The following is a 57,671-nucleotide window of genomic DNA, read 5'->3' as shown; positions in this document are numbered from 1 at the left end:
CTGCCTGCCTGTCTCCGAGATCGACAGACCGCCGTGTCCGACAAAGTCGACATCAATCAGCCGCTGCGCGACCAACTGCCGTACGATCGCGCGCCAAGTGTGATTGTCATGCTCGCGGCCGATTCCGAAAGTGGAAATCTGGTCGTGGCCAAAGCGGCTGATACGCTCATCCTCCACGCCAAGAAGGACATCGACAATATAGGCTTGCCCGAACCGTTCCCCGGTTCTGTGAATGCAGGACAATATTTTCTGCGCGGCTATTGTCCCATCGAAGAGGGATGGCGGTTCAGCGCAGGTATCGCAATTGCCGCATGGTTCGCATCGATCACCGAAATAAGACAGCAGCACCTGTCTGCGACAGCGCGCGGTTTCCGCGAGCCCAAGAAGTGTGTCGAGTTTCTGCCGTTCCATCCGCTTGCGCTGATCGGGCGCGTCGGATTCCTCAATGAAGCGGCTGCGCAGGACGATATCGTCATAACCGTAGAGCATCATCGCCTCGGCTGGAAGTCCGTCGCGCCCCGCACGCCCTGTCTCCTGATAATAGGCTTCGATGCTTCCGGGTAGATCGAAATGGGCGACGAAACGTACATCCGGCTTGTCGATACCCATCCCAAAGGCAATCGTCGCCACCATGATGACAGCTTCGTCATGCTGGAACCGTGATTGGTTCGCCTCGCGCGCAGACTTCTCCATGCCGCCGTGATAGCAGAGGACATCGTAGCCCAAGCTGCGCAACCATTCGGCTGTTTCTTCTGTCTTCCGTTTCGAAAGACAGTAAACGATACCGCTTTCGCCCCGGTGATCCTGTAGAAATCGCTTCAACTGCGCGCGGGGATTGTCCTTCTCCATGATCGCGTAGCGAATATTGGGACGGTCGAAACCGGTGATGAAGGCATCGCGCTTTTCAATCTGCAGATGCGACAGGATTTCCGCACGTGTTGGCTCGTCGGCGGTCGCGGTCAATGCCATGCGTGGCGTGTCGGGAAACTGCGCCATCAACACATCAAGCTGCCGATAGGACGGCCGGAAATCATGTCCCCATTGCGAAAGACAATGTGCTTCGTCGATTGCGATCAGCGAAAGAGGCACCTCGCTCAGGCGTTGCAATGTATTCGGTCTGAGCAGGGTTTCAGGCGCCACATAGAGCAGATCAAGCGCCCCATCATGGATATCACGCCATAAGGCCAGCCTGTCATCGCCAGCAAGGTCGGAATTGAGTGCCGCAGCCTTCACACCCGCCTGCCGGAGCGCGGAGACCTGATCGGCCATCAGCGCCAGAAGCGGCGAAACCACGATCCCCATGCCTGGCCGCGCAAGGGCGGGAATCTGATAGCACAGCGATTTACCGCCGCCCGTCGGCATCAGGACGAATGCATTATTGCCGGCTATCGCATGCGATACAATCTCCGCTTGCCGCCCACGGAAGGTATCGTATCCATAAACGGTTTTGAGAATGTGGATGGGGTCGGTCATTATCAGGCATCAATTGTTGTTCAGATTCTGCGCCTACATTCATAGCAGACAGCAGCGGAAAACAAGTCCTTCATCGCAAGTATTGAAGCCTGCGATCACTGCGTCAGTACGCGTTGCGGATTTCAAGCAGTCTTTATCCGAGGCCCCAGCAGACTAAGGGACAAACTACCGATCATGAATGCACTTTCTAGTGATCTGTCCATTAGGCGTCAGATTCTCGCGGTATGAGTTGAGCACGTCGAGTTTTTTTGCGCCTCGATAATCCCATTTCTCAGATCTTCAATAAGCCCACGCGGCAACACTCTGTAGTGGAAGGTACCATCAGGTTCTGGGCGTAAGTCATAGTCCCGCCATGTGAAACGGTTAAGTTCATCAAAACGTATCCAATGCCGCGCGCTACCCAGGCCTAAGCTTTTGCAAACGCTGGCTGGAATTTCGAGCGACATGCTCGCATCAACAGGCGCAGCGTGCGTGATCGGCGATTGCTGTCGGCTGTGCATTTGAAGCGAGTTTCTGCCGGGCCTTAAGACCGTTTTCACGCATCAGTCTCGCCGCGCGGTGACGACTTGCCCGAATGTCTTCTTCATTCAGTTCGACGTGCATTCGAGGGCTACCATAGGCTTCACGTGACATTGCAAACTGATTGCGAATATGCGCCAGAAGACGCGATCCCATGCATAATAGCCACTGATGCTGACACCTGCTAAGGTGCACAAAAGCGAGATATGGTCCTTCTCCGTATCGATAAAAGCAAACTTCATCGACTTGTCTTTCGAGCGAAGAAGGCTGTCGCTTTTTTTGGTTTATCAAGATGCAGCATAATACTATATTATCTGCTGCATGTTTTCCCATGAAATCGTTCAAATGTCAGGAACTATGTAGCAGTTTATTGATATGGCGACGCGGATGTGCCGTCTAAGGTAGATTTAGACACGTCGTGTAAGTTCTGTTGAAATTCGCGGCGCTCCATTCAAAGACAGAACGCCGCAAAGCACTCGCTGAAAACTAGTGAGCAATCAGCTCTTCAACGATCTGCTTTGAATTCAAAGCAGATGGATAATATGTCGGCCAGTTGACAACTTCATCGAGCAGGGCACTGCGGTCATTGCCCCAGAAGAGATGATAGTGGTGTGCCTTCGCTGGATAAATGCCATGATCACTGAACTGGATAAACTGCGGCGCTTTTGCATCGCCTTCTGTCTTCTTAAAGATGAAGCGAACGCCACGATTTCCCTTCTTGTACGTCAGGACTTCATAACCATCGTAAACATAGCGACCTGCAGCTGGCTTGCCATCCTCGTAGAAGGTCACCTTGTCGCCTTCAATAGTGATGCGCTCTACATTCGTTTTATAGCCAGCGTCATATTCTGCCCGAATCTGCTCCGCAGTTTTTTCGTTGCCTTTTGCTTTATGTTTCCAAACAGGGTTAAGACTACCGTCCTGAAGATAAGGATAAACTGACTGCCAGTCGCCTTCGTAATCTGAAAGCGGGCGATCCTTGATCTGGCTATCCTCAAAGATACCTTTGTAAATCTGAGGATCTCCATGGCTATGAGCATCGCCATGCTCATGAACCTTACCGCTGCCGCCAGCAACCGCGATATTGTAGGGTTTGCCATCGACCTTAATGGTGCCAAGCTCCTTCAGGTCAGTTTTTGCAATGCGGCGGACGACTCCGGCATTAGGGTCACTCATAACCACTTCATCACCAGCCATAGCAATGCGCGGGCGTGGATCATTCCAGTGTCCATCCATTGAGTAAGGTTCTGTTACCTTAGCACTTTTGCCCAGTTTTCCTTCCAGAATATCAATTTGATGAAGAGTGCCATCTTCTGTCAGCACATATCCAAACCGGGCATTTGCCGGGTCAAGTGCGAAATCAATGCGGCGGAATGGGAGTTCGATGTAGCGGAAATTCGGCTCATCAGCCGGATCCACGACAACCAGACCTTTAGGCCCGTAGTTTCCGAGGAATACCTGCATACTTCTGGCACCAAGCAGCGTGCCAGTTGTTTGGCCGCCCGGCAAATCCGCTGGGTAAGCCAGCATTTTTGTCTGTGGGCCATCCGGACCCGCAGTCACTGTCAAAATACCTTCTTTACAGCCAGCTGCGAGATAAATGCCGGAGAAAGCCTCTCCGTGAATACCCGTGCATGTCGCAACCTCACCAGCCGGGGTGCCGTCAGCTTGTACAGCCTGAAGACCAACACGTGCTGGAGCCTTGTCGCCTTCGACAGGCTCTTCGGATGCTACGGTGGTGACCCAGTATTTTCCAACCGGTGCAGCAAAGCCATGATGAGGCTTACCCTGCTTCAGCTGACTGCCTTTCAGTTCGCCCTGAGAAAGCTCATAACCATTCAGAATTTCTGCGTAACCACCTTTATCGAAATTGACGACAATTTTCCCATCATGATCGATCACATGAAAAGGCCGCGGTCCCTTAAGAGGTGTATCGATAGCTTTTGGCTCGCTGATATCAATATCCGAATGATCACCATGCGAGTGCAGAGAAATACCGCTGTTAATAAAGTGAACCGTGTCATTATCTGACTCAACAGCAACGATATTGGCGCCATCATTCATGCTATAGAGTTTATTTTGACCAGTCGTTTTGAAATCCCAGCGGTTCTCTGGTTTGCTGAGATCAAAGGCTGTCACCTTCCCATCAGCGTGATCGCCAACGAATACACGGTACAGCGTTACATCTTCATCATCATGGGCAAAGGCAGCTGGGCCGCCGAGGCTAACGGCAATCGCCAGGGCGGACGCGCCCATTATCCAGTGTTTCATAATCAACTCTCCTTAATGATATTACATAACATTTGCCGGCCACATATTAGTGGCATGACTGTTTGAGCTCAGCTTTTGTTGATAGCCGACATGAGGGTTTTGACGTTGTAGCGCATCATATCGATATAGGTTGGCGCTGGGCCATCAGATGGCGACAGCGCGTCCGAATACAGTGTGCCTCCGAGCGTCAGCCCGGATTCCGATGCGATCTGCTCGACAAGACGGCTGTCAGCTATGTTCTCGGCAAAGACGGCGGCAGCACGCTTTTCCCGGATCTCCCGGATCAGCGAAGCCACATCGGCGGCAGATGCCTCAGATTCGGTGGAAACGCCTTGCGGAGAAAGGAAAGCAATGCCGTAATCCCGCTCGAAATAACGGAAGGCATTGTGCGCGACGACAGCGACGCGGTGATCCTGCGGGATCGCGCTGATCTGCGCCTTTATGTCTGTATCGAGCGCTGCGAGCTTTTCGATATAGGCGGCGGCATTGGATTTGTACGTCGCACAATCTTCAGCATCGGCTGCACAAAATGCCTTTTCAATATTCTGGACGTAGATTTTGACATTGGCGACCGATTGCCATGCATGCGGATCATTGGGTGTGGCATGGAAAATCGCTTTGCCATCGACAAAGTGATAGTGCCCACCCTTGGGGTCGTTTAAAATGTTGGCACCGTCGGTGACGGTGGTGACTGGCACCTCTGCCTGGCTGGCCTCAATCAGGCGCTGCATAAAGCCCTCGAGCAGAAGACCATTGACAATGATGACGTCGGCGCGCGCCAAAGCCATGGCATCGGCTGGGCGTGGTTCATAGACATGCGCATCACCATCAGGCCCGACAAGTGTTTTGAGCTCAATGTGTTCACCGCCGACCTGTTGTGCCAGATCGCCAAGGATGGAGAAGCTAGCAACGACTGACAACTTTTTATCTTGGGCAAAGACCGGAGCGCCGAATATGCCGAGCGAGGCGGCGATGAGGCCAGTGAGAAGGAGCGTCCGTTTATTCATGATTTTTCCAATAGCAGTTTGAGATCAAGCGGCTCTGTGAGCAGAGCGAGGTAATCGCGACAAAAGCAGGCCACGTGGGCTTGCAATGACGGATATGAAGTAGATTGCTCCAGCAGAAAGGATGATGGCCGGACCCGAGGGCAGGGATGCGTGATAGGACAACAACAATCCCGAAACTGACGAGAGCACTCCTATAACGACCGAGAGCAAACACATTGCAGCAACATGCTGTGTCCAGAACCGGGCGGATGTCGCAGGTAGAACCATTAATCCGACCGACAGCAATGTTCCGAGTGCCTGGAAACCGGCTACGAGGTTGATGACGACAAGGCCGAGAAAAATGAAATGCACTAGCGAACCAAGCCGGGAAACTGACCGCAAAAATAATGGATCCATACACTCGGCCACTAGCGCGCGCCAGAACAGCCCAAGAGAAACCAGAGTGGTAATAGCAACCAGTGCAATGAGATTGAGTGCATCATTGTTCAAAGCAAGCACGGTGCCAAACAAGACATGCATGAGATCGATGCTCGATCCACGTAATGATACCATCAGCACGCCCAATGACAGCGAGATCAAATAGAAGGCGGCCAAAGAGGCGTCCTCCTTCTGCACCGTCAGACGTGCAACCGCACCAGCCCCGAGCGCCACAAAAATGCCTGCGATCAAACCGCCAATCGTCATTGGCACGATCTGCAACCCGTACATGAGAAAGCCGGCAGCGGCACCAGGAAGAATTGCGTGAGCCATTGCGTCGCCAGTTAAGCTCATACGCCTTAACATTAAAAATACGCCCACCGGACAAGCGCTCAGCGACAGCAGCAGAGCGCCACCAAGCGCCCTTTGCATGAAGGCGAATTCGATGAAGGGAAGGAACAGAGCGTCATAGAGCATGGTCATGCCTTGGCCGCAGCCGCTACGCGCTGACTAGTAATAGCTGGCTTCTCAATTTGTGCATGCTTATGGCCGTGATGGTGATCGTGACCAACCTCTGCGGGTTCACACCACGGAGCATTCTCGTTCCAGGTTTCATGGTAGTGCCTGGCACGTAAAAGATTTTCTGCAGACAAGGTTTTTTGCACCTCGCCCCACGCGATCGGCTGCCGTGCCAACAGCAGCGCTTCCGGAAAATGCTCGCGCACCAGATCAAGATCGTGCACAACGACCATCACCGTACGGTTTTCATCATGCCAACTTTTGATCAGGGTTATCAGATCAATTATAGTGCGCGCATCAACGGCATTGAACGGCTCATCGAGAAGGATGAGATCGGCATCCTGTACCAACACACGTGCAAACAGCGCCCGCTGCATCTGCCCACCGGAGAGTGTATCAATTGATCGCTTTTCAAAGCCCTCCAACCCGACGGCCTTGAGTGCATTGGTGACGGCCTGACGGTCTTCAGCGCGGTGACGACCCAAAACACCACGACGAGGCCACAGCCCAAGCGACACAAGATCAACTACACGTGCGGGGAACGAGCGGTCCAGTTCCGACTGCTGCGGCAGATAGGCAAGTCGAGTGCCAGCCGCTAACGAGCAGGCGCCATCCATGGGCCGCAGCATCCCAACAATACCCTTCATCAGGGTTGACTTGCCCGAACCATTGCCGCCAACAACCGCCAAAAGGCTACCCTTGCGAACGACACCACTCAGATGATGTACAGCAGGATGGCGATTATATCCCAGCGTCAGATCGTCAAATTTCAGGCAGGTATTGGGCATGGATGGTGATCTCTCAGGCAATTGACATCGCAGTGATATGTAATGTTATTACGTTAGTCAATTGCATCGTTATAAGATAACATAACAATCCTATGAAAATCAGAATCTCGTCTGAGCCGATGTGATTTCTGTCAGATTGAAGGATCGTCTTTTCGGTAAAAGCAGTTGATTGTAAGGAGAGGAAGCTTACTCGAAACCAACGTCTCGTACTCTTTGTCCTTGAGGAGACGGAGCGGCCCTTGAGTGCATATCGTATTCTCCACAATCTCCGGCAAGTGGGCTTGAACGCACCTTTGCAGGTTTATCGTGCGCTGGTCCGCTTGATGGATATGGGGCGCGTCCATCGTGTCGAGAGCCTTAGCGCATTCGTGATATGCAGTGATGCCCGTCCGGGGCATGATCGCAGGAATTTTAACATTCCAGATCTGCGATGCGTGCGGTCACGTGGAGGTGTTTCACGACGATCAAGTTGAAAGAGAGCTTTTACGTCATTCTCTCAAAGCCGACTTTAGGACTCGAAAAACCGCGATCGAGTTAAGGGGGATCTGTCGGAACTGCCAATGACTACACAGTAGCCTCAGTATTTTCGGAGACGCCATTTCAAGTAGATCATACTTTTATGTGATCCCTTACTGAATGGCGACGCTTGATGTTTAGTTGGTTCAACCCGTTTTGAAAGCTCGTCTGACGGACTTCACTTATAGCTTGGATTCTTGACTAGCACTCCGAAACCGCAACTACATGTAGTTTGTACTAAAGCTTAGGCGGTTCAATCAGATGCACCAAGGGCAGGGGAATATCCTGCCCTTGGTTGTCCGGATCTCTATCGTTCGCACATGTTACTGCGTATTGTTCACCGGGCTTCGGCTTCAGCCAGAAGGTTAACCGTGCGAAATGGTAACGGTTTTGACGTGCGTAAAGCCATAAAGGGCTTCAAAGCCTTTTTCCCGCCCATGCCCGGATTTACCAACACCGCCAAAAGGCAGCTCAATACCGCCTCCGGCTCCATAATTGTTAATGAAGACCTGGCCAGAATGCAGTTTGCGCGCCATGCGCAGCTGGCGGCCGCCGTCACGAGTCCAAACGCCCGCGACAAGACCGTATTCGGTGCCATTGGCGATCCTTAAAGCGTCCTCCTCACTATCGAAGGGAATGAGGACCTGCACCGGACCAAAAATTTCCTGCTGTGCGAGGGCATGATCCGGCTCTACTTCCGAAAACAGAGTTGGCAGAATGTAGTTTCCTTCGGCCGGTGCATCGGCATGTAGTTTGCCCTGCGCTGCGACGTTGAGCTCGGCGTTTCCACGTTCGATAAAATCAGATACGATTTGCTTCTGCTTTTTGGAAACAACAGGCCCTAGATTGTGCGATTCAACGGCCGGCCCGACCACGAGACCTTCGTAAATCTCGATCATGCGTCGCTTCACATCCTCGTAAATGCCACGCTGTACCAGAACACGAGACGCTGCTGAACAGGTCTGACCGGCATTTTGCATGCATGCGCCCACGAGGACTGGCATGGCCTTTTCGAGGTCGACATCATCAAAAACGATGTGTGGCGATTTTCCGCCAAGTTCCAATGTCACTGGGACGACGTTCTTCGCCGCCGCAGTCTGAATGGCAACGCCGGTTCCGACGGAGCCAGTAAAGGAGATGTGCTGGATTCCCGAATGGCTCGAAAGAGTTGCCCCTACATCTGCGCCATAGCCCGTTACAACATTGAGAACGCCCGCTGGCAAACCAGCTTCGTGCGCGATTGCCGCAAAAGCCAATGATGACAAAGAGGCGTCTTCTGCCGGTTTAAGAACGCAAGTGTTGCCAGCGGCAAGGGCTGCTCCAACGCCACGCCCCAAAATCTGCATTGGGTAGTTCCACGGTATGATGATCCCACAAACCCCATGTGGCTCCCGCAAGGTATAGACGGTGAACCCATCCTGGTAAGGGATGGTCGTTCCCATCAGCTTGTCCGCCGCGCCTGCATAGAATTCGAGATAGCGTGCGAGTGCAATGGAGTCGTTTCGAGATTGATTGAGCGGCTTGCCAACATCCAATGTCTCAATCATGGCGAGTTCTTCGGCTCGCTTGAGCACTAATTCTGACATTTTCATGAGAATGCGTCCGCGCTGCGTCGCAGTCATTCTACCCCATTCGCCGTTTAACGCCGCATTTGCAGCAGAAACGGCCGCATCCACTTCCGCAGGAGTGCCGCGGGCAATTTTCCCAATAATTTCGCCCGTCGATGGGTTTTCAACCGCAATGGTCTCTCCTCCGGCCGGGCTCACCCACTCTCCGTTGATAAAGACCTTGGTGGAATCGATCCACATCAGTTGATCCAGTGCCATATTTTCCTCCAGATAAAATTCCGCCGCCAGATAACGTCGGACATGAATGCGCTATTCTTCAGTAAAGAATGGTTCCACCCTCAGACGCGAATTGTAGATATGAGCTCTCATCGCGTTGCGTGCCGCAAAAGCATCTTTCATGCGAAGCGCCTCAAGGATGGCTTTATGTTCGGTTACAGCATCGGTGGTAATTTTTGTGTGATACCGAATCCGAAATAGATTGGCGTGGATATAAAGACGCGCCATTGCTTCGGCGACAACCTGGTTTCCCGCGATTTTAAGGATATACGCGTGAAACGCATTGTCACGCTCGGCAAAGCGTCCGAAGTTTTCATGATTATTCGTATCAGCAAGCTCCGCCATTTCGTCGCAGAGTTTTTCAACTAAAGTAATGTCGTCCGGTGTCGCTCTTATCGCGGCTAAAGCGGCCATTTCGGGTTCAAGGAGATCGCGTGTCTGATAGACATCGCGAAAATGCTTACCCTCCGGTAGCGCGGCAGCACTAAAACCAGAATTGAATTTTTGTGCAACCAAGCCATCTGACTCAAGTCTAATCAACGCGGCCCGGATCGGGGTTTGTGAAACCCCAAACTGCCGCGCTAAAGCATCGACTGAAAGTCGCTCTCCCGGTGGTATACGCAAAGCAATCAGGTCGGCAAATAGCGCATTGTAAACGGTGTCGCCGATCGGATGTCTTATAGCGTCTCGATCACCTGACACGGTGGCAGGGTCAATCGTGCTGAGTGCCTCTTCCTTCGCCATTATGTGTCCTCCCTGACATGGCTTCATACCTCGGCGCGATCGTGAGGTCAGATTTTGAGCCACCGTATCGTATCGGATTATTGGTGTAAACAGTGTTTCTTGGATTAATCAAAACTGGGAAAAGCAAGCGATAGAGAGATTTTTCAAAATGTGGAAACTTCATTTTCCGTTTTTTGCACGTAGAATGAGTATCCGCTGATTTTATATAATATAACGATATAACAATGACTTATGATGATATCGATAGTTCGGCAGGGTAAATTTATGGAAACGTGGTGATTGAAAAATTTGCAAGATCGCGATAAAAACTGGCTTGCCCTGCGCTTCAATACCTCTAGCATATCCGATATGATTTATCGCCTCAGCAAGTGTTGAGCACCCGAGGAGGGGTGTGAGTGATAAAAGAAAGGAGGACTCATGTCAGGTTATCCGTGGGAAAATGCGCTCAGGTGCCTTTGCGTCTGATTTTTCCTAGTCATCGTAAAGCAATGTAAAAATACCTATTTTTACAACTGATGGGACCAGTGACTAAGGTAGTTAGCTGCAAGGCGAATGCTTCTCAGTTCTGGGTCGGTGGCTTTTGTCTGTCGAGTGGTTGCTACTCGAATTGAGAAGGCAATTTCCAAAATCTCCCTCTATCTACGAAATTCTCTCCGTTATCGGAAAACAGAGTTCTAGGACAACACATGCAAACTGTTGCCAAGGTTGAGAAAACTGCACTTGCGGCTCTTCAAAAAGCTGGGATACCGCGCAATCATTCAGAAATTCAGACGTCTTTCCATCTGGATGCCGAGATGAGAGGAGTGCTGTCCCACGGCCTTCTGCGGCTGCCGCACGTTGTTGAGTGCGTGTTGAATGGTGTGACCGATCCTCTCGCTAACGGTATTCATAACTGGCGCGGTGAAGCGTTTCTTGAAGTGGACGGCCAGCATGGTCTAGGTCCTGTTGTAGCTATGTCTGCACTCGACGCAGCGAGTCAGCGTCTCAAGTCAGCAGGTTCGTGTGTGGTTGCTATCAGCAACTGTGATCACTTGGGAATGCTTGCATGGTACGCCGAAAAATAGCCCGTCAGGGCAAGATCCATGATCACGCCAATCGTGCTGCACCGATCCCAGCTGGCTGGGCGTTGGATGTGGGGCGTCCAGGCGGACGCCTATGGGTCGGTGGATAGAGATTTGCCGTAGCGGTCGAGCACAGCCGCGATGTCATGCTGCATGATCGTTAAGGAACGTGTCGTATGCATCTCGAATGCGATGTCGCGCTCGAACACTGCAAAACAGACCTCACAGGGGTCATGTTGAGAGAGATACGCAATTCCATCCGGCTTGTCCGGATGCTCCCACAATGCGTCAGCCCATATACCGCACGGCTCGTAAGGACCAGTCGAAATCGCGTTGTCGGTGCCTAGTACCTGAAGACCGGCGCCGTGCATCGTAACCATGCGCAGATCCCTCTTGCTCGCGAGCTCCGTCACCGATCTACTGGCGATCTCCCGTTCGGCGACCATCAGCCTCTGAGGATTGCGCAGAATAGTCTCGGCAAACGCGCCAGCGAAAGCATGCCCTATATAAAGCACACCGAAACGGCCACTGGTGCTGTCAAAATGATAGACCGGATCATTACCGGAGCCTGGACCGTAGAAGATCGGGTCAAGCTGTGTCCGATGAATGCACTGCAGAATCTGCCCGGCTTGAATGGTCGTGATCGGCAGTTCTACAGTCTTCAGCAAATCCTGCGGTGGTAGCGCTGTCCCGGACGGTCCTCTTGCCGACGGTGCCATCAGGCAAAGCCCTCGCTGGCATTGGCGCGGATAAGCCGCTCGACCGCGCCGCGATCTCCCTGCCGTAAGGCGTCCAGTGGCGACCGGTCGCCGAGCACATTATCCGGGGCAAGGAGGAAGTCGAGCGTTGCCCATGGGCCATGGTCTTCGAGACCGCGAACCACCTCAGCAATTCCCGGCAAAACCTCACCGTCCCGGAATTGGCAGACCGGGTACTTCCAGTCGCTTCCCTCACGAACGGCGAGGATCGCTTTGCTGCGACGTCGCTTGTCGATCGCCTGACGGGTGATGCCGGCAACCTTGCCAGCGTCCTCAGCGGAAAGGACACCTCCCGCACGCTGGAGCAGCAGCGAGCGATGCTCGACGTTGCGTGCGAGTGCCGGTACCATTGGGTCGAGATCGGCCACCGCCTCCCCGATAAATTCGGGATGACTCAGGATCTGTGCGAGGGTTCCGGCGCCCGTGGGCGCGCCAAGGGCTGCGGTCAGTGCCTTCGATGGGGTTGTCGCGGCGATCCGCTCGAGCGTCGACATGGCGCGGCGCAGAAATGCGGCCTGGACGGAATCCGGGTTCGTCTGGAAACTAAGGACTAACTCAGTTGAATGAACGGAACGAGACATAATGGCCTCCATTGGTTGTTGTGGTATTTAAATCGTAATTCGACCTACCACGTCAACCTACGCGATCCGCCCGCAGGTGCGGCCTTTCCTTGACTGGAAATTAACGATTTCTTCTCATAGGACGGCAACACGGTTTCCTGGGTTTGGGCCTTCCTTGAGACGCGACAGCGCTGCGGGCAGGTCATCAAATTGCACGGCTTCGATAAGCTGAGGGTCAAACAGTCCCTCGCAAATCTGTCGAGCAATTACGGATCCAGCTGCCACGAGTTGCCCCCATTGATTGTCGCAGGCATGAGCGTGCATGGCGTTGAGACCGACTTCATGCAGGGAGATTGTGGTGGTAAAGGCGGGCAGGGGTGCAGTTTCCTGGCGGTCCTGGATGCAGACGAGATGCCCGTTGGCTGTCAGCAGTGGTGCAAGGCTGGCGGCATGGGCGCCGCTGACCATGTCGAAGACGGCATGCAGTATCTGGTACTTTGTTCGCCGCTTCCATTCTTGCTTCCAGCCGTCGTTGCGGTAATCGGTAATGGTGGCTGCGCCGAGCGAAAGCAGACGGTCGGCCTGCGATGCGGAGGCGATGGCGTGGACGATCCACCCCCTGCCACGAGCCAATTGCAATAGCGCGCCGCCAACCGCGCCAGACGCGCCTGTGACGAGCACATGAGCGCCGGGCTGGAGAGGAACTTTGTCAATTGCCTGCTGCGCGGTCAGCCCGGGGCATGGAATTGCAGCGGCCGCGGCAAAGGGCAGACTATCGGGCAACGGAATGGCCGCACGCGCTGGAATGACGGTGTATTCGGCGAAGGAGCCTGGGCGCAGCAAGTCGTTATGATAGGCGACGCGCGCGCCGACACCGACATGGCTGACGCCCTCACCGGTGTCCTCCACCTCACCGGCCCCGTCGACGCCGGGAATATGTGGCCAGGACCAGGCATCATGTCCCCATTGAATGAACTTCCAATCAACCGGATTGAGGCCAATTGCCTGATTTCGGATCAGCACCTCGCCGCGCCCGGGGCGTGGCTTCGGCATATCGCGCAGTTGCAGGATATCGGGATTGCCGGTCGTGTCGTGAACCCAAGCTTTCATGGCATGCTCCTCAGCAAATGGAATAACCGCCGTCGATGGGAATCATCGCGCCGGTGATATATCCAGCGTCGGATGACAGCAGGAAACGCACGACGGTTGCGATTTCTGCGGGTTGCGCCCAGCGCCCCATGGGGATGCGCGAGCCGATGCGTTCGGCCCGCTCCGCGTCGGTCCGCGCCTTTTCGGAAATGCGCGTTTCTACCCAGCCTGGTGCAACTGAATTGACTCGAACCCCGCGTGGGGCCCAGGCAACGGCTTGCGATCGGGTCATCGCGGCGACAGCGCCCTTACTCGCAGTATAGGCTGGCGCACCGGGTGAGCCGAAGATTGCCCACATCGAGGCAACGTTTACGACAGCGCCGACCGCGGCCTCGAGCCGTTCCAACAAACCGGTCGCGAATGCGAAGCTGGCGGTAACGTTGACGCGCATCACCTGCTCGAACGCATCCGTTTCCCATTCCTGCTGATGGCGCAACATGCCGGCGCAATTGACGAGGCAGGCAACTGGGCGTCCCTCCGGCAGAGTGGCGATGCTGGCAGCGGTATCGGTTAGATCGACCTGATGAAAGATGATGTCGGCGCGTAGATCCGCATCCTGGTCGAGACCGAGCGCGATAACCTGGTAGCCCGAATCGGCCAGCAATTCCGCGACCGCCCGGCCGATTCCGGTGCCGCCGCCTGTCACCACGGCAAGCGCCTTCGCGGGGTCTTCAATAGGCATTTTTTCCTCCTGTATTTTCTGTTTCGGTGCGTTACGCGACTTTTATCTCGATTGCGCGCATTGCCTCGACGAGGTCTTCGACCGTTAGTGGCCGCGGAAAATTCAGCATATGCGGCACTGCAATCGAAGCATTCGCGACGGCTCTTAAATGTCCATCCTCGATGGGGCGTCCCGCCAATGCGGCAAGGCACAGAGGCAGGCCTGTATGCCGATAGATTGCGGTGAGGGCAGTCGGCAGCGCTTCGCCGAGAAGCCAATGGTGAACGACGAGCCCATAGGCGACCTGAAATCCATGCGGCTTGCCTGCAACACCCGGAACATGCGTCAGTCCACGGGTCAGAGCATGCGGCACCGAAAGGCCACCGCTTTCGAAACCCAGGCCCGCCATCAGGACCATGGCCTCGGCCGCCGCATCGAACGCCATGTTCGGCTTGCCGGTACCGGCGGCGTCAAACGCCGTAATCGCTTGTTCAACGAGCGTGTCGTAACATAACGATGCGATTGCGCCGGACAGGTGTGTCGGACGCGCGCCAAACATGTTGACGCCGCGCCCTTCGGCGCAGGCGAGAGCTTCGGCTTTTTTCGACAGTGCATCACCCAGTCCGGCAGCAAACATGGCTTGCGGCGCTCCAGCAAGAATCTCGGTGTCGACAACGACGAAATCAGGGTTCCGCGAAAGATGCCTGACTTCGAGCAAAATGTCGTTCTCGTCATAGAGCACGTAATTCTTGCTGGTCGGCGCATCGTTTGAGGCAACCGTCGGGACGGTGATCAATTTGAGCCCGCGCTTGTCGGCCAGTGCTTTGCCTGCGTCGATGGAGCGGCCGCCTCCGGCGGCAATGACGATCTCGGGAGTCGATTGCCCAAGGGCATCGGAGAGGCGATCGGCAGTTTCCAGCCCAAGCTGACCCTGGAAGGGCAGAACTGTAAGGTCCATGCCGAGGTTATCGAAGGTTCGACGGAGGATCGGCTCGACAAGGGGGAGTATATGGATGTCCGCCACAAGTACGACGCTTTCGCCGATCTGCGCGGCAAAATCACCGATGCGGCCAAGTATTCCACGGCCCTGAATATAACGTGACGGCGCACCGAAGACTTTGAGCTGCGCATCGAAAATAGTAAGGGGATCGGACATTTTTGCTCTCAAAAAGTTTAGATATATGATATATGATAATTACTGAGACGCAAGTGCCTTGTGATCGTTTTTGAGGAAGAACCGTATGATTTCCGGAAAAACCCGCTTTGTTCCCCTGCTGGCCCATCCCGCGCGCCATGTGCGAACGCCCGCCCTCTTTAATGTCGAATGTGCCCGTCAAGGGATCGACATGGTCATGGTTCCGCTCGATGTACGTCCGGACATGCTGACGCAAACGGTCGCGAGCATGAAAGCGATCGACAATCTCGCCGGCATGGTCATCACCATTCCTCACAAAACTGCGGTCGCGGTGCTCTGCGACCGAACAGTTGGAGCAGCAAGCCTTGTCGGGGCCTGCAACATCATTCGCCGTGAGGCCGATGGCAGCCTGACTGGCGGAATGTTCGATGGCGAGGGTTTCGTCGCCGGCCTGCGGTCGCAAGGACATGAGCCTTCAGGCCTTCGTACGCTTCTGGTCGGCGCAGGCGGCGCGGCAAGCGGGGTGGCACATGCATTGTTGCGGGCCGGCGTGACCGATCTGACTATTGCCAATCGTTCCATGGAAAAGGCAGCTTATTTGGCGCAACAGCTCGTCGCAGCATTTCCACATGCAAGCATTGCGGCCGGGGCAGCGGACCCCGCCGGTTACGCGCTTGTCATCAATGGAACAGCTCTTGGGATGCATGACGGCGATGCTTTGCCTGTCTTGCTCGAGCGGCTCGAAGAGGGGGCAATCGTTGCGGAAGTGGTGATGCAGCCGGACATGACGCCGTTGTTGGTTGCGGCCACGGCGCAGGGTTGCCATGTTCATCGGGGCATCCATATGATCGAACAGCAGGTGCGTCTGCTTGTCGATTTCCTCAAATGACAAAAAAGGCCGCATCGCAACGCGATGCGGCCACGTCCTGTTTCGCAAAACGTCAGACGCGTCGTCTCGCATTTGCACTAATACCCTGCATCAGCACCGCCAGGATAATGATTACGCCCTTGATGATCTGTTGTGGATAGGCGGGAACGCTCATCAGGTTCATGATATTGCCGATCAGCCCGAGGATAAGGACCCCAATCATTGTATTAACGATCGTTCCCTTGCCGCCCGAAAGAAGCGCCCCACCGATGACGCAGGCGGCGATGGCGTCAAGTTCCAGGCCGATACCGGTGACCGGCGTTCCCACCGCCGTGCGCGCCGTCACGAAGATGCCGGCAAGTGCGGAAAGTGCACCACACAGCGTGAAGGCAAGGAACTTGTAACGCCAGACAGGAAGGCCGGCGAGACGCACTGCGTTCTCATTGCTGCCCGTCGCGATCGTGAGACGCCCCCAATTGGTGCGCCGCAAGAGGAAGATGAAGAGCGCGATGACCAACAGCACGGCCAGAACCGGCCAGGGTAGGCCGATGCCCGGCATGCCCTTGCTGCCGAATTCAGTTAGAATTTGTGCGGTCGGCAGCTCCCGTGGGAATCGGACCGGCTGGCCGTTTGACAGCATATAGGCGAGGCCGCGGGCCATGGTCATCATCGCAAGTGTCGCCACAAATGAGGCCATGCCAAAACCGGCCACGAGTACACCGTTGATCGCGCCGAGCAAACCGCCGAACAGGGTAGCGCCGATCACACAGAGAACAAGTGCAATGCCGCCATCGAAGGGCAACGCCGGCATGAACATGGCGACCCCCATGCCGCCGATTGCAGCGACCGAACCGACCGAGAGATCGATGCCACCGGTCAGGATCACCAGCAGCATTCCGATCGCGACAAGGGAAAGTGGAGCAAGTTGCCGCAACAAGTTGAAGATATTTTGCAAAGTCAGGAAGTGTTCCGAAAGCACACTGGAAACGACGATAAGCGCCACCAGCATGATGTAGATGTTGTAATTTATCAGAATGGAAACGAGGCTCGCGGCCTTTGGGTTAGTGGACATTCTCGCGCCCCATAGCAAGTTCGATGATGGCTTCCTCGGTGATGTTGGCGCCGGATAATTCGCCAGCAATCCTTCCGGCGCGCATGACCAGCACGCGGTCGCACATGCCGATCAACTCAAGCATTTCCGAGGAGACCATGATGATGGCGGCGCCGTTGGCCGCCAGTTCGTTGATGACACGGTAAATCTCGACCTTCGCTCCGACATCGACGCCACGGGTCGGCTCGTCGAGTAGCAGCACCTCGCAGCCGGAAACGAGCCATTTCATCAGCGCAACCTTCTGTTGATTGCCGCCGGACAGGGTGCCTGCCTCAGCGTCGATGCTAGCAGCCTTGAGGTTAAGCTGTTTGCGTAAGCTTTCCGTCGCCGTGCGTTCGTGTCTGTCACGCAGCAAGCCGAAGGGCCCGAGATGGGGGTTGACCGGTGTCATCATCGCATTGGTGAGGATCGGCAAGTCGAGAAGGCAACCCTGATGTTTGCGGTCTTCCGGAAGCAGCCCAATTCCTGCTTGCACGGCTTCACCGGGTTTACGGATGCGAAGCGGCTTGCCGTTTAGGCGGATCGTGCCGGAAGCGAGCGGGTCTGCCCCGAAAATTGCCCGCAAGACTTCGCTGCGACCTGCGCCGACGAGGCCGCCAATGCCCAATACTTCGCCGCGCCGGAGCTGGAAGCTGATGTTGGAAACCAGCGGACCTGTTTCCAGCGCCTCGACGTCGAGGGTGACGGCGCCCAGCGTCGCCTGCCTTGCGGGAAAAAAATCCTTGAGTTCGCGGCCAATCATTAGATTGACGAGGCTTTTGTGGTCGAGGGCGGTGATCTCCCAGGTGCCAACGCTCGCGCCATCTTTCAGCACCGTAACGCGGTCGCAAAGGCTGAAAATCTCGTCGAGACGATGAGAGATATAGATGACACAGACGCCGCTTTCGCGCAGACGCCGCACCAGCTTGAAGAGTTTTTCCGTTTCATGGTTGGTGAGAACGGCGGTGGGTTCGTCGAGTACGAGGATCGAGCATTCTCGCGAAAGCGCTTTGCAGATCTCGACCACCTGCTGGTGGGCGACGGTGAGATTGCCAACGATCTCATCGGAATTGATGTCGTCAAAGCCCATGCCAGCAAGGAGTTCACCTGCGCGGCGACGCATGGCGTTGCGATCGACGAACAGGCCATGTCCCAGCCTTTCGATGAAAATGTTTTCAGCCACGCTCAGATGGAGCGCGAGCGAAAATTCCTGATAAATAATGGAAATGCCCTTGCGGATCGCGTCCTGAGGACTGGCAATGCTTACAGGAGCGCCGTCGATGCAAATTTCGCCGTCGTCATGAGTATAAGCGCCTGCGAGGATCTTCATCAGGGTCGATTTTCCCGCGCCGTTTTCGCCCATCAGTGCATGGATTTCCCCGGCACGAGCGGAAAATCGCGCGCTGTTCAAAGCGGCGATGCCGCCGAATTCCTTGGAAATTTCCCGCATGTTCAATCGGTCCATCTCATCCTCCTTTGCGATAGAGGCGGGCCTGAAGAAGGGCCCGCCGGGTCACATGGGCTCAGCCTTTCAGTTCGCTGATCGTCTTGAAGGGCGGAACGGTGTAGCGGAAGAAGGGATTGGCGGTGTCGGGATCAATGAATTCGTCGGCATTCTTCTGCGTCACTATCTGCGAGGGATAGTACGAGCCAAGCGGTAGGTTGTTGGCGTCGAAACCTTTGTCGAAGATCTGGTTTATAAGCGTCACGACGCCTTCACCGGTATGCGAACCTGAGCATAGGCCGGTGACGAGCATGTCGCCCGATTTCACTAGATCGAGTGCTGTGCGGAAACCGTCCGCCGCATTAGCGACGGCGATCTTGCCCTTGAGGCCCTGGTTTTCCAGCGCCCGCAACGCACCCATGCCCATGAAATCATTTTCTGCGAGGATCAAGTCGAGCTTGGACGAATGCGCTGTCAGTATGTCTTCGGCCGCATTAAGACCGCCTTCCTCGGTCCAGAGACCGACACCCATTGCAGTGACGTTGAACTTCACCTCCGGATAATCGAAGGAGCCGCCGGTCTTGAGTTCCTGAAACTTCTTGAAGCCCGCGAGCATCGCGTCTTCCTTGGTAAGTTTCAGGCCAAGCTGTTGTGACCGCTCATAGATGATGCCGGTGATCATGCCGTTGACGCGGCTTTCCGATGTGGAATTGCCGACGGTGCCGAGGATCGCCGCCGCGGTGATCGGGGTATCCGCTCCATAATGCTGCGCGACGAAACGGCCAGCCTCGAAACCATTGCCATACGGGTTGAAGAGCACTGTAGTAACAATCGGGCTGTCATCCGGCACGGTGCCGAGCGCAATCACCGGGATGCCAGCATCGACGGCACGCTGGGCATCGGCTGCCGCAGCGGCGAGATCGGTCGGATCCATGACGATGACATCGACCTTCTTGGCGATGAAGGCATCGATCTGGGCCGAGGTCTTGGCCGGATCGCCATCGGCGACCTGAACATCGAGTACGTAGCCAAATTCGTTCGCCTTGGCTTTTGCTGAATCGACGACGCTGACGAACCACGGGTTGCCAAGCGTGATTTCTGTCCAGCCGATGACGAGTTTCTTGGAGGGGTCTCGCGTGGTGCTTGGCAGCGCCTTCTCGATCGCAGAGCGATCCGCCATGGCGGGATCGATGACACCCGACAGCGCCGAGTTCGGCAGTAAAGTGTAGATTTCATGCTTGTCGGCGGCAATGGCCGTCGTCGCGGCCAGCCCAAGGGCCGCCATGCATAGCATGCGGGATGCGGATTTCAGGAACCTCATGGTCTCTCTCCCTCTTTTGAAGTTCGATGTAAAGGATCGCGCGCCCTCCCGGCGCGCGACCACGGCAATCAGCAGATGATGTCGCGGACAACCGATTCGATGCCGGCTTGGTCGAGCCGGTAATGGGCGTAAAGATGAGACGGCGGGGCAATCAGCGCGTATTCATCGCGAATGCCGTGGCGCACGAGCCGCGCTGGGCTTCCTGCTTCTGCAAGGACTTCGGCAACGGCTGCGCCCAGACCGCCGAGAATGTTGTGCTCCTCGATGGTCAGGATGACCTTCGAGCGTGCGGCAGCGGCGAGGATGGCGTCGTGGTCGAGCGGTTTGATCGTCGCCATGTCAATGACGCCGACGCTGCGGCCTTCGGCCCTCAGTTTTTGTGCGACCTGCACCGAGGGATGGACTGGCAGGCCGCAGGCGATGATCGTCAGTTCTTCGCCCTGCGCATGCTCAATCGCCTTGCCGAACACGAATTCGGTTTTGGCGTCGTACAGATCGGGCTCACGTCCACGCCCTGTGCGGAAATAGATCGGGCGGTCATGATCGGTCGAGGCACGGATTGCCGCTTCGAGCTGCGGGCCGTCAGCGGTCGAAACAACAGTCAGATCGGCGATCGAGCGCATCGTGCCGATGTCTTCGGTCGCATGATGGGAGGTGCCGTAGAACCCCATTGAAATACCAGTGTGATGGCCGATCAGGCGCACGGGCAGAGCGCAATAAGCGACGTCCATGCGGATCTGTTCGCAGGTCAACAGACCGAGGAAAGAGGCGAAGGTCGCGACATAGGGCATGGTACCTGTGGTAGCGATGCCTGCCGCAGCCGACACCATGTTCTGTTCAGAAATACCGAAGCTGAAATAGCGATCTGGGAAACGCGCGGCAAAGCGGTTGAGGCCGTTGGAATATTGCAGGTCAGCTGAGCCGGCGACAACGTCATGGCCCTCTTCTACGAGCGAGATCAGCCCGTCGGACAGGTGGTCCAGGCCGGGATTCTTCATGTTCAGTTCGCGATAATGCCAGGAATTGGGTGAATTTGGCCGCAGATTGGCAATGTTCATCTCAGATCACCTTGGAAAGAATTTCTTGACGGGCGGCGTCGGCGTCGGACGGATCGAGGTAGCCGAGATGCCAGCCCGGCTCGGTTTCCATGTAGGAAACCCCTTTGCCCTTGAGGGTGCGGGCGATGATGCAGCAGGGCTTGTCGCGAGAAGCATCGGACTTGACGCGGCGCAGCAGCGAGGTCAGCCCAGCGATGTCATGGCCGTCGGCGACATGCACTTCCCAGCCAAAGGCGCGCCATTTCTCATCCAGCGGTTCGATGCCCATGACGTCATCCACTGCGCCATCGAGCTGATAGCCATTACGGTCGATGATTGCGACGAGACGGGAGAGCTTGTGATGGGCGGCACCGATCGCGGCCTCCCAGACCTGGCCTTCCTGCATCTCGCCGTCGCCGAGCATGACGAAGGTGGTAAAGTCGCGACCCTGACGGCGGCCGTTGAGCGCCATGCCCAGGCCGTTTGACAAGGCGTGGCCGATGGAGCCGGAAGAGAAATCGACGCCGGGTACCTTACGCATGTCGGGATGGTCGCCGAGTGGGTTGCCGAGGCGAGTATAGCCGTCAAGCACCTCGCTTGGGATGTAGCCAAGCTCCGCGAGAATGGGGAACAGGCCGACCGCTGCGTGGCCCTTACCCATCAGAAACCGGTCGCGATCTGGCCATTTCGGATCGGGCGACAACCGCATCACGTCATAATAGAGAGCGGCGAATATCTCGGCGGCTGAAAAAACCGAGGTGTAGTGCCCCACCTTGGCGATCTCGATTAGCCGGATTGTCTCCAACCGAATGTACTGCGCACGATCTCTCAGGCGAGCAATCTCGGCTTCCGTGGGGTGAAAATCGTTTCTCATCGGCTGCTTCACGCGCTCCTCCTCTGATTTGCCAAACGGCAGGCAACATTTCCTTGCGAGATCGCGATGTAACATGATATATGATATATGTCACGGGTTAAAATTGGAGGAGAACGTGAATCTTGCACTGACAAAGGCGGATGTGACCGCCATTCGCGACCGCATCACCATTCGGGGGCAGGCCTTTATCGACGGCCGTTTCAGCGATGCGGCCTCGGGGGAGACGTTCGACGACATCTCTCCGCGAGACGGAAAGGTGATTGCCCGCGTTGCCGCCTGCGACCGCGAGGATATAGATCGCGCCGTGCAGGCGGGACGTCGGGCTTTCGAGGCTGGCGTCTGGCGCGACCGCTCGCCGAAGGAGCGTAAAAAAGTGCTACAGCGCTTCGCTTCGCTGTTCGAAAAGCACATGGATGAGCTCGCCGTTCTAGAAACCCTCGATATGGGAAAGCCAGTTTCAGAAAGCCGCAATATCGACGTCAACGTCGTACTTGATACCTTGCAATGGTATGCGGAATGTCCGGACAAGCTTTATGACGAGATCGCGCCGACGGGTCCTGGCCAATTGGCGATGATCACCCGTGAAGCGATTGGCGTCGTCGGCGCGGTGGTGCCGTGGAATTTCCCGATGTTGATGGCGACGTGGAAATTTGCGCCTGCGCTAGCCATGGGCAATTCGGTCGTGTTGAAACCCGCCGAACAGTCGCCTTTGACGGCGATTCGCCTTGCCGAATTGGCAACAGAAGCAGGCATTCCCGATGGTGTCTTCAACGTCGTACCCGGCTTTGGACCAACCGCAGGCAAGGCGCTAGGTATGCATATGGATGTCGATTGCCTGGCCTTTACCGGGTCGGGTGAGGTCGGAAAGATGTTCCTGCAATATGCCGGCCAGTCAAACATGAAGCGTGTCTTCCTCGAATGTGGCGGCAAGTCGCCGAACATCATTCTCGACGACGTGCCGGAATTGCGGGTTGCGGCGGAGCGTGCGGCGACGGCGATCTGCTTCAATCAGGGCGAAGTCTGCGTCGCCCCCTCTCGGTTGATCCTGTCGAAGCGAATTCAGGACCAATTCCTCGACATCGTCGTCGATACCGCCCGCTCAATCCGGCCGGGCGATCCGCTGGATCCGGCGACCAAGCTCGGCGCACTGGTTGAGAGTAGCCATCGCGACCGCGTCGAAAGCTATATCGCGAAGGGCAAGGCGGAAGGCGCGCGGCTGGTATTGGGTGGAGACAGGCCGAACGACACGCCAAATGGATTTTACGTCAACCCCACCATCTTCGCCGATGTCCGCAACGATATGACCATTGCACGCGAGGAAATCTTTGGTCCCGTTCTTTCGACAATCACTGTGGAGGATGATGAAGAGGCCGTGCGTGTCGCCAACGATACTGCCTATGGTTTGGCTGCGGCCGTCTGGACCCGCGACCTGTCACGCGCCCACAAGATTGCGCGTAAGCTCCGCGCTGGCACCGTCTGGGTGAATTGCTACGATCACGGCGATGCCACAGTGCCGTTCGGCGGCTTTAAGCAATCGGGCAATGGACGCGACAAATCCCTGCACGCACTTGATAAATATACCGAACTAAAGACGACCTGGATCGAGCTTTGAAATCTTAGGAGGCGGCTTCGGCCGCCTCTTTCGCTTCCAGCCATTCAACCATGACGACGCCGACACCGATATCGGCCTGGATGGCCCGCCGTGAGGCTTCCGGATCCCGGGCGGCGAGCGCGCGAAGCAGGTCGTAATGGCCATGATCGCCGCTCGACAGCACGCGTTTGGGTGTATTGAGATGATAGAGATGGATGAGCGGACCCATCTGCGCCCACATGCCTTCGATTGTCGCGTAAAGCATAGGCATCTGCGCGGTTTCGGCGAGTTTGAAGTGGAATTCGCGGTTCACGCGCGAGGCTTCCAGCGGATCGCTGGCTGCTGCCCGCGTGAAATCGGCCTGCATCGCTTCGAGCGCCGCGAGCCCCTTATCGGATATCTTTACCGCAGCCTGTGCCGCCGCTTCGCCCTCGAGATGATGGCGGATCAATTGAATCTCGCGTAGCTCTGACGGCGTCAGGCTGCGGACTTGGATTGAGGTCGCGGCCCGCATCTCCAACGCGCGTTCTGTAACAAGCCGGAAGATCGCCTCGCGGACCGGCGTGATCGACACGCCCAGCTGCTCCGCGAGGTTTGCAATGGTCAACCGTTCACCAGGCTCATAGCGGCCATCCATCAGGGATGCGCGAATGCTCGCGTATACTTGTTCGGATAGATTTCCCTTATTGATCTTCGGTAATTGGCTCATCAGACGATCCATAGCGTTTCATCGGTTGTCACATACAACTGTCATCACGACAATGTGCATCACGCGTTGGATGGCGCAAGAGGTGTCAGTCCGCGCACCATATCCGACGCCTTCTCGCCAATCATTATCGCAGTCGCGTTGGTATTGCCCGAAATGAGTGTCGGCATGATGGAGTTGTCCACAACACGCAGGTTGCGAAACCCATGCACCCTCAGTTCGGGATCAACCACCGCCATGTTGTCTCTGCCCATGCGGCAGGTGCCGACGGGATGATATACTGTCTTGCCCTTCGAACGGATATAGGCCCCGAGCGCCTGATCGTCGGCAATCGCCTCTCCGGGATAAGCTTCGGTTCTTTCGACATAGCTTGAAAGGGAAGGTTGATCCAGGATATCGCGAGCGAGTTTTAGCGCTTTTACGGATAGGCGCATGTCTTCCGGCGCCGAGAGATAGCGTGGATCGACAATCGGATGCTCGGAAGGATTGGTGGATTTGAGGCGGATTTCGCCGCGGCTTTCGGGGCGTAGCACACAAGGGTTTATCGTCGCGCCGGCGCGTTTGACCCTCTCTTGATCGCTGTCCATGAAGACGATCGGCACGAAATGCATCTGCACGTTAGGCTCCGCCTCCATGTCATCGACATTGACGAAGGCGCAGGCTTCGGTGACGTTTGACATGACCGGGCCGGACTTGACGAGGAAATATTGCAGGCCATTGCGGATGGAACGCAAGAAGCTGTCTTCTCCGTAGTAGCCATGCTTGCCGGTACAGAAGCGGATGGCGGGAAACTCAAGATGGTCCTGCAGGTTCTGGCCGACGCCCTCCAAGCGGTGGCGCAATGTAATGCCATGCCGGCGCAGCTCCGCCTCCGGACCAATGCCCGACAGCATAAGGAGTTTCGGCGTCTGAATGGCACCACCGGACAGGATGACTTCCTTGTCGGCGAGCGCCGTTTCGACCTTGCCATTGCGTACATATTCGACGCCGGTCGCGCGATCACCTTCGAAAAGAATACGGGTGACCAAGCAACCGGTGCGGATTTCGAGATTGCCGGTTTTCATAGCGGGTCGTAGATAGCCGACGGCTGCGCTGCAGCGGCGCCCGTTGCGAGTCGTTGTTTGGTTGAAACCAACCCCGCGCTGGCGCATGCCGTTGAAATCCGGGGTGAAGGGGATGCCGGCTTCCTGGGCGCTGCGCACGAAAGCACGGGTGAGGTCGGATATCTGGCGCAGATCCGAAACGCCGAGCGGGCCGCCGGTGCCGTGATAGCTGTCGGAGAGACGGTCATTGTCTTCCGCCCGGCGGAAATAGGGCAACACCTCGCCATAGGACCAGCCATCAGCGCCAAGAGTTGTCCAGTCGTCGTAATCGCGGCGCTGGCCGCGAATGTAGATGGCAGCATTGACGGAGCCGCCGCCGCCGAGCACCGCTCCCTGCGGCATGACCGGCGCGCGGCCGTTCAACGCTTCCTGCTGCTCGGTTTTGTAGTGATAGAGAAGATCGCTGTCGAGCAGCTTAACGAAACCGGCAGGGATGTGAATAAGCGGATTACTGTCGCGCGGCCCGGCTTCGATCACCAAAACCTTCCCGGCATCACCCAGCACGAGCCGCCCCGCTAACGCGCTTCCCGCCGAGCCCCCGCCCACCACGATATAATCGAACATTCATGCCTCCCATAGCAAAGTATATCATATATCTTTATTTTGCGAGCCGGCTGCCGTCAACCGGGAAAGCAAAAACATAGGGGACGTTGTCTTAGTCTGTGAGCAGGTGCGCTTCTTCGCACAACCGGCCTTCAGGCTCTGATCAACATTAGGAAACCTCTGAGTATTGCGTTTGCGTGGGAGCGAAGATTTCGATGGTCTGCGGCGGAGAGCAATGCCTCATGGGAAGTAACGTTGGCGGTAAGGCAGATACATACCCGACGACGATTGATAATTTGACGCCAAAGCGCTGAAAAAAGAACAATACTTCTCATTGCGATATGATGGATGGGGTACCGTCGCAACGAAGTGCTGATTTGATGGCTCTGTTTCTTTGGCTTCTGCTAGAGAGACGGCCAACGCTTGTAGTTCCGTTTCCGTCTCGCAATTGTTAGTGTCGTTGGCAAGCTCGGAAAGTGCTTCGGCACCTTGATAATCGCCCATTTAAAACAGGCTAGCTTGCTCTTCCTTATTGTCATTGCTCGGTGTCAGGTCGATCAAGTCAGCGTCTGGCAATGGCTTCTGCATTTCTTTGGCTTCATCCCATGGTGCTCGCAACCATGTATCGATTTCTTCGGTCGTGCGGAGGATTACAGGCATTGCTTTGGGATGGACGGGCTTTACCACGGCGTTTGGCTCTGTGGTGAGGAAAGCAAAGATATCGACCTCAACCGGGCCTTCTTTCTTCTTTCGCACCCCTTTCCAAGTCGTCCAAATGCCAGCAAATGCAAAGAGCGGCTTATCCTCGCTGAGAGCGAACCAGTGCAGCGGCTTACGTTTTGTCTTTGGATCAGGTTCTTGCCCGTATTCTGAAAATGACGTGGCTGGTACGACGCAGCGGCTTTCAACGCCTTGCCAGCGCCGCCAATGAGGGGAGGTGAGGTTGCGTATGTTCGTTACGCCGCTGTCAGCTTCGCCCTTAACGTACATAGGCGGCGTTGGCATTCCCCAACGAAGATGTGCCAGCTCGTGCTCACCATCTGCTAAATTTCGCAAGACCGGGGCTGGATAGTCTGGATAGACGTCTAATTGCGGATCAACGCGGTTCGTCATGTCACCAAACTTAGGGAAGAGACGGCGCATGGCCTCATGAGTCGTCAATAAACTAAAAAGGTTGCACATGCGCTCCTCCTGCTTGGGATAGGATAGAGGAGAATTTACCGACGTCCAGCTAACGCATCTTCGCCAAGCTGTCGGTGTTCATAACAGAACCAGAGCTGACCGTACTTTGTCTTGTAGCCGTAGCTTCCCCATGCCTTGCAGCGATCATCTTCACACCAGTGCTCAAACCTTGCAGCTGGACCTGCAATGCCGCTATCGGCTTTATATCCGGACATTTTTACCTCGGCATTTTAGCCACGCCAAACTGGCTTTCATTGAGTGATTTGCATTTTGTACAGCGAAGCCTTGGCTCTAGACTGACGATGACTGTCTGAGTGCCAAACTTACGCGAAATCTGCCGCATCTCGATTTGCCCATGATGTCCGCATCTGCAACAGAAACCATACAGCTCGTACCAAGAGGGAAGATCCTTAACACGAGCATCACGCGGAACTGCGGCTAGAGTGTTGGGCTTGCGCATCTTTCAAAGTACGTCTCCCACGGCTTCGACTTCTTATCGGATGGATCGTAGGGGACGCCTCCATACAAACTGATAAATTCTTCCTGGCCTTCCTTGGTCTGAAAATGAGCAACGTTAAACTCGTGAGATCCATGATGCTTTCGGGTCCAAAGACGATATCCGCCCAGTCGTTCTCGATCATTTAGCACAAGGATAAGGTTTGCCCGATGCCACTCAGTTAAGTGCAAAGCGACCTGATGAGGGTAGGTGGCATTGATGCTGGTTATACTGAGCGCACCACGTGAACGGGTCATTTTGAAAATACCGTGGGTTTCCAACCGCGTGAAAATCCGAGTGACATAGCAAGGCTGGCGTACTCGATTTCCTTAATAAGAAAGTCACGGTCTTTCAAAAGCGCCTCAATGGCAGCTCGGGTGTTTCCCTTGTGATATGCGAGCACCAACTCGATTTCATCATCGTAATTTTCAGCGACCGCATTCATGACACTCTCCGAAGTTGCTACTGTGCGAGATGTTCATGATATGTTCTATTTGTGGCATGAGTCAATGGGACAAGGAGTGGTGCTGACTGCAAAGCACGGCGAGAAAGAAACAATCGTCAATCAGAGAGTTTCTTGAATAGGCAATCGAGTTAGGAATAATTCCCAACAGAGGTACATTGAACTCGCCGCGCCGTCGCCTTGTAGTATCCGCTCAGCCGGATATTACCTTAACCTCCGTAAAATCTTCCAGACCCCATTTCCCGCCTTCACGGCCGTTGCCGGATTGTTTGTAACCGCCAAACGGACTGCCGGAACCGAGCGAAGAGCCGTTGATATGCACCATGCCGGCGCGAAGCTTTCGCGCGACACGTTTGGCGCGTTCAGCCGATCCGGTTTGAACATAAGCGGATAAACCGTAAGGGGTGTCATTCGAGATAGTGATGGCGTCCTCTTCGTCGGCAAACGGAATGATGACCAACACTGGACCAAATATCTCCTCGCGCGCAATTGTCATATCGTTCCGTACATCCACAAATACGGTCGGGCGGACGAAGTTGCCAGCGTTAAATCCTTTCGGATGACCGAGGCCACCTGCAACCAGACGTGCGCCCTCATCGATGCCTGCTTGGATCAGACCTTGAACTTTGTCAAAATGCGCTTTCGATGATAGCGGCCCGATATGATTTCCTTCAACGGCCGGATCACCGACCGGCATCTGATCGGCGATACGAGCAGCGAGTTGCACAACTTGATCGTAAACGGAATGCTCGACTAACAATCGGGTGGGGGCGTTGCAGGACTGACCGGTATTGTTGAAGCATTCGGCAATGGCTCGTTCCACCGCGTTTTCTATTTCACTGTCGGCGAAAATCAGATTGGGTGATTTTCCTCCGAGCTCTAGTGACACACGCTTGACCGTATCTGCGGCGCCGCGTGCGACTGCTGTGCCCGCGCGGGTTGAACCAGTGAAAGACATCATGTCAATGTCTGCGTGGCGCGACATGGCTTCACCCACGATCAAACCTTCGCCGTTGACAAGGTTGAATACGCCTTTTGGAAGCTTTGCTTCATGGAGAATATCGGCAAACAGCATCGCTGACATGGGAGCTATTTCAGAGGGCTTCAAAACTACCGTACATCCAACTGCGATCGCTGGAATAACTTTTAAAGCGATCTGGTTCATCGGCCAATTCCACGGGGTAATTAGACCGCAAACGCCGATTGGTTCGTGCACGATGATCTCGCCGGAATTATCTTTTCGTTTTTCTTCAAAATCGAAGTTTTCCAGCGCTTCGATGAAAGCGTTGATATGATACAAGCCTGCAGCGGCCTGTTGATCGCGGGCCATGGTGATCGGCGCGCCCATTTCCAGCGAAATTGTTTTGGCCATATCGTCTCGACGTGCTTCGTATATCTCTGCGATTTTGCGTAGGAAGCGGATGCGCTCCACAACTGACGTTTCGCTCCAGGAAGAGAAAGCCGCACGAGCGGCAGCAACTGCTCGATTAACATCCTGAGCTGAGCCCGATGAAATGGTCGCATAAGGTTGTTCGTTGGCAGGATTGACGACAGCAATGGTATTAGAACCAAAAGGTTTGACCCAAGCGCCGTCGATATAAAAGTCAGTCTTTACGTCACAATTGTTGTTCTGGTCGGATTGGAGCACGATATTTCCTCTCTGTCGATTGTTGCTTGTCTATTTGCTGTCTGAAAAGGGGTCGGCAATTGTTGGTTGCTAAGTGCTTGTTTCGCCGGGGCAGGTTTGGCGTAGATCTACGGGTCAACGTCAGAAAAGCTGTCGTTTTAGTATCCGAGAAACTGCACCGGTTGCTTATTGGAGAAGTTGCGGATGGCGTTCCTGAAATCCTGCGTATAAGTGGCTTCCATAAAGGCTGCCTTTTCTGCCTCAAGTTGCGCTGCCAACGAAAGATCGGCAGCGAGCAGTTGCTTGAAGAGCCCAAAGGCTCGTGTTGGGCCAGAGGCAATTTTTTGTATCAGGACAGAAAGCTGTTCTTCGTAACAGCTATCCTCAATCACGTCGTTGACGATCCCAATTTCACTGGCCTGACTGGCATTGAGTTTGCCACCCTTGAGCATCAGGGCAAAAGCAGCGCGCGGCCCCAGCTTCCGCCGAAGATGCCAGGTGCCGCCGCAATCGGGCACCGTCGCCAGTCGATCATAAGCGAGAGTGAACTCAGCTGATTGATTGCAGATGGCATAGTCCGCCGACAGGACCATGCTCAATCCTGCCCCAGCTGCGGGGCCGTGGACTGCAGCAATGACAGGCACTGGCAATTTTTGCAGGATTAACAACGCCGGGTGCATGTGTCGCAAAATACGCTGTAAGACTAAATCGGCCCGATCAGCGTCAGCTGCAAAAGCGGCGAGGTCTCCACCAGCCATAAAGGCTCTACCTGCTCCTTTGAGCACGACACAACGAATGCTCTTATCCAAAACTATTGCTTGCATGGCCTGATGAAAGGCTGCTGCCATGGTTTCGTCGATAGCGTTATATTTTTCAGGACGGTTGAATGTAATGGTACAGATACCGGTTTTGTTATTCAGGTCGACAAGGATCGGGTTCGTCATTTGTTGGTCCTTTGATACAATTCTGCAGATGCGGTTGCGGATCGATGCGGCCTGGTTTGATGGTAAGCGTGACGCTGCCCAGAATAATGAGCGTGCCGAGAATGGCGTTGAGACTCGGATGAACTCCCCAAAACAGCCAAGTGGCTGTGATCGACCAGATCAGGCCCGAATAACCGAAGGGGGCGAGAAGGGCAGGTGACGTCATGCGGTAGGCTATGGCGCTTAAGCCTATGCCTAGGCTGGAGAATGCCGCCGCAGCACCAAACTGGGCAAGGTGCGGGACTTGTACTACGCGCCAATGCTCAATCGCGAATGGGGCGATAAACAACGCTGAAAAGAATGCACCAAAAAATGAAATGGTCCACAGATTATCTTCGGATGGGATCAAACGCGAACTGATGGCATTGATAGCGTAAAACACGCTCGATGTGCCGACCAGTGCGATGGCGTAATTGAAGCTGGATGCCCGTGGATTGATTGCCACAATGACGCCGAGAAAACAGAAACAGACCGACAGCCATGAGCGAATGCTGACATTTTCTTTGAGCAGAAAACGGGTCATCGCGGTAATAAGGACGGGCGTCATAAAGAGAATGACTGTAGCTTCGGCGACTGTCAGCGTTTTTAGCGAAGCGATGTATAAATAGGCAGCGATTAAGCCAAAAGCTCCCCGCAACGCATGAAGCCCAATTCTGGCCGACCATATTTTTCTTCGCCCGGATGTCCGCACATGAAACAGATAAAGAATTGGCAGGGCCATCAGGCTGCGGATCAGAATAATCGATGACACATCGTAGTCGGCGATGAGAAACTTGGTAGTCGTATCGTTCAGGGTGAACGCCAGGCTGCTTACGCAAACAAGAGCGGCGCCGAGGAAGCGCAGTGGGATCATGCGGCCCCCTCCAAGTCGCCTGCGATCTGAAAATACTCGCAAGGACTTTCCTCACAGTTGGGAAGCGCTATTGCGTTCGGTACATCAAGCATGCCGACACGCCTTGGCCGCGACAGGTTGCCGCTCTGAAGACCCCGCCCGAACTGTCAGATCTGAAGTCAGCGCGATAAGATTCGGGGTTCTTGCGCGCTGCTCCAGGAGTGGGAAATTCGATGGTATCGAGTTGTGACTTACACTACGCCATTGATATGTCGTGATCTTTCGCGGTTTCATGATGTCCCCCCTCCAATTGACCCTCTTAATGGGGCTTAGACGAAAATCATTGTGTTATTTCTGCATGTTAATAAAAAGTTGGACGTTCAGCAAATTTTTTGTTTGACTTCATCTGCCGCGAATTTCAGTATCTAATCATCAGGTTTGATTGCAGCAGGGAGTGGGGCGTGAAGACCCGAGTAACCGAGCTATTGAAGACTAACTACCCGATCATTCAAGGTGGAATGCAATGGGTAGGTCGCGCCGAACTTGCATCAGCTGTATCGAATGCGGGTGGCCTTGGAATCTTGACAGCACTGACGCAACCTAGTCCCAAAGCGCTAGGCGAAGAGATCGCTCGCTGCCGGCAAATGACAGATAAACCATTTGGGGTCAATCTCACGATTCTCCCCACGACGGCGCCCCCGCCTTATGAAGAATATCTTGATGCGGCGCTGCAGTCGGGTGTCAAGGTAATCGAAACCGCGGGACGCAGTCCGAAAGAGTTCATCGAGAAAATTAAGGCTGCTGGTGCGGTTGTCGTTCACAAGTGCACGGCTGTACGTCATGCGCTGTCAGCGGAACGGGCTGGTGTCGACGCCATTTCCATCGATGGATTTGAAGCGGCGGGGCACCCGGGTGAGGATGATGTTGGTGGTCTGGTCCTTTTTGCTGCTGCAGCGGCGCAGGTAAAAATTCCATTGATCGCTTCGGGGGGCATCGGCACCGGAGAAGGTATGGCGGCAGCTTTCATGCTCGGCGCCGAGGGCGTGAACATGGGTACGCGCTTTTGTGCCACCAAAGAGGCCCCCATTCATGAGAATATCAAACAGGCGCTGGTCAATGCCGGTGAACGCGATACCAATTTGATCTTTCGAACTTTCAGAAACACCGGGCGTGTTTTGAAGAATGCGGTTTCAGATCAGGTGGTCGCAATCGAAGGTCGGCCGGGCGGTGCGGAGTTTACAGACGTTCGACCGCTGGTTTCCGGAGACCGAGGTCGAAACGCGCTGACAACCGGGGAACTGGACAGTGGCTTGATCTGGGCAAGTCAGACGCTTGGGTTGATCAAGGATATTCCCAGCTGTCAGGAGCTTATCGAGCGCATTGTCACCGATTGCCGCCTCGCCATGACAAGGGGGCTACACGCATTTTCCAACTGACTTTTGTCAGCGGAATGCCGAATAAGGTGCTTTGGAGGAAGTACCTTTGCCGGTTGTTGCATGCAAAAAGACACGGCTATTGAGCCGCATAGGGAGGAGGAACAATGAAAAAGACATTCATACTGGGTGCAGTGCTTGCCATGGCGGCCAGTTCGGCTGTGGCTGAAGAAAAGGTCAGTTATGCGTCCTATGGCGGCGCCTATCAGGAAGGCGTACGAAAAGCCATTCTTGATCACTTGCCCAAAGATCATGGGATGACTGTTGTCGATTATGTTCTGGCTGGCGGCATTCGCGATATACGCACGAAGGTACGCGCAAATGCGGTCGATATTGATGTGGCCGAACTCTATGGCGGTCTGTGCGATCTGGCCGGTAAAGAAGAGCTTCTGGTTCCACTCGACTATTCAAAACTTCCCAATGCCGCCGGAATTCCGGAACACCTGCGCTCAAAATATTGGGTAGGGTTCACGGCTTACACTTCAGTCCTTGCCTATAATAAAAACGTATATGGTGACAAAGGACCGCAAAACTGGACCGACTTCTTTGACACGGAAAAGTTCCCCGGCAGCCGCGCTATCTCAGGCAATTCGCCGGCAACAAATATGGAAATTGCCCTGATGGCGGATGGCGTGGCCAAGGACAAGATCTATCCCATTGATATGGAGAGGGCGATGGCCAAATGGTCTGCGCTTAAACCGAATATCAGTGTTCAGTGGGCTACCGGCGCACAGGCGACCCAGCTCGCAACGTCCGAAGAGGTCGATATGTTATCGATCTGGGCCGCACGTATAGATGCTGCCATCAAGGAAGGCGCCCCATATACCTATAAGCTTGATGACGCGGTGATGGATGTGGAATGTCTGGTCATTCCCAAAAATTCACCAAATCCGGAAGGTGCAATGCGCCTGATCAACCATCTGCTCGATCCAAAATATCAGGCAAACCTGCCAAATTATATCGCCTATGGGCCGATGAACCAGGATGCCTTCAAACAAGGGCTTGTACCAGCCGATAAAGCGGCGAGCATTGTCACGAGCACTGAGAATCTCAAGAAGCAGCTCATCACCAACATGCCGTACTGGGCCGAAAATCACGAAAAGGCTCAGACCATGTGGGACAAGACAATGATGCAATAGTCAGTTCAGGAGGGTTGGAGGCTTCGGCCGCCAACCCGGGAATTTTCTTCATGAAGCCCAAGATTACAATCTGTAGCGGACAATGCTGCGGTGTCCTGTTGTGCGCTGATGGAAAGCAGAGATGAAACACTCCTCGACGACGGCTTTGCCGGTTACGATCCAAGCACTGTCCAAACATTACGGCACGGTCCGGGCGGTTGACGACGTATCGCTGGCGATTAAAGCCGGTGAATTTCTCACATTGCTCGGGCCTTCCGGGTCAGGAAAAACAAGCCTTCTGATGATGATCGCGGGCTTTTCCAGGCCGACGGATGGTTCGATCAAGATTGGCACACAGGAAATCGTGCATCTTCCACCCCATAAGCGCAATATTGGCATGGTTTTTCAAAACTATGCCTTATTCCCGCATATGTCGGTATTCGAGAATATCGCCTATCCGCTGCGTTTGCGTAAGATTGGACGTGCTGAAATCGAGGAACGGGTCAAGAAAGTACTCGATCTGGTGCAACTTGGTGGCTATGGCGAGCGTAAGATCACTGAATTGTCTGGCGGTCAGCGCCAGCGTATAGCGCTTGCGCGCGCTATTGTGTTCGAACCGCGCATTCTGCTTATGGATGAACCCTTGTCGGCGCTTGATAAGCAACTGCGGGAAACGATGCAAATCGAAATCCGCAAACTGCATGACCGTTTGGACATGACGACCATTTCCGTCACGCATGATCAGCGTGAAGCGCTTACAATGTCGGACCGGATTGCCGTTTTTTCGAAGGGCAAACTGGCCCAGATCGCGTCGCCGACCGATCTTTATGAACGCCCGCAAAGCCGCTTCGTGGCTGAATTCATTGGTGAAACCAGTTTTCTGCCACTCCGCCATACAAAGGCAGGTGTCAGTTATGGCGATCAGAGCGTGAACTTGCCTGATGATGTTGGCGAACTGCACGACGACATGTTGCTGAGCATGCGCCCCGAGCGCTTGCGTTTCGTGACAGATGAAGCGGCCGCGCGGGCATCGGGAGCAAACCTGTTTTCGGGTCAGGTCGTCACTGCCATCTACCAAGGTGAATGCTTGCTTTTCGAGGTCATGCTGGATGGTGGCCATAAGGTATTCACGCGGATTGCCAACCGCTCGGAAAATCTGCGGGCAGTACCAAAGGTTGGGGAATGCGTGGCGCTGCGTTTGGAGCGGGCGGACGCGCGGCTTGTGCGGGCGGAGGCTTGACGATGACAAAAGTTGTTGTCTCCTTTCCCGTTGCAGACCCCGAGCCGGTGACGAAAGCCGAACTCGATGCAAATCGCCGCGCGTTGCACCGCGAACAAAAATACGAAAGTTGGTCGATGGTGCGCCTCACCCTTCCAGCGCTTGGTATTGTTGGCATCTTGATGGTGGCCCCGCTGTTATGGTTGCTGTCGATGTCTTTTGTTGACGTCAATGGAGAATATGGTCTCGGCAATTTCCGACTGTTCTTTTCGGAACCTGTCTACATCGAGATGTTTCTCAATACTTTCAAGATTGCACTCATCGTCACCGTCATCTGTCTGTTGCTCGGCTATCCGGTTGCCTATCTGATGTCGATCTTGTCTCCCAAATGGGCAGGACTACTGATGTTGGCAGTGTTGGTGCCATTCTGGACTTCGGGTCTGGTACGCACATTTTCGTGGTTGATCATTTTGCAGCGCAACGGCGTGGTCAACAAGTCATTGCAAGGCCTCGGATTGATCAATCAGCCGCTGGCATTGGTAAACAACACCACCGGTGTGGTCATCGGTATGGTCCATATCATGATCCCGTTTCTGGTGTTGCCGCTTTATGCATCGATGAAGGCCATCGACGCCAATCTCATGCGCGCTGCCGCCAATGTAGGGTCGTCACCGACGCACGCGTTCCTGCGTATATTCCTTCCCCTTTCCATGCCCGGACTGGTCGCTGGCGCCATAATGGTATTCGTCATGTGCTTAGGCTTTTACATCACGCCCGCACTGCTGGGCGGAGGCAAGGTGAAGATGATTGCGCAGCGAATTGAGGAGATGATTTCTCTTTATCCGACATGGGGTCCTGCGGCCGCTCTTGCGGTGTTGCTTCTGGCAATGACGGCTCTTTGCTTGTGGATCAGTTTGGTGCTGGTACGCCGGCTGTCGTCGGATCGATAGGAGGTATGATGGAAGCTCACGTTTCTCACCGTGCACGTCTTTGGCTCTACATTCTCGTCGGACTAGTGCTGTTTTTCCTGATCGTTCCGACCCTTATCGTCATTCCGGTCTCGTTTAGTTCAACGACATCACTGGTTTTCCCACCAGCAGGTTGGTCTACACGTTGGTATGTTTCATTTTTCAGTCAGGAAAAGTGGATCAACTCGCTCTGGGTATCGTTGCGGGTCGCATTTGGAACCATGATCGTTGCCACTGTTACCGGCGTTGCGGCATCCTATGCCCTTAATCAGGGACGCATCGCCGTTCAGGGCTTACTGAAGACAGTGCTGGTTGCGCCGCTTGCAGTGCCTTCAATTCTAATCGCCGTTGGGATTTTCTTTGTCTATGCAAAAATAGGCATGCTGCTGAACACCATTTGGGGCATGATCCTCGGCCATTCCGTGGTTGCGATGCCGTTTGTAATCCTGACCATGCTGGCGGGTTTCAGCAGCTATGACTCATCGCAGGAAATGGTGGCACGCAGTCTTGGTGCTAATCGGCTTAAAGCCTTTCTCACTGTGACTTTGCCTCAGCTCAAGCTTTCAGTCGCAACCTCGATGCTGCTGTCATTCCTGATCTCTTTCGACGAATTGATTATTTCGCTGATGGTGGCATCAGGACCAATGTCGACATTGCCGCGCGTTACGTTCTCCACGCTGCGCGATGATCTCGATCCTACGTTGGCGGCAGTTTCAACACTTATGCTGATTGTCACATCGCTCCCGCCGCTTCTGCTCCACATTTATAGCCAACGGGCAGCGAGGAACGGTGGTTGATATGATTGCAGAACTCAACATTGAAATGGATGGTTTTGTCCACCTTGAGAGATACGGATCCGTACTTGAGATCCGTATGGTCAAGCCAAAGGTCAACGCGATCTGCCGCAGTCTAAGCCGCAATCTGGAGAAGGCCGCGCTCTTTTTGCAAGATGATCCCGATCTGCGCGTCGGCATTTTGTCGAGTGGTTCAGAGCGCGCATTTTCAGCAGGCTACGACTTCAAGGAAGGAACGGACCAGAACAGTGATGCGAGCACGGAAGGCGCAAAGCAGGGCGGCTTTGGCGGCATCACAACGCTGTGGTCGCTCAGAAAACCGTTGATCGCTGCTATCAACGCCCCGGCCATTGGCGGAGGTCTCGAAATATCGTTGGCTTGCGATATTCTTCTGATGGCGGATGATGCATTTATCCAGTTGCCCGAGCTTGAGCGAGGACTGTTGCCTGATGGCGGGGGACTGCAACGCCTGCCGCGCCGTATTCCGTATTATGTGGCAACCGCAATGATTTGGACCGGCGAACGCATGAGCGCACAAGAAGCGCAGCGTTGGGGTTTGGTTTACCGCACCTCGTCACGAGAAAATCTTATGCCGATGGCATTAGAAATAGCCCAGAAAATTGCGGCGTCTGCACCGCTGGCACAACAGGCGTTGAAAGAAGCGTTGCGTGCCGTGGATGGCATGTCAGACCGCGACGCCATGCAATTGCGAGCTAGCAGTAATCCGGAATTGTCCACCTTTGCTGCCATGCTGTCCTCGGAGGATATGATCGAAGGCCAAAAAGCCTTCCTCGAAAAACGACCACCGCGCTGGCGCGGACGCTGAACCAATAACTGAATGACAATTGAGACTGCCCAATCCTTGTGGTTGGGCAGAAAGGGAGAGCTATGTACAAATTTCTGGAAATTGAACGTCATGACGCGGTGGGCGTTATTGCGCTCAACCGGCCGGAGGCACGAAATGCACTCGGTATGGGGATCACCATCGAGCTGCGCAAGGCACTAAAGGAAGCGGCGGCTGATCAAACTCTCCGTACCCTCATTCTGGCTGGACGCGGTGGCGCTTTTTCAGCCGGCGCAGACGTGAAGGAATGGGCGGCGGGCAGAACGGATTGGCCGGACATGAACTGGGTGGAGGAGTCGCTGCGACTGGTCCAACAGGTCCATGAAATGCCCAAACCCGTTATCGCAATGATCGACGGTGCAGCCGTTGGTGCCGGTCTTGATATGGCTTTGGCATGCGACTTCCGCTACGCATCCGAAAAAGCCAAGTTCATCTGTTCCTACACAAATGTCGGCTACAACCCCGACTGTGGCGGAACCTGGTTGATGCCGCGCGTGATCGGTCTTGAGGCGGCTAAGCGTTTTGCCTACACGGGCGAATTATGGACTGCGCAGGTCGCTCTTCAAAATCGCCTCGTGAGCCATGTCAGCAGTTCGGACAATCTGTGGAAAGACACGCTGGGCTTCGCCCAGCAACTGGCAAGCGGGCCCACTGTCGCCATCGCGCAGACCAAGAAATTGCTGAACAGCGCTCATACGCGCAGCCTTTCCGATCAACAGCTCGAAGAAGTAGCGGCGGGCAAGATCTGCGGACAGACGCAAGATCATAAAGAAGGCCTGGCTGCTGCCAATGAACGCCGTGCACCGAATTTCATCGGCGCGTAAAGGGGGAACACATGGATTTTGCATTAAGTTTCGAACAACAGGCGCTGGTCGATTCATTGGAAGAGTTCTGCAAGCGGGAACTTTATCCACACGAGAATCTCGTCGAGGAACTACGCTACGTTCCTGAGGAAATCAAACAGGAAATTCAGCAAAAATCGATCCAGGCGGGCTTTGCCGGTATGAACCTGCCGGAGGAATGGGGCGGCCCGGGTTTAGACAAGCAGACCAAGATGCAGGCTGAGCGCGTGCTTGGTAAATCGAGTGCCGCGCTCACCATGTGCATGAACCGTGGTGTTACGGGCATCCTCTTCAAATGCAAGGGCGACCAGATTGAAAAATATCTCAAGCCAGCCATCCGTGGCGAACGTAAGGATGCCTTCGCGCTCACGGAACCCGGCGCTGGCTCGGACGCTCGCGGCATCACGACCAAGGCCGTGCGCGATGGGGATCACTGGGTCATCAACGGTGTTAAACAGTTTATCTCTCACGCCGATATCGCAGATTTCATCGTTCTCATTGCCGTATCCGGCGTCGATGAAACGCCGCGCGGGCCACGCAAGCGTTTTACGGCGTTTCTCCTCGACAAAACCTTGCCGGGACTGCGTGTCGAGCCGATGAAGTCGATCGTTACCCGTGGCTATAATCCAACCATGGTCTATCTCGAAGATGTTCGCGTTCATAGCGATGATATTCTCGGTGAAGAGGGCAAGGGCTTCGATACTGCCAATGAGTGGCTCTATGATGGCCGGGTTGCTTTGGCCGCCCATTGTGTCGGTCGTTCTGAACGCATCTTCGAAATGACCAAGGAATGGGCCGGAACCCGCAAGGCATTTGGCAAAACAATTGGTGAATTCCAGGGGGTGGGTTTCAAGGTTGCCAATATGGCGGTTGATATAAAGCTCGGTGATCTTATGGTGAAAGAAGCTGCGTGGAAAATTGAGAATCAGACGATGAACCGCACTGAAGCGTCTATGGTGAATTACTGGTGCTCGGAAATGGTGTTCCGGGTCGCAGATGATGCCGTGCAAATCTTTGGTGGCATGGGCGTCATGGAAGAATTCCCCATTCAGCGGTTCTGGCGAGATGCGCGTATCGAACGTATCTGGGAAGGTACCTCTGAGGTCCATCAGGATATTATCGCAAAGGATCTGTTGAGACCGTATCAATAATAGTGTCGCCGTTAGTCATCGGCCTTCGAGAAGGTAAAGAATGCGGAAAGCTGTCAAAAAGAGGCAAACCAACGAAATCAGACGGCAGGATCTGATCCTTGCGACGCTGAATTCAATAGTCAAACACGGTTATTTGAATTCGACGATCAATACGATCAGTGAGGAATCTGGTTTTTCGCGTGGATTGATCAACCACTATTTTGACAGCAAGGAAGATTTGCTCACTGCAGCACATCGCTATTACCTTCAAAACGGGGACGATTATTACCGGCACCTTGTATCATCGGTGAAGACCGGGAATTTCGATACGCTATACTTCGTTGCCTGTGGGCCATTTTTCCATGGACGCGGATATCAACAGGTTCATATTCACTACAACAGTGCTGCCTGGATCGTTCCAGAGATCATGGCACTACACCGCGAACTATGGGGCAAGTACCGTGCGTTTCTCGGACGTCGGCTTGCTAAGGTCGCGGGAGAGAAGAATATGGAAATTGATGTTCGCCTGGCGGCCATCGCTCTCACGCAATTGGCGGACGGGCTATGGCACGGCTGGGTCATGGAAGAAGCCTATTCGGCCGAGGATTGCTGTATCATCATCCGCAAATGGCTGTGTGATCTGTTTGGCGAAAATCCAGAAGATCATCCACTGCTGCCAGATTTTGATGTAGAGAATTTCCCAACGTCTGCACCTCTTACCAGTCATTCTGGAATGAGCGCTGCCACAGAGGATTGAGCCCACTGGGCTGGCAGTGCCTTAAGTTTAAGAGGCAGAAAAATATGCTACACGTGTCTACGAGCGTGGAGGAGGGCCGCATCAGCCCTACGCTGCGAGAGAATTTTGCCCGTCTTCTGGCGCCTCGCACGATGGCCTTCATTGGAGGTGGCCAGGTCGAGGCAACATTGAAAACTCTGCGCCAGCAGGATTATGCCGGTGAAGTCTATGTGGTGAATCCCCGACGCAACGAAATTGCCGGATACAAATGCCTTCCGTCAATCGCTGATCTTCCGGTTTCGCCCGATGCGGTATTCCTGGCTGTCAATGCCGATGCCACCATCACTGCGTTGCACGAACTATCGGCTATGAAAGCCGGTGGCGTTGTTTGTTATGCTTCTGGCTTCTCCGAAATTGGAGCGGCTGGTTTTGAGCGTAACCTAGCTTTTGTCGAAGCTGCTGGCGAAATGGCTGTAGTCGGTCCGAACTGTTACGGTCTCGTCAACTACGTCAATCATGGCACTATCTGGCCAGCGCTGTATCCGAAGCTAAAAAGCAGTCGTGGTGCCGCGGTGATTTCCCAAAGCGGCAACGTAACCGGACACCTGGTCTCCAATGGGCGTTCGGTCCCTTATTCCTATCTCATCAGCGCAGGCAACCAAGCGGTTCTTGGCTTTGAGGACTATATTGATTATCTCATCGATGACCCGAATGTCACGTGTCTGGGCCTTTTTATGGAGGGCATACGCGATGTTGCTGCGTTTTCGCAAGCGGCCTTGCGTGCGAGAGCCAAGCGCATCCCGGTCATTGTCTGCAGGTCCGGGCGCTCAGAACTGGGCGCGGTGATGGCTGCCAGCCATACGAGTGCGTTGGCCGGGCAGAATGAATACTATGAAGCATTGTTCGCGCGGCTCGGTGTGATCGAGACCGCTACGGTCCCACAATTCCTTGAAATGATGAAGCTTGCTTCGATTGCCGCGCCGCTTGAGGGCGAGCGCATCACGGTGTTCTCAAGTTCGGGCGGCGATAATGGTTTGGCCGCCGATTATTGTTCCTTTGCCGGCTTGCAGCTGCCCCAGCCGAGCCAGCAGCAAAAAGAGGTCATCAAGCCAACACTGCCTGACTTCGGCCATGTGTCCAACCCGCTGGATTTCACCGCAGGCTATTGGGGCAGTGAAGAACTGCTGACACCCATGTTCACCACGATGCTCAACGGTGGATACGATGCCGCCATGCTCGTGATCGATTATCCGCCGGTCGGATCGCCCTACAAGGATAAATCGGCGCATCAGGCTATGGACAGGGCCCTGGCTGCTGCCGGCAAGACTGCTGGCAAGCCTGTATTCCACGCATCGGTCAATACGGAAAGCATACCACCTGAAGATGCCGAAGCGTTAATCGCGCAAAGGATTGTGCCTTTGAATGGTCTGCACGATGCCGCGCAGGTCGTTGCAAAATGGGCGAACTACTGCAAAATGGTTGGGCGCGACAATTGGCAAGGCGATAATGCTTCGACACCTAAAGTGCCGTTCGCGATCAGCGCTTTGCCCTTAAACGGCACGACAGTGAACGAAGCGGAATCAAAGCGTAGATTAAGCTCATATGGGTTGAATGTACCGAAAGGTGAGATAATAACCCTCGAGAAAATTCGCGACTTGCCAGAAACCTGCGCGGGCCCAATGGTGCTTAAGGTGCTCCACGACCAGCTTGCCCATAAGACAGAAGTTGGCGGCGTTGTACTCAACATTCGTGGTCGAACCGACGCAATTGCCGCAGCGGAGCGTATGGTTGCATCCGTTAAAAGACACGATGCTTCAATCGAGCTTACCACATTTCTGATGGAGCCAATGCAGGCCGCCCCGCTCGCTGAACTGATCGTCGGCGTCAAAAGAGACCCGCTTTTCGGATTGGTTCTTGTTATCGGTGCAGGGGGTATTCTGGTGGAGCTGTTGAAAGACGCCACGCCACTGCTGTTGCCAGTCAGTCGTGCAGACGTCGGATCTGCATTGCGTGGGTTGAAAAGTTTTGCGCTCCTCGACGGTTTCCGCGGCCAGCCAAAGGTAAATCTGGAACCAGTGATCGATGCCATAATGGCGATTGCCGCTTATGCGGGTGATCACCAGAACAATTTACTCGAACTCGACGTCAATCCATTAATGCTGGGAACCGACAGTGTCGTCGCTGTAGACGCCCTCATAATTGAGCATCGCTAGAATACTGGCCGCTGTCTCGGCTGGCGCCCATATTCACTCAAGACCGAGAGGAAAACATTATGAACAAAACGCATATCACTGGCGCGGAAGCGCTCGTCCATAGTCTTGTTGCCGCGAAGGTAGACACCTGCTTTGCCAATCCAGGCACGAGTGAAATGCATTTTGTTGCCGCGCTTGATCGGATCCCTGGCATTCGTTGCGTGTTGGGTTTGCAGGAGAATGTGGTGACCGGTATGGCTGATGGCTATTTCCGGGTTGCGCAGCGACCTGCGGTAACATTGCTGCATTGCGGTCCCGGTTATGCCAACGGCATTGCCAATATTCACAATGCCCGTCGTGCTGGCAGCGGTATGCTCAATATTGTTGGCGATCATGCAACGGATCATGTTGCCCATGACAGTCCGTTGACTGCGGATGTGGAAGCGCTGGTAGGTGGCAGTTCTGAGTGGCACCGCTTCGGTACAAAGCCGGCATCAATCGGGGCCGATGCCATGGCGGGTCTGAAAGAGGCAGCTTTTGGTTATGGTCAAATTGCTTCGCTGGTCTTACCCGCAGACGTGTCATGGAGCGAAGGTGGCGAAACGGCGGAGATTGAGAGTGTGCAAGGGCCACTTCCAGTTGATCCTGCGGTCGTAGCGCAGGTTGCCGAAGCATTGAAATCTGGACGCAAGGCTGTCATCATCCTCGGTAATCCGGCTGTGGTCAAAGAGTTGCATCCTTTGCTCAAGGGCATTGCTGAGCAAACCGGTGCTGAGCTTATGGGAAGTTCAACCATTTCCAATATGCCAAAGGGTAAAGGGCGGCTGGTGTTGCCGGTCGTGCCTTATGTGGTAACGGAAGCGCTACAGTGTCTTGATCCTTATGATCTGGTCGTGCTGGTCAATTGTCCGCCGCCAGTCGGCTTCTTCCGCTATCCGGGTCTGCCGAGCCTGCTCCATCGAGCCGATGCTGAGGTGGTGACTTTGACGACCGCTCACCAGGACGCGAAGGGCGCGTTGACTGCTTTGGCCTCAGCCCTCGGTGCTCGTGAAAGCGACATTGCCATTCACAATGGCGAGATCGAGATGCCGGCGGATGGCCCTATAACGCCGGATTCTCTGGCACAAATTGTGGCTCGCCAGATTCCGGAGAACAGTCTCATCGTCAATGAGGCGCTTACGTCGGGAGGCGGTTTTGCTGCGGTCATGCCATTGGCCGCCCCCTGTGACTGGTTGACTGTGACGGGAGGCGCAATCGGAGGAGGTATTCCACTGGCAACTGGTGCTGCCATTGGAGCGGAAGCGGTTGGCGACAAGGGACGACGGGTGGTCGCTCTACAGGCCGACGGTTCCGCGGCCTATACCGTCCAGGCACTTTGGACGCAGGCTCGCGAAAACTTGCCGATCACTACATTGCTGCTCGACAATCGCTCCTATGCCATTCTACTCGGAGAATATGCCAAGGTTGGTGCCGAACCCGGCCCGACGGCGCTCGACATGATGAGTTTGGTTCGGCCGGAAATTGACTGGGTTTCGATTGCGCAGGGGTTTGGTGTCGAAGCGGTTCAAGTGCGCAGCAATGGGGAACTCAATCTGGCTCTCGCTGAAGCCTTGGTCAAGGATGGGCCGGTGCTCATCGATGTTCGATTGGACTGAGATGACACCATGCACAATCTGATAGCGAAAGACGCGAGTGCCGAGACAACCGGAATAAAGAAAGTCGGGATTATCGGAGCCGGCGCAATGGGTGGAGGTATTGCCGCCCAGTTTGCTGATGCTGGAATCTGCGTTGAACTTCTGGATATATCCAGCGGTGAGAACCGTATCGAACCGGCGGAAGTTGGAATTTCACGCCAGCTTCGTCTGGGTGGTTTCACAGCGCCCGACGCCGCGGCACGAGTGCGCCCGGGCAATATTGACGATCATCTTGAACGGTTGCAGGACGTGGACTGGGTCATCGAGGCGGTCGTGGAAAAACTCGATATTAAACGCGCGCTGTTCCAGAAATTGGCTCCTTACCTGAAGCCGTCGGCAATACTGTCTTCGAATACATCAACCATTCCGCGGTATGAGCTGATTGCTGGTATGGAAAGCGGCCTTGCGCGCCGTTTTGCCATAACGCATTTTTTCAACCCGCCGCGACTAATGCCGCTTCTAGAGGTTGTTGCCGACGATCAGGCTGATCCAAAACTGCGCGAACGATTGAATAATGCGGCCAGAATATTGCTTGGTAAGACACTCATCGATTGCAACGACACGCCGGGATTCGTCGCTAATCGTATCGGGTGTTTCTGGATCGCGGTCTCGGTCTCAGAAGCGTGCCGATTTGGGTTGGACATCGAAACTGCTGATGCTGTGCAGTCAGTACTTGGTGTTCCCAAGACAGGGGTTTTCGGCCTTCTGGATCTGATCGGTATAGATCTCGTTCCGACCATTTGGGGCGGCCTGATGCGCGCGCTCCCGGCAGATGATGGATTGCAGGCGTATAATCTCCTGGGCAATCCGCTTATTGGCGAGTTACTGGCAAAAGGATTGCTTGGGCGTAAGACGGGCGGCGGCTTCTACCGCAAGACGGCCGATGGGCAGTTTGAAGCGTTTGACACTGACACCTTGCTATATCGTACCAAACGCGCGGTGCAATTACCTACTGAACTGAAGGAACTGCTTAATGAACAAGGTCCCGTTGGGAATTATGCGCGTAGTGTTTTGCGCAATCTCATAACGTACTGCGAGACTCATGTGACCGCGATTGCCCCGGATGCGGCTGCGGTCGATACCGCCATGCAACTTGGTTATTCCTGGCGCGAAGGGCCTTTCGCGCTCGCAGGCAAGACCGCAGAAATCATCGATCGTTAATGTGATTACCCCATTCCGCAGCCGGGCCAAAGTGAGATGTATGCATTGATTGGGAACTCTCAGTTGGACGTGATTGCATCTGGCTTCGGTTAGAACCGGCCAGCAAAAACTCAAAGGAGTAAGCAATGAAAGTGCTTGTCGCAGTAAAACGGGTTGTAGATTACAACGTAAAGATCCGTGTTAAGGGTGATGGTTCGGGCGTTGAGCTTGCAAACGTCAAGATGTCGATGAACCCTTTTGACGAGATCGCGGTTGAAGAAGCGATCCGTTTGAAGGAAGCAGGCAAGGTCACGGAAATCGTCGTGGTTTCGGTCGGTCCGGCACAGGCGCAGGAAACATTGCGCACCGCACTTGCCATGGGTGCTGACCGGGCAATCCTCGTGAAGACTGACGAAGCCGTCGAGCCGCTTGGTGTTGCGAAGGTTCTGAAGGGCGTGGTCGATGCTGAACAGCCTGACCTTGTGTTCCTCGGCAAGCAGGCGATTGACGACGATGCCAATCAGACTGGCCAGATGCTTTCGGCACTGCTCAACTGGAGCCAGGCAACATTCGCCTCGAAGGTGGAGCTTGCTGACGGCTCGGCCAAGGTAACGCGCGAAGTCGATGGTGGTCTTCAGACCATTGATGTGAAGCTTCCAGCCATTGTCACAGTTGATCTTCGTTTGAACCAGCCGCGTTATGCTTCGTTGCCAAACATCATGAAGGCCAAGAAGAAGCCGCTTGATGAGAAGTCGCCTGCTGATTTCGGCGCTGATATTGCGCCGCGCCTCAAGGTTCTGAAGACCGAAGAACCGGGTGGCCGCAAGGCTGGCGTGAAGGTTGGCTCCGTAAGTGAGCTGGTTGAGAAGCTTAAAGCTGACGGCGTATTGTAAGAGATCGGAAGGAACAAACACATGGCTATTCTTCTTATTGCCGAACACGACAATGCAAGCCTTTCCGATCAGACTGCAAAGGCACTGACAGCAGCTGCCCAGATCGGTGGCGATGTCGATATTCTGGTTGCTGGCAAGGGCGCGAAAGCAGCCGCCGATGCAGCTGCCAAGCTTTCTGGCGTTCGCAAGGTTCTGTTGGCTGAAAGCGATGCGCTGGAAAACCGTCTGGCCGAGCCACTGGCTGCAGCCATCGTTGAACTCGCAGGAAACTACGACACGATCATTGCACCAGCCACCACTTCAGCCAAGAACGTGCTGCCACGCGTTGCAGCACTTCTTGATGTGATGCAGCTGTCGGAAATCATGGAAGTTGTGTCCGCTGACACCTTCAAGCGTCCGATCTATGCAGGCAATGCGATCCAGACTGTTCAGTCGACTGATGCCAAGAAGGTCATCACGGTTCGTACGGCTTCTTTCTCGGCAACAGCTGAGGGCGGTTCGGTTCTAGTTGAAAGCATCAATGCGGCTGCTGATCCGGCACTGTCGAGCTTTGTTGAAAACAAGCTTTCGGGTGGTGATCGTCCGGAACTGACTTCTGCCAAGATCATCATCTCGGGCGGTCGTGCGCTTGGTTCGTCGGAGAAGTTTGAGGAAGTGATCCTTCCTGTTGCCGACAAGCTTGGTGCAGCCGTTGGTGCCAGCCGCGCGGCGGTTGATGCGGGCTACGCTCCAAATGACTGGCAGGTTGGCCAGACCGGTAAGGTGGTTGCACCGGAACTTTACATTGCAGTCGGTATTTCCGGCGCGATCCAGCATTTGGCTGGTATGAAAGACAGCCGCGTGATTGTTGCGATCAACAAGGATGAAGAAGCACCGATCTTCCAGGTGGCTGATTATGGACTGGTAGCTGATTTGTTCCAGGCTTTGCCTGAAATGGCTGACAAGGTTTGAGAGAGTTCATCATGAAACGTTCAGTGGTTATTGCTTCCGGGGTTCGCACGCCAATCGGAGATTTTGGTGGCTCTCTTGCAGGTATTCCTCCGTGTGAACTTGGAGCTGCAGTTGCGCGCGAAGCGATCACGCGTGCTGGCATCAAGCCCGATCAGGTTGAGCAGACAGTCTTCGGAAACGTCATTCATACGAGACCGGAGGATATGTATATTTCGCGGGTCGTCGCGGTTCGTGCTGAGGTTCCCCACGCATCACCTGCGTTGACTTTGAACCGCTTGTGCGGTTCAGGCCTTCAGGCGGTCGTTTCCGCTGCCGAGCAGATTGAGCTCGGCAAAGCCGATATCGTGCTTGCTGGCGGTGCGGAAAGCATGAGCCGCTCCGGCCATTTATTGACGCAGGCACGCAACGGTCAGAAGATGGGCGATGTGACCGCGACTGACATGATGATGGGTGCTCTGACCGATCCTTTCGGTCACGGCCACATGGGCATGACCGCCGAGAATATTGCAGAGCGGTCTTGTATCGATCGGGCAAAGCAGGATGCTTTCGCGGTTGAATCGCACCGTCGTGCGGCAGCAGCTATCGCAGATGGGCGCTTTAGCAGCCAGATATTGCCAATTGCCGTCAAGCAAGGTCGGACAGAGAAACTGTTTGATACGGATGAACATGTTCGCAGCAATGTTTCTCTGGAGGATATGGCCAAGCTGCGTCCTGCTTTTAGCAAGGACGGCACAGTAACAGCCGGCAATGCATCGGGTCTCAACGATGGCGCGGCAGCTCTGGTTCTTATGGAGGAGAGTGTCGCTAAAGCCCATGGCGTCAATGCATTAGGTCGCATTATCGCAACCGGACTCGGTGGCGTCGCGCCTGAAGTAATGGGTATGGGCCCCGTTCCCGCCAGCCTTCAGGCTTTGCAGCGGGCGGGTCTTACCGTAGCCGATCTGGATGTGATCGAATCCAATGAAGCGTTTGCAGCGCAGGCCTGTGCTGTCAACGCGGAATTGGAGTTTCCGGCAGATAAGGTCAATCCGAACGGCGGCGCCGTTGCTCTCGGTCATCCGGTAGGCGCGTCAGGAGCGATCATCCTCATCAAACTTTGCTATGAGCTCGAACGTATCGGTGGCCGCTACGGGTTGGCAACAATGTGTATCGGTGGCGGGCAAGGTATTGCGATGGTGGTCGAGCGGGTCTAGGAAGCAGGTTGGTTGCGAGGAGGCTTCCCTAACGACTTGTTCCGGTCTGAAAACCAAAATGACCGCAAACATTTTCATCGCGATCAAAGCAGCGATTGCTTCAACCGCAATCACACAGATTGCAGCGCACGCTGCATCAATATGCGCCAGGAGAACGTAGGTGACCTTATGCCAGGGACGCCGACAAAGATGGTCAGGAACTGCGCGTCCTTGTCGATGGTCAGCTCACTTTCAACAACTCCCATATCATGATCGATGCTGCAGTGAAGGGTTATGGAATAGCTTATGTTTCGGGAGACATCGTAGAAAGACGCATTGCCTCCGGTCAATGATACGAATTCTTGACGAGTAGGCGCCTTTTTAATGCCTCTAGGCTGTCCGGCGAATAAAATCATGCCGAGCCATCGCATTCTTTTGAAATGGTTTATTGCTGGAATAAGGCACGTTAAGGTGACGCAGCAATTTCATCAAGTGGAGCAAGATTGATATAAACATACACGCGATCGCAATCACGGAGCGGGAGCAATTGGCAACCGAGAGTCTGGCCGCCGAATATGGTCGATCAGCGCTCGCAACTTTGGTGCCATGTTGCGGCGCTGCGGAAAATACAGGAAAAAGCCCGGGAAGGGTGGTAGAAACTCTTTGAGCAGTGGCACCAGTTGGCCTGTTTCCGTGAACGGTCGGAACACGTCTTCCGGTGCGAAGGTGATGCCGCCTCCGGCAAGAGCAGTGCGTAGCATTAGGCGGAGATCGTTGGTTGTAATCTGCGGTTCAACGGCCACATCAAACGGAATGCCATTCTCCTCAAATTCCCATCGATACGGAGCGACGTTGAGTGCGGGTCGCCAGCCGATACAGCGATGATGAACCAGCTCGCGTGGATGTTTGGGCTCTCCATGGAGCTGAAGATAAGACGGGCTAGCCACGACCATCTCCCGTTGATCACCGGTTATCGGAATGGCGATCATATCTTGTTCTATAACCTCTCCCAATCTAACTCCCGCGTCATAGCCAGCGGCTACAATGTCGAACTCATCATCCGTGATCGTGACATCAATTGTCACGTAAGAGTTAGCAGCTGCAAAGGAAGCTATCAGCGAGCCGGAAAGGAACTGCTCGGCGATTGAGGTGGCAGCGATCCTGAGGAGCCCGCGTGGCACAGTATCGCTCGACACATTTTCAAAGGCGGTTTCGATATCGGATATGGGTTGGGACAACTCACTGCGCAGGCGTTCCCCCGCTTCGGTCAGTCGAACGGAACGTGTTGTGCGCATGACAAGCGCTGTACCAAGTACGTCTTCAAGTCGTCGGATCCCCTGGCTGACTGCTGACCGCGTAATACCTAGCCGATCAGCGGCAGCTCGGAAATTATGCTCCTGCGCGACTGCGAGAAAGAGCGGAACAAGATTAAGGTCGATTTTCATTGTCCAGTGTCGCTAACCATTTAGTCCAGTGGATGACGGATACCATCACCAGTCACGATCGTCCATCTTCTCTTTCAGTACATTGAAGGAGAACCACATGGACAAGGTCATTCTGATTACCGGTGCGTCTAGCGGAATCGGTGAAGGCATAGCCCGGGAGCTTGGGAGAGCCGGAGCAAGGCTATTACTGGGTGCACGTCGCCTCGAGCGGGTCGAAGCAATCGCGGCGGAGATCCGCGATGCGGATGGCTTTGCGGAAGCTTGTTCACTCGACGTTACTGATCGCACGTCAATGGCCGAGTTCGTCCAAACGGCTATGGAGAAATGGGGTTGCGTTGACGTTCTGATCAACAACGCCGGTGTGATGCCGTTATCGCCGCTCGCTGCTGGCAAACAGGACGAATGGGAGCGCATGGTGGATGTCAACGTGAAGGGAGTGCTCTGGGGCATCGGCGCAGTCTTGCCGATCATGGAGGCTCAGGGGCGCGGTCACATCATTAATCTCGGTTCCATCGGTGCGCTACAGGTGGTACCGACAGCTGCGGTTTACTGCGCGACAAAATTCGCAGTCCGGGCAATTTCTGACGGACTACGGCAGGAAAGCACGAACATTCGCGTTACCTGCGTTAATCCTGGTGTCGTCGAAAGCGAACTTGCATCGACGATTACCCATCAGGAAACCGTGACCGCGATGAATGCATATCGCGCAATCGCGCTTCAGCCTTCTGATATAGCACGTGCGGTGAAGCATGTGATTGAAGCACCTGCCGGTGTTGATACGACTGAGATCACGATCCGCCCCACTGCCTCTGCAAGCTGACGAGCGGCGAGAAGTTAAAGAGCATCATTTGGCGGCCGGTCTGGCAGGAGGGCGCATAATTGATGATCCGTTCAATTCAAGCACCTTATAATGGATAGAACTAATGATCTTTATCACACGAAGCGGGAATAGGTTCGTTACAGCAAGAAATCTTCTGATTGCGCTGGCGTTCAGCGCTATTGCCGTCCCTGCGACGGCCGGTACCACTCGCGGAACGGTGAACAATGTCCAGGCGAGCAACGAAGCAGTTGTGCGCGAGGCTTTTGAACAATGGGCAGCGGGGAGCGGCAATGTCTTCGACCTACTCGCACCGGATGTCCGCTGGACGATCCATGGTACCGGACCAGTCGCTGATACGTACAACGGCGTCGAGGATTTCATGCGGCGCGGTTCAGTGCCTTTGGTCAGCCGTCTGGCGTCGCCATTATCACCGATTGTCCACCATGTCTGGGCGGTCAGGGACAGGGTCATTGTCCGGTTCGATGCTGCGGCAACGACGACTTCTGGTGCGCCTTATCGCAATCAGTTCGTATGGATATTCCGGTTGCAGGATGGATTGGTCGTTGAGGCAGAAGCGTTTCTCGATCTCGTCGCGTACCAGGAAGTGATCGACAATAATGAACCTCGTCCCCAATAGCAACGAGATGAGGCCGACCGTGGCAGGCGGTCGTTCCTCAATTGTCAACAACAATGTAGCGAGCAAGGAATTCCAAAATGAAGCGCGTATTAGTCGGCCTGGCTACCGCGACGGTTTTGTCTCAAACCTTCATCGAGGCTAAAAGCGAAACGCTAATCAACCACGCCTATGTTGGCCTTTGGGAGACGGATGACGGATACATCCGACACGAACTCCTTGCCAATGGCCGTTATGTGGAAGCGCGTGGTACGCGGGAACGCGCCTATGAAGGCCGATACGAACTGAAGGGCAACTATATCAAATACTGGGACGACACTGGCTTCACTGCCGATGGTCATTTTATCAATGACATCCTACATCACGCCGGAATGATCCTCTATCGGCGCTGATGGTAGTTAGCATGCAGCAAAGCTGGGGGAATGCCCGTTGGTGACCTCAGGCCAACGACGGCCGTTATGATACGTATCAGCGCAATGGCGGCTCATGTCCTTTAAACTTCACGGTTTCTGAACACATGAAGAAGTTTGTCGCTTCAGGCATCAAGCTTGGAAACGAAAGATCGGCAGTAACGTTAATGCCAGGGGTATGTTTCCCGCGTTCATAGAGAACCTGTTAAACGCTGTTGTCGTTAATGTCGAATGGTTCCTCTTGGCGGCAGATTTCATCTGCGACCAAGCGAAACCGGATCGATAGGACTGGGTTCCGCGGCCGTCGTTCAAGCTCAGTTGACTATATTTTATCTAGCAATCTAACTCTCAGACAGTGATAGAAAATTGCTATCTTACCGATTTATATTCAAAAATTACAATACATTCACAAAAAGTATTACCTTCTGACAATTGGATATCTAATCAATAATCGCAGTGAATTATCAATCATAGATACATAATACCATAGAGAATTATGTTGTGCTGCCTTTAGAATATACTTGAAGTAGGGCGTCTTTCAATGCCTCCCGTGTCGCAGAAACAGTCATTTCGATGTGACCGTGGAGAATTTTAACACCATTTTCGATATCACGGGCCATTGCTGCCGCCACGATACTGGAATGGGCGGAAATCAGATTCATGTCATGAGTAGAATGTTTGATTTGGATGCGACGAATGAAGCGAATTCGCGCGTTGATAGATTCTAGTGAATTGACGATTTCTGGATTTCCCGACAATTCTGCAATGAGAAGATGAAAACTTTCGTCAATCGATAAAATTGCATCCGCCGGCAGATCATTATAACCAATAACTTTGGCATCCCAATAGGCCTTTAGCCGGGAAAGCTCGGCATCATCGGCGCGTTCGCACATCAGTTTAAATGCCGCACACTCCAGAATGGATCGCAATTCATAGAGGCCGAGTAAGCCTTCTATATTCAGGCTACGTACAAAAAAACCACGATTAGGTACAGCAGAAACGAAGCCTTCAGAGGCTAGACGGTTCAATGCTTCACGGATGGGCGTTCGTGAAACTCCGAGATGTTTTGATAGCTGTACCTCATTCAGCCGTTCTTCGGGCTTGAGTTTGAATTCAACCAACAACTGTCGGATTGTTTGATAGGCCTTTTCGCTACTATCGGCAGATCGGCGGGTATCACTATTTGCTGAAAATTCAATCGCCTCAGCCATATTTGCGGTTTCTTTCATATAATTTTTCGCCTATGCCTATCTTGTAGTGTCGACAGTTTGAAATACACATATGCCTTTAATATAGTGCAGAGAAAATGTCACGCAGTTGATTGGGGTTGAGTAATGATTTTCGGTGTTTTGGGCGTCGGCCATCTCGCAAAGGTCATAATAAGTGGACTAATAGGTAGCGGGTTCAAAGCCAACGATATACTTTTATCTCCGCGAGGAAAAGCGCAAGAGGTATCAAGTTTATACGGAATATCGATTGCCTCCGATAATAGAGATCTTGTTGACCGAGCGGATATTGTGCTTGTCGCTGTGCGGCCTTCAGATGCAATAAATGCGTTAGAGGGGCTTCCTTGGCGCGAAAATCATGTCGTTATTAGTGTCTGTGCAGGTATTTCAATTTCAGCTTTGCCAGTGATTCCAGCTAAGGTTGTTCGTGCCATGCCGCTTACAGCCTCAGAAATCAATGCAAGTCCAACGGCTTGTTATCCCGACAACTTGGAAGCGGCTGCCATATTAAATCTTCTAGGGCCAGTCATCCCATTGACCAGCGAAGCGGATTTTGAGGTCGCGACTGTGAATGCGGCGGTCTATGGTTGGGTACAAGATTTGATCCGGCAAACGACGGAGTGGTGTAGTGAGAAAGGTCTAAGCCACACCATTGCTCGGAAGCTTGTTGCGAACACTTTTGTTGCTGCGGGACGTTTAATTGCTGAAAAGCCTGAGCCGATCGAGCAGCTTCTCAAGGAATTGGTCACTCCGGGTGGTATTACCGAGCTGGGTATAAATGTATTGTCTAAAAAAGGGCATCCAATCATTTGGCGTGACGCCTCGGAAGCCGTGTTAACAAGGTTGTTGCAGGACTAAACTTTTGTTGCGTGTTATTAAGGGTCGTGTCTACCACACGACCCTCACATGAAAGAATGTTTTTAATCTTCTATTGAAGGGCTTTCAGGGTACACAGACCCGCCCGCGGCTTGCTCAGTTGGCGTAACCGACAGCTTTGCGATGTCAACATGCGGAGGAAGTGACAGCGCATCAATAAGTACCTGGGCGATATCATGCGGAAGAAGAGGCCTTTGATGCCTGTACATCTTGTCACGGAGCTTCTCTTTGTCGCCGCCAAAGGCCTGAACATAAAACTCAGTTTCCACGCGGCCTGGCGCAATTTCAGTCAGCCGGACGCCAGTTCCGGCGAGATCAAAGCGAAGAATATCTCCTGCTTGTGATAGTCCAGCCTTTGCCGCGCCATAAGCCGTTGTTCCAGTGAAGACTGCACTGGCGGCTGTACTTGTAAGATTGAAGATGTGACCGCGCTTTTGCTCCATCATATGAGGTAACACAAGACGAATGAGTTGGAGCGGTGCAATCAGGTTCAGCTCGATAGTTTCGGTCGTTTCCTCGGCGGTTTGCTCATGAAGCGGACGAACGGTCGCCAGTCCGCCCGCATTATTTACCAACACATCGATCCGCGCATTATTAAGAGCGGCAGCGATCGCCACATGATCTCGTACATCGGCAACGATGGGTCTGAAACGTTCACCAAAATTACGGGCTTGCTCATCAAGTGCTGATAGATTGCGTGCCAGTCCGTAAACAGTTAGGCCCTGTGCAATCAGTTTTTCCGTGATCGCTGACCCAATACCTTTGGAAGCACCTGTTACAAGTGCTGTTTTATAATGCATAGCAAACCTCCTAAAGGTCTATAGGGCACCACGGTCTGAGACAGTCTTGAGGATGTCAATAAGGCCGGCGTCACGTTGTTCTCGGAGCTCACTAGATGAGCGAGACTTTACTGCCTCATCAGTTGAAGATGCAATGATCCTGATCGTGTCCGTATCAAGTTTCGCGTCGAGCAACGTGTCCCAAATTGCCTGATAGGTCGGGCCATATTTGACGAGAAAATCTTCAATATCGTTTGCGTTAAGACCATTGGAAATAAAGGACCCTTGTAATGTCCATTTCGGACCGGGGCCGTACATGAATGCGCGATCCACGTCTTCAACTGATGCTACACCGTCACGGACCAAAGCAATTGCTTCACGCCACATCGCGCCCATCAGTCGCAAGGCCAGATGGCCGGTCACTTCCCGATTTAGTATGACGACTTTCTTGCCAATTTCTTCATAGATTTTCTTTGCTTTGGTAAGGCTTTTAGGGGTTGTTGCTTTACCGCCTACAACTTCCACCAAAGGCATCAAATGAACTGGATTGAAGGGGTGCCCGAGAATAATCCGATCTGGCTTGCGACAATCAACTTGCATGTCGCTCACGAGCAGCGCGGACGATGAAGATGCGATAATGATATCTTCGCCAATATGGCTTTCGATTTCAGCAAGGAGCTTGCATTTGAGGTCGATTTTCTCCGGCCCGTTCTCTTGAACGAAATCAACATCTGACAATGCCTCTGCAATAGTCGGAAATAACTCGATCGTACCCGGTCTTGATTGCTCTCCTTTGAGCATATCCAAGTCTTTTAAGAGGGATGGTAAAACATCCCGCTGATAGATCTCCGCATTCCCAGCCGGATCAAAGACCCGTACAGGATGTCCTGCATGCGCGAAGGCTGCAGCCCAACGCTGACCAATGACGCCAAAGCCGACAATACCAATTGTGATCTTAACCATGGGTCACGTCTCTCTGTGAGGCTGCCAAGCGAAACGCTTCATTGATGTCGTTCCACGGGATAAGGAGATCCAACCATGCGCCAATGCGTCCAGCGATAAGAATTGCTTCGTCAATCAGCTGGTTAAATGGCAGATCTTCCTGCATTGCCCTTTCCAATCTGAACAGGATCGCAGAAGTTTCATCAAGGTGACAGAAGTCCCGCAGACGGGTTGCGGCCTTGTTGATTACAAGCGCCGCCGTTTTGCGCTGCGTTGATTGATCGGCACGACCAATTTCTGCACGCACCCACCATAGAAGTTCGTGCAGAACACGAGCTTCCGACTCTGCGGCAAAAACAGGGCCAGCCGGATGCATGATTGCGCGCGACTCTGTCAGACGGATAATTTCTAAGGGACATGACTTCCACAACGCTATGCGCGCCTGAACAATATCGTCGGTAATATCTGATGATATTCCCGCTGAGGCTGCAGCGCTGTCTGTCCGTTGCAGGGTGGCGTTAAATACTTTCTGGCCCTGTTCAATCTTGAGCGATTGTGCCAGCGCCGCGATGCCTTCAATGGGGGCATCAAGATGGCCAAGAACCGTGATATGAGCGGTCTCAGCTTGCAAAGGCGCGAAAGTAATTTCTAGAAATTGCCGGACCGGCCAGTAGATAAAGGCTCCGGGCTTGGCATCAAGCACATGTACAGCGCCTTCGACGTCTTCGACGAAGGGTGCGTGCCAGTAAATATGGCTTCCTGCAATCTTCGGTGTATGCAGTTGGAGCTGCATAGGGAGGGCAGCCAACAGCGCTTTTTGCGTCCGCTCAGCCTTATCGTTTAGTTTCACGGGCCAGGACTGGCCTTGTGCCGAAAAAATCAGATCCATATTATTTCTCTGTATTGAAGAAGGAAACCGGTTTGAGAATCTGATTGCTCATGTCCAACAGATAATCGGTCTCTATTACTCTCTGGCGGTACTCCTGCCATGCAGGGTCGGCTTCCATCTTGTCGCGACGAGCTTCGCGGTCGGCCAAACTTTCATATTTCCAAATATGAACCACTCTTGAAAGATCGCCTATATGGGTTTGAAAGAAGCCGAAAGGTTCGCCAAGGTAATGGCGTTGCATGGGTAAACCGACTTCTTCATAGAGCTTTAGAAATTTAGGCAGCATATTGGGACGCGCGGTATAAGTGCGGTGATCAAAAATCATATGTCTTGCTCCAGAGTGACGAATAGGCGTTTGAAGGGATAGATGAGGCGGGGTGATCGGCATTTCATCTGTCCCCGCGTAGCTGTGTTTTATCTGGCCCTACATTGTAGTGGTGACTAAGCTAAAGCCGTCGCCGGACTAAGATGCGCTTCGTACTGTTTGCGATATGAGGCGTGCTATGAGTGCTGGTGCTTCAAGCTGAGGCACATGTCCGATGTTGTCCAACAGATGCGTTGCAATCTGCCCAGGGACACGATTGACGTGCGAGGGAGGAATGATCTGATCTGCGCGACCCCAGATAATGCGAGCTGGGATTTCCAGTTTTTGGAGAGCGGGCAACTTGTTGAATGCTTGGGTGCCGTCCGGAAAGATGGCTTGTGCCAGTACACGTAACCCATCCTGTAGGCCATTCGTCTGCATTTGCCGCAGTGCGGCACGCGCAAACCCTTTTGGTAAGTTTGCTGCATCACCCACCATCAAATTCAACCAACGTTCAAGCGACTCCTCTGTAGTGGACCGAGTAAGGCCGTTGATGAAGTTGATGTTGATCTCTGGTCCAAGTCCGCCTGGCGCGAGAAGAGTTGCGGAACGAATAGAAGCTCTGCCGAGTGAGGTTA

55 protein-coding genes and 1 pseudogene (2 of these 56 running past the window's edge) are annotated in these 57,671 nt (G+C 54.1%); 22 read left to right on the top strand and 34 right to left on the bottom strand.

All coding sequences use genetic code 11. The features are described from left to right. The 8 genes and pseudogenes from recQ to KMS41_23025 all read right to left on the bottom strand — a co-directional run. Positions 1–1,476 carry the 5' portion of a DNA helicase RecQ gene (gene recQ / locus KMS41_23060; GenBank protein QWK81194.1) on the bottom strand. The gene continues 327 nt to the left of window position 1, outside the view, so 1,476 of the gene's 1,803 nt are visible here — the first part of the coding sequence; its start codon is at positions 1,474–1,476; its stop codon lies beyond the left edge, outside the window. Positions 1,477–1,983: 507 nt separating this feature from the next. After that, positions 1,984–2,273: pseudogene (locus KMS41_23055) on the bottom strand (IS3 family transposase). 205 nt (positions 2,274–2,478) lie between these two features. Continuing rightward, complete coding sequence (aztD, locus tag KMS41_23050) at positions 2,479–4,263, bottom strand: metallochaperone AztD (GenBank protein ID QWK80603.1); 1,785 nt, start codon at positions 4,261–4,263, stop codon at positions 2,479–2,481. A 68-nt stretch (positions 4,264–4,331) separates the two neighbouring features. Next, positions 4,332–5,270 carry a metal ABC transporter substrate-binding protein gene (locus KMS41_23045; GenBank protein ID QWK80602.1) on the bottom strand — a complete coding sequence of 313 codons (939 nt, stop codon included), beginning with the start codon at positions 5,268–5,270 and terminating at the stop codon, positions 4,332–4,334. A 24-nt stretch (positions 5,271–5,294) separates the two neighbouring features. Beyond that, on the bottom strand, positions 5,295–6,170 hold the full coding sequence (locus tag KMS41_23040) for a metal ABC transporter permease (protein ID QWK80601.1): 876 nt from the start codon (positions 6,168–6,170) through the stop codon (positions 5,295–5,297). Continuing rightward, the gene (locus KMS41_23035; GenBank protein ID QWK80600.1) at positions 6,167–6,994 is read right to left on the bottom strand and encodes a metal ABC transporter ATP-binding protein; all 828 of its coding nucleotides are present in this window, start codon (positions 6,992–6,994) and stop codon (positions 6,167–6,169) included. Before KMS41_23035 ends, KMS41_23040 begins: the two co-directional genes overlap by 4 nt. A gap of 881 nt (positions 6,995–7,875) precedes the next feature. Beyond that, positions 7,876–9,336 carry an aldehyde dehydrogenase family protein gene (locus tag KMS41_23030; GenBank protein ID QWK80599.1) on the bottom strand — a complete coding sequence of 487 codons (1,461 nt, stop codon included), beginning with the start codon at positions 9,334–9,336 and terminating at the stop codon, positions 7,876–7,878. A gap of 51 nt (positions 9,337–9,387) precedes the next feature. Beyond that, the gene (locus KMS41_23025) at positions 9,388–10,098 is read right to left on the bottom strand and encodes a GntR family transcriptional regulator (protein ID QWK80598.1); all 711 of its coding nucleotides are present in this window, start codon (positions 10,096–10,098) and stop codon (positions 9,388–9,390) included. Positions 10,099–10,784: 686 nt separating this feature from the next. Here KMS41_23025 and KMS41_23020 point away from each other — a divergent pair. Next, on the top strand, positions 10,785–11,162 hold the full coding sequence (locus KMS41_23020; protein QWK80597.1) for an Ldh family oxidoreductase: 378 nt from the start codon (positions 10,785–10,787) through the stop codon (positions 11,160–11,162). An 89-nt stretch (positions 11,163–11,251) separates the two neighbouring features. Here KMS41_23020 and KMS41_23015 read toward each other — a convergent pair whose 3' ends face one another. The 5 genes from KMS41_23015 to KMS41_22995 form a co-directional block, all read right to left on the bottom strand. Continuing rightward, on the bottom strand, positions 11,252–11,881 hold the full coding sequence (locus KMS41_23015; protein QWK81193.1) for an RES family NAD+ phosphorylase: 630 nt from the start codon (positions 11,879–11,881) through the stop codon (positions 11,252–11,254). Further along, positions 11,878–12,498 carry a DNA-binding protein gene (locus KMS41_23010; GenBank protein ID QWK80596.1) on the bottom strand — a complete coding sequence of 207 codons (621 nt, stop codon included), beginning with the start codon at positions 12,496–12,498 and terminating at the stop codon, positions 11,878–11,880. The genes KMS41_23015 and KMS41_23010 overlap by 4 nt, the downstream gene beginning before the upstream one ends. A 114-nt stretch (positions 12,499–12,612) precedes the next feature. Next, positions 12,613–13,587: a zinc-binding dehydrogenase gene (locus KMS41_23005; protein QWK80595.1), complete on the bottom strand. Its 975-nt coding sequence runs from the start codon at positions 13,585–13,587 to the stop codon at positions 12,613–12,615. 10 nt (positions 13,588–13,597) lie between these two features. Then, entirely contained in the window at positions 13,598–14,308 is a 711-nt protein-coding gene (locus KMS41_23000; GenBank protein ID QWK80594.1) for an SDR family oxidoreductase, read from the bottom strand. Positions 14,309–14,339: 31 nt separating this feature from the next. Then, positions 14,340–15,443, bottom strand: a complete 1,104-nt coding sequence (locus KMS41_22995) for a glycerol dehydrogenase (GenBank protein QWK80593.1) — start codon at positions 15,441–15,443, stop codon at positions 14,340–14,342. A gap of 85 nt (positions 15,444–15,528) precedes the next feature. On the opposite strand from KMS41_22995, the gene KMS41_22990 reads away from it, so the two are divergent. Continuing rightward, a complete protein-coding gene (locus tag KMS41_22990; GenBank protein QWK80592.1) occupies positions 15,529–16,311 on the top strand; it encodes a shikimate dehydrogenase in 783 nt (260 codons plus the stop codon). Positions 16,312–16,363: 52 nt separating this feature from the next. Here KMS41_22990 and KMS41_22985 read toward each other — a convergent pair whose 3' ends face one another. From KMS41_22985 to KMS41_22965, 5 genes are all read right to left on the bottom strand, one after another. Beyond that, positions 16,364–17,362, bottom strand: coding sequence for an ABC transporter permease (locus KMS41_22985; GenBank protein ID QWK80591.1), 999 nt, complete (start codon positions 17,360–17,362; stop codon positions 16,364–16,366). Further along, a complete protein-coding gene (locus KMS41_22980; GenBank protein ID QWK80590.1) occupies positions 17,352–18,845 on the bottom strand; it encodes a sugar ABC transporter ATP-binding protein in 1,494 nt (497 codons plus the stop codon). Before KMS41_22980 ends, KMS41_22985 begins: the two co-directional genes overlap by 11 nt. 58 nt (positions 18,846–18,903) lie before the next feature. Next, complete coding sequence (locus KMS41_22975; protein QWK80589.1) at positions 18,904–20,145, bottom strand: sugar ABC transporter substrate-binding protein; 1,242 nt, start codon at positions 20,143–20,145, stop codon at positions 18,904–18,906. Between the two features lie 68 nt (positions 20,146–20,213). After that, the gene (locus tag KMS41_22970; GenBank protein ID QWK80588.1) at positions 20,214–21,203 is read right to left on the bottom strand and encodes a transketolase; all 990 of its coding nucleotides are present in this window, start codon (positions 21,201–21,203) and stop codon (positions 20,214–20,216) included. Between the two features lies 1 nt (position 21,204). Then, the gene (locus tag KMS41_22965; GenBank protein QWK81192.1) at positions 21,205–22,056 is read right to left on the bottom strand and encodes a transketolase; all 852 of its coding nucleotides are present in this window, start codon (positions 22,054–22,056) and stop codon (positions 21,205–21,207) included. Positions 22,057–22,129: 73 nt separating this feature from the next. Here KMS41_22965 and KMS41_22960 point away from each other — a divergent pair, with 73 nt between their 5' ends. Then, positions 22,130–23,668, top strand: a complete 1,539-nt coding sequence (locus KMS41_22960; protein QWK80587.1) for an aldehyde dehydrogenase — start codon at positions 22,130–22,132, stop codon at positions 23,666–23,668. A gap of 4 nt (positions 23,669–23,672) precedes the next feature. On the opposite strand, the gene KMS41_22955 is transcribed toward KMS41_22960, so the two are convergent. The 9 genes from KMS41_22955 to KMS41_22915 all read right to left on the bottom strand — a co-directional run bounded on the left by KMS41_22955 (position 23,673) and on the right by KMS41_22915 (position 31,603). After that, positions 23,673–24,356 (bottom strand): GntR family transcriptional regulator, encoded by a 684-nt coding sequence (locus tag KMS41_22955; GenBank protein QWK80586.1) that lies wholly within the window; start codon positions 24,354–24,356, stop codon positions 23,673–23,675. A 59-nt stretch (positions 24,357–24,415) separates the two neighbouring features. Continuing rightward, complete coding sequence (locus KMS41_22950; GenBank protein QWK80585.1) at positions 24,416–26,020, bottom strand: GMC family oxidoreductase N-terminal domain-containing protein; 1,605 nt, start codon at positions 26,018–26,020, stop codon at positions 24,416–24,418. A 219-nt stretch (positions 26,021–26,239) separates the two neighbouring features. Continuing rightward, entirely contained in the window at positions 26,240–26,503 is a 264-nt protein-coding gene (locus tag KMS41_22945; protein QWK80584.1) for a hypothetical protein, read from the bottom strand. Further along, positions 26,504–27,181, bottom strand: coding sequence for an SOS response-associated peptidase (locus tag KMS41_22940; protein QWK80583.1), 678 nt, complete (start codon positions 27,179–27,181; stop codon positions 26,504–26,506). Between the two features lie 35 nt (positions 27,182–27,216). Beyond that, entirely contained in the window at positions 27,217–27,396 is a 180-nt protein-coding gene (locus KMS41_22935) for a hypothetical protein (GenBank protein ID QWK80582.1), read from the bottom strand. A 534-nt stretch (positions 27,397–27,930) separates the two neighbouring features. After that, a complete protein-coding gene (locus tag KMS41_22930; GenBank protein ID QWK80581.1) occupies positions 27,931–28,122 on the bottom strand; it encodes a hypothetical protein in 192 nt (63 codons plus the stop codon). Between the two features lie 211 nt (positions 28,123–28,333). Continuing rightward, entirely contained in the window at positions 28,334–29,788 is a 1,455-nt protein-coding gene (locus KMS41_22925) for an aldehyde dehydrogenase family protein (GenBank protein QWK80580.1), read from the bottom strand. A gap of 137 nt (positions 29,789–29,925) precedes the next feature. Then, a complete protein-coding gene (locus tag KMS41_22920) occupies positions 29,926–30,711 on the bottom strand; it encodes an enoyl-CoA hydratase/isomerase family protein (protein ID QWK80579.1) in 786 nt (261 codons plus the stop codon). Continuing rightward, positions 30,680–31,603, bottom strand: a complete 924-nt coding sequence (locus tag KMS41_22915) for a DMT family transporter (protein ID QWK80578.1) — start codon at positions 31,601–31,603, stop codon at positions 30,680–30,682. The genes KMS41_22920 and KMS41_22915 overlap by 32 nt, the downstream gene beginning before the upstream one ends. 440 nt (positions 31,604–32,043) lie before the next feature. On the opposite strand from KMS41_22915, the gene KMS41_22910 reads away from it, so the two are divergent. From KMS41_22910 to bktB, 15 genes are all read left to right on the top strand, one after another. After that, complete coding sequence (locus KMS41_22910; GenBank protein ID QWK80577.1) at positions 32,044–33,018, top strand: nitronate monooxygenase family protein; 975 nt, start codon at positions 32,044–32,046, stop codon at positions 33,016–33,018. 104 nt (positions 33,019–33,122) lie between these two features. After that, positions 33,123–34,154: an ABC transporter substrate-binding protein gene (locus KMS41_22905; protein QWK80576.1), complete on the top strand. Its 1,032-nt coding sequence runs from the start codon at positions 33,123–33,125 to the stop codon at positions 34,152–34,154. 121 nt (positions 34,155–34,275) lie between these two features. After that, positions 34,276–35,373, top strand: coding sequence for an ABC transporter ATP-binding protein (locus KMS41_22900; protein ID QWK80575.1), 1,098 nt, complete (start codon positions 34,276–34,278; stop codon positions 35,371–35,373). A gap of 116 nt (positions 35,374–35,489) precedes the next feature. Continuing rightward, a complete protein-coding gene (locus KMS41_22895; GenBank protein QWK81191.1) occupies positions 35,490–36,302 on the top strand; it encodes an ABC transporter permease in 813 nt (270 codons plus the stop codon). Between the two features lie 8 nt (positions 36,303–36,310). Next, positions 36,311–37,117: an ABC transporter permease gene (locus KMS41_22890; GenBank protein QWK81190.1), complete on the top strand. Its 807-nt coding sequence runs from the start codon at positions 36,311–36,313 to the stop codon at positions 37,115–37,117. 1 nt (position 37,118) lies between these two features. Beyond that, positions 37,119–37,940 (top strand): enoyl-CoA hydratase/isomerase family protein, encoded by an 822-nt coding sequence (locus tag KMS41_22885; protein QWK80574.1) that lies wholly within the window; start codon positions 37,119–37,121, stop codon positions 37,938–37,940. A gap of 62 nt (positions 37,941–38,002) precedes the next feature. Beyond that, the gene (locus KMS41_22880; protein ID QWK80573.1) at positions 38,003–38,782 is read left to right on the top strand and encodes an enoyl-CoA hydratase/isomerase family protein; all 780 of its coding nucleotides are present in this window, start codon (positions 38,003–38,005) and stop codon (positions 38,780–38,782) included. Between the two features lie 11 nt (positions 38,783–38,793). Continuing rightward, a complete protein-coding gene (locus KMS41_22875) occupies positions 38,794–39,951 on the top strand; it encodes an acyl-CoA/acyl-ACP dehydrogenase (GenBank protein ID QWK80572.1) in 1,158 nt (385 codons plus the stop codon). 40 nt (positions 39,952–39,991) lie between these two features. Then, complete coding sequence (locus KMS41_22870; GenBank protein ID QWK80571.1) at positions 39,992–40,687, top strand: TetR/AcrR family transcriptional regulator; 696 nt, start codon at positions 39,992–39,994, stop codon at positions 40,685–40,687. Between the two features lie 44 nt (positions 40,688–40,731). Beyond that, a complete protein-coding gene (locus KMS41_22865; protein ID QWK80570.1) occupies positions 40,732–42,879 on the top strand; it encodes an acetate--CoA ligase family protein in 2,148 nt (715 codons plus the stop codon). Positions 42,880–42,938: 59 nt separating this feature from the next. Further along, complete coding sequence (locus KMS41_22860) at positions 42,939–44,513, top strand: acetolactate synthase large subunit (protein ID QWK80569.1); 1,575 nt, start codon at positions 42,939–42,941, stop codon at positions 44,511–44,513. Between the two features lie 9 nt (positions 44,514–44,522). After that, positions 44,523–45,713 carry a 3-hydroxyacyl-CoA dehydrogenase family protein gene (locus KMS41_22855; GenBank protein ID QWK80568.1) on the top strand — a complete coding sequence of 397 codons (1,191 nt, stop codon included), beginning with the start codon at positions 44,523–44,525 and terminating at the stop codon, positions 45,711–45,713. A gap of 125 nt (positions 45,714–45,838) precedes the next feature. Then, complete coding sequence (locus tag KMS41_22850) at positions 45,839–46,585, top strand: electron transfer flavoprotein subunit beta/FixA family protein (GenBank protein ID QWK80567.1); 747 nt, start codon at positions 45,839–45,841, stop codon at positions 46,583–46,585. Between the two features lie 21 nt (positions 46,586–46,606). Next, positions 46,607–47,536 (top strand): electron transfer flavoprotein subunit alpha/FixB family protein, encoded by a 930-nt coding sequence (locus tag KMS41_22845; protein QWK80566.1) that lies wholly within the window; start codon positions 46,607–46,609, stop codon positions 47,534–47,536. Positions 47,537–47,547: 11 nt separating this feature from the next. Continuing rightward, positions 47,548–48,729, top strand: coding sequence for a beta-ketothiolase BktB (bktB, locus tag KMS41_22840; GenBank protein QWK80565.1), 1,182 nt, complete (start codon positions 47,548–47,550; stop codon positions 48,727–48,729). 509 nt (positions 48,730–49,238) lie between these two features. Here bktB and KMS41_22835 read toward each other — a convergent pair. Next, complete coding sequence (locus KMS41_22835) at positions 49,239–50,153, bottom strand: LysR family transcriptional regulator (GenBank protein QWK80564.1); 915 nt, start codon at positions 50,151–50,153, stop codon at positions 49,239–49,241. A gap of 97 nt (positions 50,154–50,250) precedes the next feature. On the opposite strand from KMS41_22835, the gene KMS41_22830 reads away from it, so the two are divergent. The 3 genes from KMS41_22830 to KMS41_22820 all read left to right on the top strand — a co-directional run bounded on the left by KMS41_22830 (position 50,251) and on the right by KMS41_22820 (position 51,999). Then, positions 50,251–50,973 carry an SDR family oxidoreductase gene (locus tag KMS41_22830; protein ID QWK80563.1) on the top strand — a complete coding sequence of 241 codons (723 nt, stop codon included), beginning with the start codon at positions 50,251–50,253 and terminating at the stop codon, positions 50,971–50,973. A gap of 103 nt (positions 50,974–51,076) precedes the next feature. Next, entirely contained in the window at positions 51,077–51,610 is a 534-nt protein-coding gene (locus KMS41_22825) for a nuclear transport factor 2 family protein (protein QWK80562.1), read from the top strand. Positions 51,611–51,687: 77 nt separating this feature from the next. After that, on the top strand, positions 51,688–51,999 hold the full coding sequence (locus tag KMS41_22820) for an Atu4866 domain-containing protein (GenBank protein ID QWK80561.1): 312 nt from the start codon (positions 51,688–51,690) through the stop codon (positions 51,997–51,999). 512 nt (positions 52,000–52,511) lie between these two features. On the opposite strand, the gene KMS41_22815 is transcribed toward KMS41_22820, so the two are convergent. After that, complete coding sequence (locus KMS41_22815; protein ID QWK80560.1) at positions 52,512–53,246, bottom strand: GntR family transcriptional regulator; 735 nt, start codon at positions 53,244–53,246, stop codon at positions 52,512–52,514. A gap of 105 nt (positions 53,247–53,351) precedes the next feature. Here KMS41_22815 and KMS41_22810 point away from each other — a divergent pair, with 105 nt between their 5' ends. Next, positions 53,352–54,101: an NAD(P)-binding domain-containing protein gene (locus KMS41_22810; protein QWK80559.1), complete on the top strand. Its 750-nt coding sequence runs from the start codon at positions 53,352–53,354 to the stop codon at positions 54,099–54,101. Between the two features lie 62 nt (positions 54,102–54,163). Here KMS41_22810 and KMS41_22805 read toward each other — a convergent pair whose 3' ends face one another. The 5 genes from KMS41_22805 to KMS41_22785 all read right to left on the bottom strand — a co-directional run. Continuing rightward, positions 54,164–54,919 (bottom strand): SDR family oxidoreductase, encoded by a 756-nt coding sequence (locus KMS41_22805; protein ID QWK80558.1) that lies wholly within the window; start codon positions 54,917–54,919, stop codon positions 54,164–54,166. Positions 54,920–54,937: 18 nt separating this feature from the next. Then, the gene (locus KMS41_22800; GenBank protein ID QWK80557.1) at positions 54,938–55,861 is read right to left on the bottom strand and encodes a hypothetical protein; all 924 of its coding nucleotides are present in this window, start codon (positions 55,859–55,861) and stop codon (positions 54,938–54,940) included. Continuing rightward, positions 55,854–56,729: a hypothetical protein gene (locus tag KMS41_22795; protein ID QWK80556.1), complete on the bottom strand. Its 876-nt coding sequence runs from the start codon at positions 56,727–56,729 to the stop codon at positions 55,854–55,856. The genes KMS41_22800 and KMS41_22795 overlap by 8 nt, the downstream gene beginning before the upstream one ends. Position 56,730: 1 nt before the next feature. Further along, on the bottom strand, positions 56,731–57,117 hold the full coding sequence (locus KMS41_22790; GenBank protein ID QWK80555.1) for an NIPSNAP family protein: 387 nt from the start codon (positions 57,115–57,117) through the stop codon (positions 56,731–56,733). A gap of 75 nt (positions 57,118–57,192) precedes the next feature. Beyond that, positions 57,193–57,671: the final stretch of an acetoin dehydrogenase dihydrolipoyllysine-residue acetyltransferase subunit gene (locus KMS41_22785; protein ID QWK80554.1), read on the bottom strand. Its footprint extends 811 nt past the window's final position; the window shows 479 of its 1,290 coding nt (coding positions 812–1,290); the start codon falls outside the window, past its right edge; it ends in the stop codon at positions 57,193–57,195.

The sequence above is a fragment of the Ochrobactrum sp. BTU1 genome (genome assembly GCA_018798825.1).
Lineage (GTDB): Bacteria > Pseudomonadota > Alphaproteobacteria > Rhizobiales > Rhizobiaceae > Brucella.
Note: the sequence above shows the minus strand (reverse complement) of the source record. Positions and strands in the feature narration are given on the sequence as shown.

Bases quoted from the DNA above. Each gene is read 5' to 3' on its own strand.
- aztD (QWK80603.1), bottom strand. From the start codon at position 4,263: ATGAAACACTGGATAATGGGCGCGTCCGCCCTGGCGATTGCCGTTAGC.
- KMS41_23045 (QWK80602.1), bottom strand. From the start codon at position 5,270: ATGAATAAACGGACGCTCCTTCTCACTGGCCTCATCGCCGCCTCGCTC.
- KMS41_23040 (QWK80601.1), bottom strand. From the start codon at position 6,170: ATGACCATGCTCTATGACGCTCTGTTCCTTCCCTTCATCGAATTCGCC.
- KMS41_23035 (QWK80600.1), bottom strand. From the start codon at position 6,994: ATGCCCAATACCTGCCTGAAATTTGACGATCTGACGCTGGGATATAAT.
- KMS41_23030 (QWK80599.1), bottom strand. From the start codon at position 9,336: ATGGCACTGGATCAACTGATGTGGATCGATTCCACCAAGGTCTTTATC.
- KMS41_23025 (QWK80598.1), bottom strand. From the start codon at position 10,098: ATGGCGAAGGAAGAGGCACTCAGCACGATTGACCCTGCCACCGTGTCA.
- KMS41_23020 (QWK80597.1), top strand. From the start codon at position 10,785: ATGCAAACTGTTGCCAAGGTTGAGAAAACTGCACTTGCGGCTCTTCAA.
- KMS41_23010 (QWK80596.1), bottom strand. From the start codon at position 12,498: ATGTCTCGTTCCGTTCATTCAACTGAGTTAGTCCTTAGTTTCCAGACG.
- KMS41_23005 (QWK80595.1), bottom strand. From the start codon at position 13,587: ATGAAAGCTTGGGTTCACGACACGACCGGCAATCCCGATATCCTGCAA.
- KMS41_23000 (QWK80594.1), bottom strand. From the start codon at position 14,308: ATGCCTATTGAAGACCCCGCGAAGGCGCTTGCCGTGGTGACAGGCGGC.
- KMS41_22995 (QWK80593.1), bottom strand. From the start codon at position 15,443: ATGTCCGATCCCCTTACTATTTTCGATGCGCAGCTCAAAGTCTTCGGT.
- KMS41_22990 (QWK80592.1), top strand. From the start codon at position 15,529: ATGATTTCCGGAAAAACCCGCTTTGTTCCCCTGCTGGCCCATCCCGCG.
- KMS41_22985 (QWK80591.1), bottom strand. From the start codon at position 17,362: ATGTCCACTAACCCAAAGGCCGCGAGCCTCGTTTCCATTCTGATAAAT.
- KMS41_22980 (QWK80590.1), bottom strand. From the start codon at position 18,845: ATGGACCGATTGAACATGCGGGAAATTTCCAAGGAATTCGGCGGCATC.
- KMS41_22975 (QWK80589.1), bottom strand. From the start codon at position 20,145: ATGAGGTTCCTGAAATCCGCATCCCGCATGCTATGCATGGCGGCCCTT.
- KMS41_22970 (QWK80588.1), bottom strand. From the start codon at position 21,203: ATGAACATTGCCAATCTGCGGCCAAATTCACCCAATTCCTGGCATTAT.
- KMS41_22965 (QWK81192.1), bottom strand. From the start codon at position 22,056: ATGAGAAACGATTTTCACCCCACGGAAGCCGAGATTGCTCGCCTGAGA.
- KMS41_22960 (QWK80587.1), top strand. From the start codon at position 22,130: ATGATATATGATATATGTCACGGGTTAAAATTGGAGGAGAACGTGAAT.
- KMS41_22955 (QWK80586.1), bottom strand. From the start codon at position 24,356: ATGAGCCAATTACCGAAGATCAATAAGGGAAATCTATCCGAACAAGTA.
- KMS41_22950 (QWK80585.1), bottom strand. From the start codon at position 26,020: ATGTTCGATTATATCGTGGTGGGCGGGGGCTCGGCGGGAAGCGCGTTA.
- KMS41_22945 (QWK80584.1), bottom strand. From the start codon at position 26,503: ATGGGCGATTATCAAGGTGCCGAAGCACTTTCCGAGCTTGCCAACGAC.
- KMS41_22940 (QWK80583.1), bottom strand. From the start codon at position 27,181: ATGTGCAACCTTTTTAGTTTATTGACGACTCATGAGGCCATGCGCCGT.
- KMS41_22935 (QWK80582.1), bottom strand. From the start codon at position 27,396: ATGTCCGGATATAAAGCCGATAGCGGCATTGCAGGTCCAGCTGCAAGG.
- KMS41_22930 (QWK80581.1), bottom strand. From the start codon at position 28,122: ATGAATGCGGTCGCTGAAAATTACGATGATGAAATCGAGTTGGTGCTC.
- KMS41_22920 (QWK80579.1), bottom strand. From the start codon at position 30,711: ATGACGAACCCGATCCTTGTCGACCTGAATAACAAAACCGGTATCTGT.
- KMS41_22915 (QWK80578.1), bottom strand. From the start codon at position 31,603: ATGATCCCACTGCGCTTCCTCGGCGCCGCTCTTGTTTGCGTAAGCAGC.
- KMS41_22905 (QWK80576.1), top strand. From the start codon at position 33,123: ATGAAAAAGACATTCATACTGGGTGCAGTGCTTGCCATGGCGGCCAGT.
- KMS41_22900 (QWK80575.1), top strand. From the start codon at position 34,276: ATGAAACACTCCTCGACGACGGCTTTGCCGGTTACGATCCAAGCACTG.
- KMS41_22895 (QWK81191.1), top strand. From the start codon at position 35,490: ATGGTGCGCCTCACCCTTCCAGCGCTTGGTATTGTTGGCATCTTGATG.
- KMS41_22890 (QWK81190.1), top strand. From the start codon at position 36,311: ATGGAAGCTCACGTTTCTCACCGTGCACGTCTTTGGCTCTACATTCTC.
- KMS41_22885 (QWK80574.1), top strand. From the start codon at position 37,119: ATGATTGCAGAACTCAACATTGAAATGGATGGTTTTGTCCACCTTGAG.
- KMS41_22880 (QWK80573.1), top strand. From the start codon at position 38,003: ATGTACAAATTTCTGGAAATTGAACGTCATGACGCGGTGGGCGTTATT.
- KMS41_22875 (QWK80572.1), top strand. From the start codon at position 38,794: ATGGATTTTGCATTAAGTTTCGAACAACAGGCGCTGGTCGATTCATTG.
- KMS41_22870 (QWK80571.1), top strand. From the start codon at position 39,992: ATGCGGAAAGCTGTCAAAAAGAGGCAAACCAACGAAATCAGACGGCAG.
- KMS41_22865 (QWK80570.1), top strand. From the start codon at position 40,732: ATGCTACACGTGTCTACGAGCGTGGAGGAGGGCCGCATCAGCCCTACG.
- KMS41_22860 (QWK80569.1), top strand. From the start codon at position 42,939: ATGAACAAAACGCATATCACTGGCGCGGAAGCGCTCGTCCATAGTCTT.
- KMS41_22855 (QWK80568.1), top strand. From the start codon at position 44,523: ATGCACAATCTGATAGCGAAAGACGCGAGTGCCGAGACAACCGGAATA.
- KMS41_22850 (QWK80567.1), top strand. From the start codon at position 45,839: ATGAAAGTGCTTGTCGCAGTAAAACGGGTTGTAGATTACAACGTAAAG.
- KMS41_22845 (QWK80566.1), top strand. From the start codon at position 46,607: ATGGCTATTCTTCTTATTGCCGAACACGACAATGCAAGCCTTTCCGAT.
- bktB (QWK80565.1), top strand. From the start codon at position 47,548: ATGAAACGTTCAGTGGTTATTGCTTCCGGGGTTCGCACGCCAATCGGA.
- KMS41_22835 (QWK80564.1), bottom strand. From the start codon at position 50,153: ATGAAAATCGACCTTAATCTTGTTCCGCTCTTTCTCGCAGTCGCGCAG.
- KMS41_22830 (QWK80563.1), top strand. From the start codon at position 50,251: ATGGACAAGGTCATTCTGATTACCGGTGCGTCTAGCGGAATCGGTGAA.
- KMS41_22825 (QWK80562.1), top strand. From the start codon at position 51,077: ATGATCTTTATCACACGAAGCGGGAATAGGTTCGTTACAGCAAGAAAT.
- KMS41_22820 (QWK80561.1), top strand. From the start codon at position 51,688: ATGAAGCGCGTATTAGTCGGCCTGGCTACCGCGACGGTTTTGTCTCAA.
- KMS41_22815 (QWK80560.1), bottom strand. From the start codon at position 53,246: ATGAAAGAAACCGCAAATATGGCTGAGGCGATTGAATTTTCAGCAAAT.
- KMS41_22810 (QWK80559.1), top strand. From the start codon at position 53,352: ATGATTTTCGGTGTTTTGGGCGTCGGCCATCTCGCAAAGGTCATAATA.
- KMS41_22805 (QWK80558.1), bottom strand. From the start codon at position 54,919: ATGCATTATAAAACAGCACTTGTAACAGGTGCTTCCAAAGGTATTGGG.
- KMS41_22800 (QWK80557.1), bottom strand. From the start codon at position 55,861: ATGGTTAAGATCACAATTGGTATTGTCGGCTTTGGCGTCATTGGTCAG.
- KMS41_22795 (QWK80556.1), bottom strand. From the start codon at position 56,729: ATGGATCTGATTTTTTCGGCACAAGGCCAGTCCTGGCCCGTGAAACTA.
- KMS41_22790 (QWK80555.1), bottom strand. From the start codon at position 57,117: ATGCCGATCACCCCGCCTCATCTATCCCTTCAAACGCCTATTCGTCAC.